This is a genomic window from Vreelandella sulfidaeris (genome assembly GCF_042429665.1).
GTDB lineage: Bacteria > Pseudomonadota > Gammaproteobacteria > Pseudomonadales > Halomonadaceae > Vreelandella.
Genome location: NZ_JBHMAC010000010.1, coordinates 1,267,414 through 1,325,084, shown reverse-complemented (window position 1 = coordinate 1,325,084; position 57,671 = coordinate 1,267,414). Strand labels below are relative to the sequence as shown.

The 57,671-nt window shown below is 54.9% G+C and carries 52 protein-coding genes (2 of these 52 only partly in view); 14 read left to right on the top strand and 38 right to left on the bottom strand.

What is annotated here, in order from left to right; genetic code table 11:
* From ACFFLD_RS10950 to ACFFLD_RS10935, 4 genes are all read right to left on the bottom strand, one after another.
* Positions 1 to 659, bottom strand: partial view of a branched-chain amino acid ABC transporter permease gene (locus ACFFLD_RS10950; RefSeq protein ID WP_386040055.1) — the 5' portion only. 229 nt of this gene lie to the left of the window's left edge; the window shows 659 of its 888 coding nt (coding positions 1-659); it begins with the start codon at positions 657 to 659; its stop codon lies off the left edge, out of view.
* 82 nt (positions 660 to 741) lie between these two features.
* Positions 742 to 1,965, bottom strand: a complete 1,224-nt coding sequence (locus tag ACFFLD_RS10945; RefSeq protein WP_386040053.1) for an ABC transporter substrate-binding protein — start codon at positions 1,963 to 1,965, stop codon at positions 742 to 744.
* A gap of 118 nt (positions 1,966 to 2,083) precedes the next feature.
* A complete protein-coding gene (locus tag ACFFLD_RS10940) occupies positions 2,084 to 2,827 on the bottom strand; it encodes an ABC transporter ATP-binding protein (RefSeq protein ID WP_386040051.1) in 744 nt (247 codons plus the stop codon).
* A complete protein-coding gene (locus tag ACFFLD_RS10935) occupies positions 2,824 to 3,615 on the bottom strand; it encodes an ABC transporter ATP-binding protein (RefSeq protein WP_386040049.1) in 792 nt (263 codons plus the stop codon). The genes ACFFLD_RS10940 and ACFFLD_RS10935 overlap by 4 nt, the downstream gene beginning before the upstream one ends.
* A 500-nt stretch (positions 3,616 to 4,115) precedes the next feature.
* Between ACFFLD_RS10935 and ACFFLD_RS10930 the strand changes: the two genes are divergently transcribed.
* From ACFFLD_RS10930 to ACFFLD_RS10890, 9 genes are all read left to right on the top strand, one after another.
* Positions 4,116 to 4,568 (top strand): MerR family transcriptional regulator, encoded by a 453-nt coding sequence (locus tag ACFFLD_RS10930; RefSeq protein ID WP_386040047.1) that lies wholly within the window; start codon positions 4,116 to 4,118, stop codon positions 4,566 to 4,568.
* A gap of 82 nt (positions 4,569 to 4,650) precedes the next feature.
* Complete coding sequence (locus ACFFLD_RS10925; RefSeq protein ID WP_386040045.1) at positions 4,651 to 5,820, top strand: isovaleryl-CoA dehydrogenase; 1,170 nt, start codon at positions 4,651 to 4,653, stop codon at positions 5,818 to 5,820.
* A gap of 126 nt (positions 5,821 to 5,946) precedes the next feature.
* The gene (locus tag ACFFLD_RS10920; protein WP_386040043.1) at positions 5,947 to 7,554 is read left to right on the top strand and encodes a carboxyl transferase domain-containing protein; all 1,608 of its coding nucleotides are present in this window, start codon (positions 5,947 to 5,949) and stop codon (positions 7,552 to 7,554) included.
* A 12-nt stretch (positions 7,555 to 7,566) separates the two neighbouring features.
* Positions 7,567 to 8,391, top strand: coding sequence for an enoyl-CoA hydratase/isomerase family protein (locus ACFFLD_RS10915; RefSeq protein ID WP_386040041.1), 825 nt, complete (start codon positions 7,567 to 7,569; stop codon positions 8,389 to 8,391).
* Positions 8,388 to 10,442, top strand: coding sequence for an acetyl/propionyl/methylcrotonyl-CoA carboxylase subunit alpha (locus tag ACFFLD_RS10910; protein ID WP_386040039.1), 2,055 nt, complete (start codon positions 8,388 to 8,390; stop codon positions 10,440 to 10,442). The genes ACFFLD_RS10915 and ACFFLD_RS10910 overlap by 4 nt, the downstream gene beginning before the upstream one ends.
* Before the next feature lie 10 nt (positions 10,443 to 10,452).
* Positions 10,453 to 11,358, top strand: a complete 906-nt coding sequence (locus ACFFLD_RS10905) for a hydroxymethylglutaryl-CoA lyase (RefSeq protein ID WP_386040037.1) — start codon at positions 10,453 to 10,455, stop codon at positions 11,356 to 11,358.
* A gap of 88 nt (positions 11,359 to 11,446) precedes the next feature.
* The gene (locus ACFFLD_RS10900) at positions 11,447 to 13,204 is read left to right on the top strand and encodes an AMP-binding protein (protein WP_386040035.1); all 1,758 of its coding nucleotides are present in this window, start codon (positions 11,447 to 11,449) and stop codon (positions 13,202 to 13,204) included.
* 6 nt (positions 13,205 to 13,210) lie between these two features.
* On the top strand, positions 13,211 to 14,035 hold the full coding sequence (locus ACFFLD_RS10895) for a class I SAM-dependent methyltransferase (RefSeq protein ID WP_386040033.1): 825 nt from the start codon (positions 13,211 to 13,213) through the stop codon (positions 14,033 to 14,035).
* Between the two features lie 64 nt (positions 14,036 to 14,099).
* The gene (locus tag ACFFLD_RS10890; protein WP_386040031.1) at positions 14,100 to 14,663 is read left to right on the top strand and encodes a hypothetical protein; all 564 of its coding nucleotides are present in this window, start codon (positions 14,100 to 14,102) and stop codon (positions 14,661 to 14,663) included.
* 65 nt (positions 14,664 to 14,728) lie between these two features.
* Here ACFFLD_RS10890 and ACFFLD_RS10885 read toward each other — a convergent pair whose 3' ends face one another.
* The 9 genes from ACFFLD_RS10885 to cysM all read right to left on the bottom strand — a co-directional run bounded on the left by ACFFLD_RS10885 (position 14,729) and on the right by cysM (position 27,206).
* Positions 14,729 to 16,642 (bottom strand): monovalent cation:proton antiporter-2 (CPA2) family protein, encoded by a 1,914-nt coding sequence (locus ACFFLD_RS10885; protein WP_386040028.1) that lies wholly within the window; start codon positions 16,640 to 16,642, stop codon positions 14,729 to 14,731.
* A gap of 4 nt (positions 16,643 to 16,646) precedes the next feature.
* Positions 16,647 to 16,937 (bottom strand): DUF1294 domain-containing protein, encoded by a 291-nt coding sequence (locus tag ACFFLD_RS10880; RefSeq protein ID WP_386040025.1) that lies wholly within the window; start codon positions 16,935 to 16,937, stop codon positions 16,647 to 16,649.
* Between the two features lie 44 nt (positions 16,938 to 16,981).
* Entirely contained in the window at positions 16,982 to 18,103 is a 1,122-nt protein-coding gene (rluF, locus tag ACFFLD_RS10875; RefSeq protein ID WP_386040023.1) for a 23S rRNA pseudouridine(2604) synthase RluF, read from the bottom strand.
* A gap of 162 nt (positions 18,104 to 18,265) precedes the next feature.
* Positions 18,266 to 18,811, bottom strand: coding sequence for a DUF924 family protein (locus ACFFLD_RS10870; protein ID WP_386040021.1), 546 nt, complete (start codon positions 18,809 to 18,811; stop codon positions 18,266 to 18,268).
* A gap of 30 nt (positions 18,812 to 18,841) precedes the next feature.
* Positions 18,842 to 21,490, bottom strand: coding sequence for a phosphoenolpyruvate carboxylase (ppc, locus tag ACFFLD_RS10865; protein WP_386040019.1), 2,649 nt, complete (start codon positions 21,488 to 21,490; stop codon positions 18,842 to 18,844).
* Between the two features lie 181 nt (positions 21,491 to 21,671).
* Positions 21,672 to 22,511: a nucleoside triphosphate pyrophosphohydrolase gene (gene mazG / locus ACFFLD_RS10860; protein ID WP_386040016.1), complete on the bottom strand. Its 840-nt coding sequence runs from the start codon at positions 22,509 to 22,511 to the stop codon at positions 21,672 to 21,674.
* A complete protein-coding gene (gene relA / locus ACFFLD_RS10855) occupies positions 22,511 to 24,787 on the bottom strand; it encodes a GTP diphosphokinase (RefSeq protein WP_386040014.1) in 2,277 nt (758 codons plus the stop codon). Before relA ends, mazG begins: the two co-directional genes overlap by 1 nt.
* A 95-nt stretch (positions 24,788 to 24,882) precedes the next feature.
* Positions 24,883 to 26,295 (bottom strand): TRAM domain-containing protein, encoded by a 1,413-nt coding sequence (locus tag ACFFLD_RS10850; RefSeq protein ID WP_386040012.1) that lies wholly within the window; start codon positions 26,293 to 26,295, stop codon positions 24,883 to 24,885.
* A gap of 2 nt (positions 26,296 to 26,297) precedes the next feature.
* Complete coding sequence (gene cysM / locus ACFFLD_RS10845; RefSeq protein ID WP_386040010.1) at positions 26,298 to 27,206, bottom strand: cysteine synthase CysM; 909 nt, start codon at positions 27,204 to 27,206, stop codon at positions 26,298 to 26,300.
* A gap of 90 nt (positions 27,207 to 27,296) precedes the next feature.
* Here cysM and ACFFLD_RS10840 point away from each other — a divergent pair, with 90 nt between their 5' ends.
* Positions 27,297 to 30,026, top strand: a complete 2,730-nt coding sequence (locus ACFFLD_RS10840; protein ID WP_386040008.1) for an ATP-binding protein — start codon at positions 27,297 to 27,299, stop codon at positions 30,024 to 30,026.
* A gap of 128 nt (positions 30,027 to 30,154) precedes the next feature.
* Here the strand turns inward: ACFFLD_RS10840 and acpS are convergent, their stop codons facing one another.
* The 7 genes from acpS to lepA all read right to left on the bottom strand — a co-directional run bounded on the left by acpS (position 30,155) and on the right by lepA (position 36,532).
* Positions 30,155 to 30,532 (bottom strand): holo-ACP synthase, encoded by a 378-nt coding sequence (acpS, locus tag ACFFLD_RS10835; protein WP_386040006.1) that lies wholly within the window; start codon positions 30,530 to 30,532, stop codon positions 30,155 to 30,157.
* A gap of 3 nt (positions 30,533 to 30,535) precedes the next feature.
* Positions 30,536 to 31,390, bottom strand: a complete 855-nt coding sequence (gene pdxJ / locus ACFFLD_RS10830; RefSeq protein ID WP_386040004.1) for a pyridoxine 5'-phosphate synthase — start codon at positions 31,388 to 31,390, stop codon at positions 30,536 to 30,538.
* A gap of 106 nt (positions 31,391 to 31,496) precedes the next feature.
* Positions 31,497 to 32,192, bottom strand: a complete 696-nt coding sequence (gene recO, locus ACFFLD_RS10825; RefSeq protein WP_386040003.1) for a DNA repair protein RecO — start codon at positions 32,190 to 32,192, stop codon at positions 31,497 to 31,499.
* An 8-nt stretch (positions 32,193 to 32,200) separates the two neighbouring features.
* On the bottom strand, positions 32,201 to 33,100 hold the full coding sequence (era, locus tag ACFFLD_RS10820; RefSeq protein ID WP_386040000.1) for a GTPase Era: 900 nt from the start codon (positions 33,098 to 33,100) through the stop codon (positions 32,201 to 32,203).
* Complete coding sequence (gene rnc, locus ACFFLD_RS10815) at positions 33,097 to 33,789, bottom strand: ribonuclease III (protein ID WP_386039998.1); 693 nt, start codon at positions 33,787 to 33,789, stop codon at positions 33,097 to 33,099. Before rnc ends, era begins: the two co-directional genes overlap by 4 nt.
* Positions 33,790 to 33,901: 112 nt before the next feature.
* A complete protein-coding gene (lepB, locus tag ACFFLD_RS10810; RefSeq protein WP_386039996.1) occupies positions 33,902 to 34,702 on the bottom strand; it encodes a signal peptidase I in 801 nt (266 codons plus the stop codon).
* Between the two features lie 15 nt (positions 34,703 to 34,717).
* Entirely contained in the window at positions 34,718 to 36,532 is a 1,815-nt protein-coding gene (lepA, locus tag ACFFLD_RS10805) for a translation elongation factor 4 (RefSeq protein WP_386039994.1), read from the bottom strand.
* A gap of 297 nt (positions 36,533 to 36,829) precedes the next feature.
* Between lepA and ACFFLD_RS10800 the strand changes: the two genes are divergently transcribed.
* A complete protein-coding gene (locus ACFFLD_RS10800) occupies positions 36,830 to 37,321 on the top strand; it encodes an MgtC/SapB family protein (protein WP_386039992.1) in 492 nt (163 codons plus the stop codon).
* Between the two features lie 99 nt (positions 37,322 to 37,420).
* Here the strand turns inward: ACFFLD_RS10800 and ACFFLD_RS10795 are convergent, their stop codons facing one another.
* The 5 genes from ACFFLD_RS10795 to rpoE all read right to left on the bottom strand — a co-directional run bounded on the left by ACFFLD_RS10795 (position 37,421) and on the right by rpoE (position 42,202).
* Positions 37,421 to 38,845 (bottom strand): DegQ family serine endoprotease, encoded by a 1,425-nt coding sequence (locus ACFFLD_RS10795; RefSeq protein WP_386039990.1) that lies wholly within the window; start codon positions 38,843 to 38,845, stop codon positions 37,421 to 37,423.
* Positions 38,846 to 38,912: 67 nt separating this feature from the next.
* A complete protein-coding gene (locus tag ACFFLD_RS10790) occupies positions 38,913 to 39,365 on the bottom strand; it encodes a SoxR reducing system RseC family protein (RefSeq protein ID WP_386039988.1) in 453 nt (150 codons plus the stop codon).
* A 32-nt stretch (positions 39,366 to 39,397) separates the two neighbouring features.
* Positions 39,398 to 40,417: a MucB/RseB C-terminal domain-containing protein gene (locus tag ACFFLD_RS10785; RefSeq protein WP_386039986.1), complete on the bottom strand. Its 1,020-nt coding sequence runs from the start codon at positions 40,415 to 40,417 to the stop codon at positions 39,398 to 39,400.
* Positions 40,418 to 40,514: 97 nt separating this feature from the next.
* Positions 40,515 to 41,246 (bottom strand): sigma-E factor negative regulatory protein, encoded by a 732-nt coding sequence (locus tag ACFFLD_RS10780; RefSeq protein ID WP_386039984.1) that lies wholly within the window; start codon positions 41,244 to 41,246, stop codon positions 40,515 to 40,517.
* A 356-nt stretch (positions 41,247 to 41,602) separates the two neighbouring features.
* Entirely contained in the window at positions 41,603 to 42,202 is a 600-nt protein-coding gene (gene rpoE, locus ACFFLD_RS10775; protein WP_386039982.1) for an RNA polymerase sigma factor RpoE, read from the bottom strand.
* 410 nt (positions 42,203 to 42,612) lie between these two features.
* Here rpoE and ACFFLD_RS10770 point away from each other — a divergent pair, with 410 nt between their 5' ends.
* Positions 42,613 to 43,689, top strand: coding sequence for a 3-deoxy-7-phosphoheptulonate synthase (locus ACFFLD_RS10770; RefSeq protein ID WP_386039979.1), 1,077 nt, complete (start codon positions 42,613 to 42,615; stop codon positions 43,687 to 43,689).
* 38 nt (positions 43,690 to 43,727) lie between these two features.
* Here ACFFLD_RS10770 and dinG read toward each other — a convergent pair whose 3' ends face one another.
* Together dinG and rhlB are read right to left on the bottom strand one after the other, a co-directional pair.
* Positions 43,728 to 45,857 carry an ATP-dependent DNA helicase DinG gene (dinG, locus tag ACFFLD_RS10765; protein WP_386039977.1) on the bottom strand — a complete coding sequence of 710 codons (2,130 nt, stop codon included), beginning with the start codon at positions 45,855 to 45,857 and terminating at the stop codon, positions 43,728 to 43,730.
* Positions 45,858 to 45,862: 5 nt separating this feature from the next.
* Positions 45,863 to 47,137, bottom strand: coding sequence for an ATP-dependent RNA helicase RhlB (rhlB, locus tag ACFFLD_RS10760; protein ID WP_386039975.1), 1,275 nt, complete (start codon positions 47,135 to 47,137; stop codon positions 45,863 to 45,865).
* A gap of 145 nt (positions 47,138 to 47,282) precedes the next feature.
* Here rhlB and ACFFLD_RS10755 point away from each other — a divergent pair, with 145 nt between their 5' ends.
* Positions 47,283 to 47,537: a hypothetical protein gene (locus ACFFLD_RS10755; protein WP_386039972.1), complete on the top strand. Its 255-nt coding sequence runs from the start codon at positions 47,283 to 47,285 to the stop codon at positions 47,535 to 47,537.
* A complete protein-coding gene (gene xthA, locus ACFFLD_RS10750; RefSeq protein WP_386039970.1) occupies positions 47,537 to 48,364 on the top strand; it encodes an exodeoxyribonuclease III in 828 nt (275 codons plus the stop codon). The genes ACFFLD_RS10755 and xthA overlap by 1 nt, the downstream gene beginning before the upstream one ends.
* A 9-nt stretch (positions 48,365 to 48,373) precedes the next feature.
* Here the strand turns inward: xthA and ACFFLD_RS10745 are convergent, their stop codons facing one another.
* From ACFFLD_RS10745 to ACFFLD_RS10695, 11 genes are all read right to left on the bottom strand, one after another.
* Positions 48,374 to 49,483 (bottom strand): hypothetical protein, encoded by a 1,110-nt coding sequence (locus tag ACFFLD_RS10745; protein ID WP_386039968.1) that lies wholly within the window; start codon positions 49,481 to 49,483, stop codon positions 48,374 to 48,376.
* Positions 49,484 to 49,487: 4 nt separating this feature from the next.
* Positions 49,488 to 50,264 (bottom strand): energy transducer TonB, encoded by a 777-nt coding sequence (locus ACFFLD_RS10740; protein WP_386039966.1) that lies wholly within the window; start codon positions 50,262 to 50,264, stop codon positions 49,488 to 49,490.
* Entirely contained in the window at positions 50,261 to 50,668 is a 408-nt protein-coding gene (locus tag ACFFLD_RS10735; RefSeq protein ID WP_386039963.1) for an ExbD/TolR family protein, read from the bottom strand. Before ACFFLD_RS10735 ends, ACFFLD_RS10740 begins: the two co-directional genes overlap by 4 nt.
* On the bottom strand, positions 50,661 to 51,203 hold the full coding sequence (locus ACFFLD_RS10730) for a MotA/TolQ/ExbB proton channel family protein (RefSeq protein WP_386039961.1): 543 nt from the start codon (positions 51,201 to 51,203) through the stop codon (positions 50,661 to 50,663). Before ACFFLD_RS10730 ends, ACFFLD_RS10735 begins: the two co-directional genes overlap by 8 nt.
* 1 nt (position 51,204) lies before the next feature.
* Positions 51,205 to 52,536 (bottom strand): MotA/TolQ/ExbB proton channel family protein, encoded by a 1,332-nt coding sequence (locus ACFFLD_RS10725; protein WP_386040446.1) that lies wholly within the window; start codon positions 52,534 to 52,536, stop codon positions 51,205 to 51,207.
* 131 nt (positions 52,537 to 52,667) lie between these two features.
* On the bottom strand, positions 52,668 to 53,450 hold the full coding sequence (locus tag ACFFLD_RS10720) for a DUF3450 domain-containing protein (protein WP_386039959.1): 783 nt from the start codon (positions 53,448 to 53,450) through the stop codon (positions 52,668 to 52,670).
* 212 nt (positions 53,451 to 53,662) lie between these two features.
* Positions 53,663 to 54,064 carry an NUDIX hydrolase gene (locus tag ACFFLD_RS10715; RefSeq protein WP_386039957.1) on the bottom strand — a complete coding sequence of 134 codons (402 nt, stop codon included), beginning with the start codon at positions 54,062 to 54,064 and terminating at the stop codon, positions 53,663 to 53,665.
* A 219-nt stretch (positions 54,065 to 54,283) separates the two neighbouring features.
* Positions 54,284 to 54,595 (bottom strand): hypothetical protein, encoded by a 312-nt coding sequence (locus tag ACFFLD_RS10710; RefSeq protein ID WP_386039954.1) that lies wholly within the window; start codon positions 54,593 to 54,595, stop codon positions 54,284 to 54,286.
* 32 nt (positions 54,596 to 54,627) lie between these two features.
* Complete coding sequence (locus ACFFLD_RS10705; protein ID WP_386039952.1) at positions 54,628 to 56,187, bottom strand: DUF637 domain-containing protein; 1,560 nt, start codon at positions 56,185 to 56,187, stop codon at positions 54,628 to 54,630.
* Between the two features lie 195 nt (positions 56,188 to 56,382).
* Entirely contained in the window at positions 56,383 to 56,979 is a 597-nt protein-coding gene (locus tag ACFFLD_RS10700) for a hypothetical protein (RefSeq protein WP_386039950.1), read from the bottom strand.
* A protein-coding gene (locus tag ACFFLD_RS10695) for a two-partner secretion domain-containing protein (RefSeq protein ID WP_386039948.1) crosses the window boundary here: on the bottom strand, positions 56,979 to 57,671 show its final stretch. Its footprint extends 9,042 nt past the window's final position; 693 of the gene's 9,735 nt are visible here — the last part of the coding sequence; its start codon lies off the right edge, out of view; it ends in the stop codon at positions 56,979 to 56,981. Before ACFFLD_RS10695 ends, ACFFLD_RS10700 begins: the two co-directional genes overlap by 1 nt.

The window sequence follows — 57,671 nt, the reverse complement described above, 5'->3', positions numbered from 1 at the left end:
TAAAGCGGCGCCGCCAGCACACCCGCAAACGCTGCCAGGCCAACCCCAAAACCATAGGTAAGCGTGATCAACAGCGGTACGTTGACGCCAAAGGCCTGCATTAATTGCGAGTTTTCAGTCCCTGCGCGCAGGTAAGCGCCCAGTCGTGTGCGCTCGATCATGAACCAAGTGAATAGACACATCGCCAGTGCCGCCACCAGCACCCAGGCGCGGTAGGTGGGCAAGAACATGAAACCGAGGTTCAGACCACCCTGCAAAATTTCGGGGGTCGGATAGCGTGCGCCGGACACCCCAAAGAAATTGACCAGCGTGCCTTCAAAGATAAGCGCTAAACCAAACGTCAGCAGCAACCCGTATAGGTGGTCCAGATGGGCGATTCGACGCAGCAAAAAGCGCTCAAGCAGCACCCCAAACGCACCCACCACCAAGGGCACCAACACGAGCGCTAGCCAGTAGTTAATGCCTAAATATCGAAAGCCTAACAGTGCAACGAAGGCCCCCAACATATATTGCGCCCCATGGGCAAAGTTGACGATCTTCAACAGGCCGAAGATGACCGCCAGGCCCAGACTAAGCAGCGCATAAAAGGCACCATTCACAAGGCCCAGCATGAGCTGCCCCATGAACACGGCCAAGGGCACGCCGAATATCATCGTCATAACACCACTCTCCTCGCCATCCCTTGGCTAGCGGCGCGATGCCGCCAGCCAATTCACCTGCTATTTGTGGTTGCTCTACTACTTAGTTCTGCACTAGCTCACACTGGCTTTCAGAGAGCGGACGGTAGGCTTCTTCGGCGGGAATGGTGCTCAGGATTTCGTAAAGATCCCACTCACCGGTAGACTCTTCAGGGGTCTTCACCTGGGCCAGATACATATCGTGGACCATACGGCCGTCTTCACGAATACGACCGTTACGGGCGAAGAAGTCGTCGATGGGCATATCGGCCATTTGGGCGCGAACGGTTTCAGGGTCGTCGGTGCCAGCGGCCTCTACGGCTTTCAAATAATGCATGGTGCTGGAATAGATACCGGCCTGGACCATGGTCGGCATCCGACCGACTTCATCGTAATAGCGCTGCGCCCACTCCCGAGACTGCTCGTCCATATCCCAGTACCAGCCGGTGGTCAGCAGCAGGTTCTGGGTGGCTTCCAGGCCAAGCGCATGCACGTCATTCAGGAAGATCAACAGGCCCGCCAGCTGCTGGCCGGATTGGGTTAAGCCAAACTGGCTGGCGGTAGTGATGGCGTTAACAGTGTCAGAACCAGCGTTCGCCAAACCCACAATTTTAGCGCCCGAGCCTTGCGCCTGAAGAATATAGGAGGAGAAATCATTGGTCGGGAAAGGATGACGAACCCCGCCGACCACCTCACCACCATTGGCCTGCACAACGCTAGTCACGTCTGCTTCCAAGGCATGACCGAAGGCATAGTCGGCGGTCAGCATGAACCATGTATCGCCACCCTGCTCCACCACCGCTTTGGCGGTACCGTTGGCGAGCGGGTAAGTATCGTAGACCCAATGAATATGATTAGGCGTGCAGTGTTCGTTAGTAATGCTTGACGCTGCGGAGCCGGACACAATGCCCAGGCCATTGTTTTCTTTCAGAACATTGGTAACGGCAATGGTCACCGATGAAGCCACCAGCCCGCCTACCATGTCGACATTATTCTGGTCGATCCAGCCGCGTACCGTGTTCGCACCCACGTCGGCACTATTACGATCATCCGCACTAAAAATCACCACCGGCGCGCCGTTGACGCTGCCACCAAAATCGGCCACCGCCATCTCCATGGCGGTTAGCCCGCCTGGACCAGCCAGGTCACGATAGGTACCGGACATATCGGCCAGGTAGCCAATACGCACTTCATCATTGCTCATCTCCGCCTGGGCGGCCGACACCGCCAGGCTAGAGGCGGCCGCAATCGCGATGCTGGTGGTCAACGTTTTTTTCATAAAGGTCATGATCGTCTCCTGGCCCTGGGGCCTTTGTTGTTGTATATCGACGTGCAACTAACGGTAATGGTTACGACTACTGGTTGATGGGCGAGCTCACCGAAACGAGGCAAGTGACGCGAATGCGTTATACCCCGAGCATGGAATTAAGGTGTTCCCGGCGCGACGGCAGCTGCGCGGCGCTGATTTCCTCGACAATTTGACCGTGATCCATCACGAAGTGGCGATCCGCTAACGGTGCTGCAAAACGAAAGTTCTGCTCAACCAGCACGATGGTCATACCGCGCTCTTTAAGCTGAACCAACACCTCCCCGAGCTTTTGCACAATGACCGGCGCCAGCCCCTCGGTAATTTCATCTAGCAACAGCATGCGAGCGCCAGTGCGCAAAATGCGCGCCATCGCCAACATTTGCTGCTCGCCGCCGGAAAGCCGGGTCCCCTGGCTTTTGCGCCGCTCGTAAAGGTTGGGGAACATGGCATAGATTTCGTCGAGACTCATGCCGCCTGAACGCACCGTCGGCGGAAGCAACAGGTTTTCATGCACATCCAGACTGGAAAAAATGCCGCGCTCTTCAGGACAGTAACCAATCCCTAAGCGCGGAATATGGTGGGGTTTCATGGACAGGGTTTCATTGCCGTTAATCACGATAGAACCCGTACGCCGCCCGACCATGTTCATGATCGCTTTCAGCGTTGTGCTGCGGCCAGCGCCGTTACGGCCGAGCAACGTCACCAGCTCGCCGCGTTTCACATCAAAATTAACGCCGTGCAAAATATGCGATTCGCCGTAAAAGGCGTGCATGTCCTGCACGCGTAACATTTCCAGGCTTTGCGTGTTCTCGATAGGCGCTTGCGCTTGCTCAGGCATCATACCGTCGCCCCCTCTTCTTCGGCGGCTTCGCTGCCCATGTAGGCTTCGCGCACCAACGGATTCCGGGATACGCTGTCATAATCCCCTTCTGCCAATACCGAGCCCCTCGCCAGTACCGTAATGCGGTCACACAAACGGCTTACCACGCTTAGGTTATGCTCCACCATCAACACCGTACGGCCTTTCGAGACGCGCTTGATCAACGCGACGATTCGATCCACGTCTTCAGCGCCCATGCCCTGAGTCGGTTCATCCAGCAACATCATTTTGGGCTCTAGCGCCAATGTCGTGGCGAGTTCAAGCGCCCGTTTACGGCCATAGGGCATTTCCACGGTCAATGTATCGGCGTATTCACGCAGACCTACTTCTTCCAGTAGTTCAAGCGCGCGCTCATTAAGATGCTCCAACGACTTCTCGGACTTCCAGAAGTGAAACGACGTACCCAGCGTGCGCTGTAGCGCTACCCGAACGTTTTCCAGCGCGGTCATATGGGCAAACACGGCGGAAATCTGAAACGAGCGAACCAAGCCCAGGCGGGCTATTTCATTGGATTTTTTATTCGTGATAGAGCTGCCGCGATAGAGAATATCGCCACGCGTTGGCGGCAAAAATTTGGTCAGCAGGTTGAAGACGGTGGTTTTACCCGCCCCGTTAGGGCCAATCAGCGCGTGAATATGCCCTTCCTGCACCTGAAGATTGACATCATCCACCGCGGTAAACCCACGAAACTCTTTGGTTAGCCCTCGGGTTTCGAGGACAGGTCCGGTAAGGACATCGTTTGCACTCATAGAGTGGCAAGCCTCTTGTTGTTGTAGTTCTGACCGTTGTAGTTCTGACTGTTGCAGTACTGACTATTGAAGTACTGACTGTTGTCGTGCTGGCTCTATGGCAGGTAGTGAGGAAGTAGCGCAGACGCTTGCCACTGCCTTACCTGAACGTAAGGTGTACGTGCAAACTAGCAACTCTCGCTATGGCAATACAATTACAACTTTGGTCTATCGATAACAAAACCCACCTTTAAAATGTTTAGTAATACCAATAAAAATAGTTACTTAATGACATTCAACGATTTTCAACTGCTAGCAATTATAACTTTACGTTAACGTAAACTTGTTTTAGCCTCAGTGGCAGTGTTCCATAGAAGGTATGTCTTAAAAGCTATTTCTTAGGAGTCGTGTCTTAGGAGCCATGACTTAGGAGCTATGTCTTAGGAGCTATGTCTTAGGAACCGTGTCTTAGAAACAATGCCTTTTAAGAGAATATCGCGCCTTTTAAGAGAATATCGATCATGAGCAAAACCTACTCCATTAGCGAACTGGCCAACGAGTTTGATCTAACCACGCGCAGCATTCGCTTTTATGAAGACCAGGAGTTACTGCACCCCACTCGCCGTGGGCAAACCCGTGTTTACAGCAGTAAAGACCGGGTGCGGCTCAAGCTCACCATTCGTGGTAAGCGGCTGGGGTTTTCACTCGCTGAGATTCGTGAGTTGTTTGAGTTGTGGGATGAGACCCGCAGTGGAAGTAAAAAGCAGCTGCATTTAATGCTCAGCAAGATAGCCGAACGCCGGGCGGCGCTCGATCAGCAGATGAAAGACATCACGATGGTGCAGCTTGAACTTGAAAGCGCCGAGATTCGCTGCCGCCAAGCACTGGAAGAGCTACTCGAAAAACAACAGGAAGAAGAGCAACCGGGAAAAACCAAGCAAGCGCTCTCTTCCTCTTCAGCCACCATGCACTGATTAGCGTCACTTATTAATAACGCCAGCGGGGCCAACTAGCCCTTCGACCCTGACCGAACCAGATAACAACAGGTGATTGACCATGTTTTCACACTACTCAGAACTCAATTTTGGCCTCGATGACGAACTGAACATGCTGCGTGAGCAGGTCAATGCCTTTGCGGCCAGCGAGATTGCCCCCCGCGCTGCCGAGATCGACCAAAGCAACGAGTTTCCAAACGAATTATGGAAGAAGTTTGGCGATATGGGGCTTTTGGGCATTACCGTCTCTGAAGAAGATGGCGGTAGCGGGATGGGCTATCTGGCTCACTGTATTGCCATGGAAGAGATCTCCCGCGCCAGTGCGTCGGTCGCGCTGTCTTATGGCGCCCACTCCAACCTGTGCGTCAACCAGATCAAGATCAACGCCTCCGCCGAGCAGAAAGCGAAATACCTGCCCAAGCTGATCAGTGGCGACCATGTGGGCGCGCTCGCCATGTCGGAGCCTGGTGCCGGGTCCGATGTGGTCTCGATGCAGTTGCGCGCCAAGCGCGATGGCGACCACTACGTGCTGAACGGTAACAAGATGTGGATCACCAACGGACCCGATGCGGATGTTCTGGTGGTTTACGCCAAGACCGACCCGGACGCCGGCTCCAAAGGCATTACCGCGTTTATTATCGAAAAAGGCATGCCCGGTTTCTCCACCGCCCAAAAGCTCGACAAGCTTGGGATGCGCGGCTCCAACACCTGTGAGCTGGTGTTCCAGGACTGCGCCGTGCCCGCTGAAAACATTCTTGGCGAAGAAGGCAAAGGTGTTCGCGTTTTGATGAGCGGCCTGGACTATGAGCGCACCGTGTTGGCGGCAGGCCCCATTGGCATTATGCAGGCCGCGATTGATGTGGTGTTGCCCTATATCCATGAACGTAAACAGTTCAACCAGTCGATTGGCGAGTTCCAACTGGTACAGGGCAAAGTGGCCGATATGTACACCACTCTCAATGCCTGTCGCGCCTATTTGTATGCGGTCGCCGGTGCCTGTGACCGCGGCCAGACCTCGCGTAAAGACGCCGCTGGCGTGATTCTTTATTGCGCCGAGAAAGCCACTCAGGTGGCGCTGGACGCGATTCAGCTTCTCGGCGGCAATGGTTATATCAATGAGTATCCCACTGGGCGCCTACTGCGCGATGCCAAGCTGTATGAAATTGGCGCAGGCACCAGCGAGATTCGGCGGATGCTGATTGGTCGTGAACTCTTCAATGAAACCCATTAACGACCGTCTATAACGATCATCGAGAAGAACAGTCCATAACGACAGTCTTTAATGACGGTTTTTAATAACGGTTTTTGATAACAGTTTTTAATAACAGTCTTTAATAACAATCAGCAAGGTCGCGCCATGAGCATTGTTAATAGCCAAGTCAATCCACGCAGTGATGTGTTTCAAGCCAATGAAGCGGCGATGCGCGATGAAGTCACCAAACTGCGCGAGCTGACCGCCGCCATCGCCCAAGGCGGCGGTAGCAAAGCCCGCGAGCGCCATGAGAGCCGTGGCAAGCTGTTTGTTCGTGATCGTATTGATCACTTGATTGACGAAGGCTCACCGTTTCTAGAGTTTTCGGCCCTGGCGGCGCACGCTATCTATGACAGCGAAATTCCTGCTGCCGGTGTGATTACCGGCATTGGCAGAGTGTCCGGCGTTGAGTGTGTGATTGTCGCCAACGACGCCACGGTAAAAGGCGGCACTTACTTCCCGTTAACCGTTAAAAAGCACCTTCGCGCCCAGGAGATCGCCCGCAAGCATCGCCTGCCGTGCATTTATCTGGTCGACTCCGGCGGTGCCTTTCTGCCCCGTCAGGATGATGTCTTTCCCGACCGGGATCACTTCGGGCGTATCTTCTATAATCAGGCGACCATGTCCGCCGAAGGCATTCCCCAAATCGCCGTGGTGATGGGGTCCTGCACGGCGGGAGGCGCGTATGTCCCCGCCATGGCAGATGAATCCATCATCGTTAAAGAGCAGGGCACCATTTTCCTTGGCGGCCCGCCGCTGGTGAAAGCGGCCACCGGCGAAAACATTAGCGCCGAAGACCTGGGCGGTGCCGACGTTCACGCTAAAGTCAGCGGCGTGGCCGACCATTACGCCGAAAACGACGCCCACGCGCTTCAGTTGGCACGCAGCTGCGTGTCGCGGCTAAATTGGCAAAAGCGCGGCAAGCTTGCCATGCAGGCCCCCAAGCCGCCCAAGCTCGACCCCACCGAGCTATACGGCATTGTGGGGACCGACCTTAAAAAGCCTTACGACGTCCGCGAAGTGATTGGCCGTATCGTCGACGATTCCGACTTCGATGAATTCAAGCGCTACTACGGCGAAACCCTGGTCACCGGTTTTGCGCATATTCATGGCTTTCCGGTCGGGATCGTGGCCAACAACGGCGTGCTGTTTTCCGAAAGCGCCGTGAAAGGCGCGCACTTTATTGAGCTCTGTGCCCAGCGCAAGATCCCATTGATTTTCCTGCAGAATATTACCGGCTTTATGGTCGGCTCCAAGTACGAGCACGAAGGCATCGCCAAACATGGCGCCAAGCTGGTCACCGCCGTAGCCTGTGCCAAGGTGCCCAAGTACACAGTGCTGATCGGCGGCAGCTTCGGCGCGGGCAACTACGGTATGTGTGGCCGTGCCTATGATCCCAACCTGCTGTTCATGTGGCCCAATGCGCGTATTTCGGTGATGGGTGGTGAGCAGGCGGCAGGCGTGCTGGCCCAGGTCAAACGTGAACAGTTCGATCGTGACGGCCAGGAGTGGAGCCGACAGGATGAAGAGGCCTTTAAGCAACCTATTCGCGATCAGTACGAGCATCAGGGTCACCCCTACTACGCCAGCGCCCGGCTGTGGGACGACGGGGTGATTGACCCGCTGCAAACCCGTGATGTGCTGGGGCTTTCATTAGCTGCCGCAATGAATGCCGAGGTAGAAGAGACGCGCTTTGGCGTGTTCCGGATGTAGAGGGCAATTCACATGGCTTATTCAACACTGATAATTGAACAGGGCGTGGCGCGCCTGACATTAAACCGCCCCGATGTGCACAACGCCTTTGACGACAGCCTAATTGCCGAGCTGAATGCCCATCTTGATGAACTGCATCCACTCGCCGACGCGGGCGAGGTGCGGGTGGTGGTACTAGGTTCTGAAGGCAAGAGTTTTTCGGCGGGGGCCGATTTACACTGGATGAAGCGGATGGTCGATTACGATTTTGACGATAATCTCGCCGACTCCCGCAAGCTCGCCGCCCTGATGCACGGTCTGGATTCGCTGCCCTGCCCTACGCTTTGCCGCGTTCAAGGTGCCGCCTTTGGTGGTGCGGTGGGGCTGGCGGCCTGTTGCGATATCGTGATTGCGTCAGAACACGCCAAATTCTGTCTTTCGGAAGTCAAAATTGGCCTGTCGCCTGCGGTCATCAGCCCTTATGTACAACGCGCCCTCGGCGAGCGACAAATGCGCCGCTTCGCCTTGACGGCCGAAGTGATGAACGCCCAAACGGCGTTGACGCTAGGCTTGGCTCATCAGGTGGTGGAACACGAGGCGCTGGATAGCGCAGTCGACGCCATGCTGGCGACGCTATTAGCGGGTTCACCCCAAGCCCAGCGTGCGACCAAGGACCTGATGGCGACAGTCGCTCAAGCGCCCGATAGCGATAGCACTCGTGAGCATACCTGCCAGGTCATCGCCAAGCTGCGGGTAAGCCCAGAGGGCCAAGAGGGCTTATCCAGTTTCTTTGAAAAGCGCCGCCCGGATTGGGTCGAATCCAATAACACACCTAACGCTTCGGAGCGTCGCTCATGAACAAACACGAAAAAGCCGCTCGCACCACCCCCTTTGATACGCTGTTAGTCGCCAACCGCGGTGAAATCGCCTGTCGTGTCATGCGCACTGCCCGCCGTATGGGGCTGAAAACCGTCGCGGTCTATTCCGATGCTGATGCCACCGCCCGCCACGTACGCGAAGCCGATGAAGCGGTTCGCCTGGGCCCGGCGGCAGCGCGGGAAAGTTATCTCAATATCGAGGCGGTAGTGGACGCCGCCCAGCGTAGCGGCACCGGCGCCATCCACCCCGGCTATGGTTTTCTGTCCGAAAACGGCAGTTTTGTCGACGCCCTTGACCAGGCCGGTATTACCTTTGTGGGCCCGCCCGCCTCGGCCATTGCCGCCATGGGTGATAAATCCGCCGCCAAGGCACGTATGGCCAATGCCGGAGTGCCGCTTGCTCCCGGCTATCATGACGATGACCAGGACGACGATCTGCTGCGCGCCGAGGCCGATAACATCGGCTACCCGGTAATGCTCAAAGCCAGCGCGGGCGGCGGCGGCAAAGGCATGCGCGTGGTGGAGAGCAGCAGCGCATTTCAGAGCGCCCTGGAAGGCTGCCGACGCGAATCCAAGGCCGCGTTCGGTGACGATCGCATGCTGATCGAAAAATATCTGGTCCAGCCACGCCATGTGGAAGTACAGGTATTCTGCGACCGTCATGGTAACGGCGTTTACCTGTTCGAGCGCGACTGCAGCGTGCAGCGGCGCCACCAGAAAGTCATCGAAGAAGCCCCGGCGCCCGGCATGACACCTGAGCTACGTAGCGCCATGGGCGATGCCGCAGTTCGCGCCGCTCAAGAGATCGGCTATGTAGGCGCAGGTACCGTCGAATTCTTGTTGGACGCGGACGGTTCGTTCTACTTTATGGAAATGAACACGCGCCTGCAGGTCGAGCACCCGGTGACCGAGATGATCACCGGCCAGGATCTGGTCGAGTGGCAGCTGCGTGTAGCGATGGGCGAACCGCTGCCCTGCCGTCAAGACGAATTGACCATTACCGGCCACAGTTTTGAAGCGCGCATTTACGCTGAAGACCCGGATCAGGACTTTTTGCCTGCCACAGGCCTACTGACGCGTTTCGCGCTGGATATGGAAGGTGCTGGGTTAAGCACTGACCAAGTGCGCCTGGATAGCGGTGTAGAGAGCGGCGATGTGGTGTCGATGCACTACGACCCCATGCTTGCCAAGCTGATTGTGCATGGGCCTGACCGAGATGCGGCGCTGGCCACCCTGAACCGTGCGCTGGCGGCGCTGGACGTTCAAGGTGTGGTGACCAACCGGGCCTTCCTGATGCGCCTGGCGACCCATCCTGGCTTCAAGAACGTCGAACTGGATACGCGCTTTATTGAGCGTAACGAAGCAACGCTGTTTGCTCCGCGCACCTATTCAACCGAGGCTTATGCCAGTGCAGCACTGATTGGCCTGCATCAACTGGCCCTGGAAGTTGAAAGCGACTCACCCTGGGATCGCCATGATGGCTTTCGCCTCAACGCGCCCCATACCATTCGCATCGCGCTATGTGACCCAGCCAGTGCACAGGCAGATGATAGCGATGAAGCAGTGATCATTGTTGAAGGCAAACGCAGTGCAGGCGAGTCGCAGTGGCAACTGTCCATTGGCGATGAACGCCTGACGGCCAGCCTGCAACCCCTCGCAGGCGATGCGGTGGCGGTTACCCTGAACGGCCACCGCCGCCGCCTGCAGGCACACCGCGACGGCCATGTAGTCGTGATGGCTGATCCAAGCGGCGAAACACGCCTGTTCTGGCGGCGCATCGACGCTATTGATCACGGTCATCATGAAGCCGAATCCACCCTGACCGCGCCCATGCATGGCACGGTGGTAGCGTTACTGGTGGAGCCCGGTGCGGCGGTTGAAAAAGGCATGCCGCTGATGGTGATGGAAGCCATGAAGATGGAACACACCATGACCGCTCCCGCGAATGGTAGCGTCGACACCTTCCACTTTCAGGCAGGCGATACGGTCAGCCAGGGTGCCGTACTGCTCGACTTTGCCCCCAGCGAATAGGAGTTCATCAATGGCACTGCCTACCTCCGTCACACTATTTGAAATGGCGCCCCGCGATGGCTTACAGAACGAGCCGGGGGGAATTGTGCCCACCGCCACTAAAATCGCCTTGATCGAGCGGCTGGTTAAGGCGGGCATTACGCATATTGAAGCAGCCAGTTTCGTCTCGCCGAAGTGGGTTCCACAAATGGGGGATGCGACTGAGGTGATGGATGGCATTACCCGCCAGCCGGGCGTGGTCTACTCAGCCCTTACGCCCAATCTAAAAGGACTGGAAAACGCCTTGGCGGTCGGCGTGGAAGAAGTCGCGGTGTTTGGTGCCGCTTCGGAAGCCTTCTCGCAAAAAAACATCAACTGCTCGATTGCCGAGTCACTGACACGCTTTGAACCTGTGCTGGCACGTGCCCACGAGGCAGGCGTTCGGGTACGTGGCTACGTTTCCTGCGTATTGGGCTGCCCTTATGAAGGCGAGATCGCGCCAGGCAAAGTCGCCGAGGTGGCTAACGCACTTTATGAGATGGGCTGTTATGAGGTGTCGCTGGGCGACACCATCGGTGTGGGCACGCCGCTTGCCGCCAAGCGGATGATTGAAGCGGTCCGTCAACAGGTGCCCATCGAGCACGTAGCCGCCCACTTCCATGACACTTACGGCATGGCGCTAGCGAATTTATACGCGGTCATGGAAGAAGGCGTCAGCGTCATTGATGCCGCAACGGCAGGCCTTGGTGGCTGCCCTTACGCGCAGGGCGCTTCCGGCAACGTGGCCACGGAAGATGTTCTTTATCTGCTCGAAGGACTGGGTATTAAAACGGGCATCGACCTGCAGGCGGTGGTTGATACCGGCTACTGGATCACCCAAGAGCTGGGCCGTACTCCAAGTTCCAAAGTCGCCCTGGCAAAAGGCGCCAGTCGTTAAGATGTGTCGTTAGCCATAACACTAATAACAGTAATTCAGTATGCCGGGCTTCCCGTTCAGATAAGAAAAAATACCGGAGAAATCTACCATGTCTTCACCAGCACTCACTGTACCCAGCTATTCCAGCAGCATGGCGGACAAGCCCTTGCTGGGCATGACCATTGGTGACAAGTTCGATCAAATCGCTGCTCAATATGCCGATAATGACGCCTTGATCGTGTTGCACCAACAGATTCACTGGACCTATCGCAAGCTTCAGGAAGAGGTCAACCGCTGTGCTCGCGCCCTGCTCTCCATTGGAGTTCAACGGGGGGATCGAGTAGCTATCTGGGCGCCTAACGGTAGCGAATGGACGCTGACACAGTTTGCCACCGCCAAAATTGGCGCCATTCTGGTCAACATCAACCCCTCCTACCGTACCCATGAGCTGGAATACGCGCTGAATCAATCCGGCGCGCGCTTTCTGGTCACCGCGCATTGTTTCAAAAGCTCCGACTACAGCGCCATGCTGTATGAACTTGCCCCCGAATTAAAAAACAGCAGCGACGGCCAACTCTCCTCTCAAAAGCTGCCCGAGCTTGAGTGCGTCATCAATCTTAGCAAGGAAAAGCTTAGCGGCATGTGGCGCTGGGAAGACCTGATGGCCCAGGCCAGCAAGGTTAGCCAGACCGACGTCGACGACCTGCAGGCAACACTGCAGTTCGACGATGCGATCAACATTCAATATACCTCGGGCACCACCGGCTTTCCGAAGGGCGCTACTCTTTCTCACCATAACATTCTCAACAACGGCTTCTTTGTGGCGGAAAGCATGGGCTTTACCAGTGCCGACCGGCTGGTGATTCCGGTACCGCTCTATCACTGTTTTGGCATGGTCATGGGTAATCTGGGCTGTATGACCCACGGCGCTACCATGATCTACCCAGACGAGGGCTTTGACCCTGGCAAGGTACTCAAGGCGGTACACGAGCAGCGAGCCACCGCGCTGTACGGCGTGCCGACCATGTTCATCGCTGAGCTCGATCACCCTGACTTTGCCGCTACCGATCTCTCTTCACTGCGTACCGGCATCATGGCAGGGTCGATCTGTCCTGCCGAAATCATGAAGCAGGTCATCGAGAAGATGAACATGAAAGGCGTGCAGATCGCCTATGGCATGACCGAAACCAGCCCCGTCTCCGCCCAGACAGGCGCCAATGACAGCATCGAAAAACGCGTTTCCACCGTCGGCCGTACCCAGCCCCATCTGGAAAACAAGATTGTCGACCCTGGCAATGGCGGCATCTTGCCGAGAGGCGAAATTGGCGAGCTGTGTACTCGTGGCTATAGCGTGATGCTCAAGTACTGGAACAATGATAAAGCCACCGCAGAGACGATCGATGAAGCAGGCTGGATGCACACCGGGGATCTTGCCACCATGGATGAAGAGGGCTATATCCAAATTGTCGGGCGTATCAAGGACATGGTGATCCGCGGTGGCGAAAACGTGTATCCCAAAGAGATCGAAGAGTTTCTATATACCCACCCGGCCATATCTGATGTGCAGGTTACCGGCGTGCCGGACAAGAAATACGGCGAAGAGCTGATTGCCTGGGTGAAGCTCACCTCCACCGCTGATGACGTCTCCGGCGAAGAGCTGCGCGAATACTGCAAGGGCAAGATCACCCACTTCAAGATCCCGCGCTACTTCAAGTTTGTTGACGAGTTCCCCATGACGGTGACCGGCAAGATTCAGAAATTCAAGATGCGCGAGATCTCCATTCAGGAGCTGGGGTTGGGTGAAGAATCAGGGTTGGGTGAAGAATCAGGCTTGGGTGAAGAATCAGGCTTGGACCAAGAGCCCTGACCAACGATGGCCTCCTCCAACTGCTTAGCCGACCACTATCAGCGTGCCCTGCGCGCTGATGAGGTACTGACACAGATAGACACCCATTACCCCACGGGGCCCACGCTTCGTCAGTTGGCCCCGTTGGATCAGTTGCATATTGGCGGTATGGCAGCCTCTAACCGCTTGCTTGCACGGTTAGACCCGGCGACCCATCCACGAGTACTCGACATTGGCGCCGGACTGGGTGGATTGATGCGCCTGGGCGCTTCTCTTGGCTTTCAAATGACCGGCCTGGATATCACCCATGGGTTCAGTGCCCTCAACCAAGCGCTGACGACACGGGTCAAGTTGCCAAATAGTCCACCGCTTGCCTGGGTAACGGGCAATGCCAGCGCCCTACCGTTTGCTGATAACTGCCTGGATGCCGTGCTTTTCCAGCACAGCTTGCTCAATATGCCTGACCCGGCGAAGGTGATCGCCCAAAGCCACCGCGTGCTGCGCCCCGGCGGGCAGTTGGTGATGCATGAGATCATCAGTGGCCCTAACGTGGCTCAACTTCGCTATCCGGTGCCCTGGGCGGCGACGCCGGAACATTCACACCTACTCACACTAACGGCGCTCACAGATTTGCTGCAGGCAGGCGGATTCACCATTGAGCACGTGGACGACTGGAGCGATACAGCGCTAGCGTGGCGCCAGCAACAACGCCAAAAAGAGCAGACACCACGCCAGGCGATACTCTCGCCCCAGTGGGTATTCGGCGAGCAGTTTCTCAGCATGGGTAAACACCTGGTCACTAATTTGACCCAAAGGGCAATTAAAGTGGTAGAGATCCACGTCAGTTGCTAGTCTCAATGGGTAGGCTTTTTCCTTTACGGGTATAGCTTTTCCCTTTACCGATAGGTGTACGATCATGCCAATCAAACGCTTGGCAAGCACACTGCTCTGTTGCTCTGTTCCCTGGTTTAGCTGCTACGCTGACGATACGACCCCGGTAATGGCCTATACAGCCCTCGACAGCGAACGAATGCAGCTTGATAACGGCGTTCTTTTAGAAGGCAGTGATCTTCGCAGCCTCGACACCTACACTAGCGGCTTTCGGGTTACGGCTGGCTTTTCCCCTGGTCGACTCCCACAGTTGGATATTGGCGCCGAAATTGCCTATCGCGAAAGCGAAGAAATCACCGTGGCCTCCAGTGCTAATCCATTAGTGATGGATACGCTAAGCCTGGGGGGTGCTCTTATCGCCGGAATTCGCATGGGCGCATTTAGTGTCTATGCGAAATCCGGCATTACCGAATGGCGTGGCGAAAGCCGCCAGGCAGGCGCCGACGAAAGCGGCACGGCGATGCTGCAGGGTTTTGGCGCCACCTTGACGATTAACCGCCTGGTTAGCCGCTTTGAGTACGAGCGCATCGATGCGCCGACGCTCAGCCACCTGAACATGTTGAGCGCCTCGCTGCATCTGCCTTTCTAACTAACGCCTGTTCGAGGCGCTTTTTTAAGCGCCCCTTGCTTGGTCAGTTACTTTTGATGCTCGTTTTATGGTGCTGGTGGCTGCGCGTTCTCACTGTCATCGGCTACCTCGGGTGGCGACCATATGGGCACATCTTCACGTTGAGGCTCTGGCCAATCCTGATGCATGGCAGTGTTCAGTGCCTCTTCCAGCTTCATGAACAGCTCACTATAGCGAGGGCCGAAATTATTCCCGCCCTCTATTTCTTTCCAGGTGGCAAACAGTTCATCCTCGTGTGCCTCTTCGTTGTTCACAAACGCCCAGGTCATCTGCTTGGCACGCATGGGGTGAACGCCCAAGGCAGTGAGCGCGTCGCCGCCCAACTCCAGTGCAGAGTGATAGGTTTCACTGACGACATCATCAGCCCCGGCATCACGCAGCTGATAGCTATGGCCACGGTCAAAGGCACGCGCGAGCACCCACACATTGGGGTAGTATTGTTTAACATGCTTCACCATCTGCAGCGCCCGCTCACGGTCATCCAACGCAATGACGATTAACCGAGCAGTCTCAATTCCAGCGGTTTCCAGCAAGTCAGAGCGACTGGCGTCGCCAAAGTAGCTTTTAATATTAATTTTGCGCAGGTTTTCAATCTGCTCGATTTCGTGGTCCAGGGCGACGATGGGGATATTGTTGGCACGTAACAAACGACAGATAATTTGTCCAAACCTCCCTACCCCAGCGACGATAACCGGAGCCTGCTCTTCTATCGCGTCGGCTTCACGTTCATCATTTTTGGCACTCCGGTAACGCGGCAATACCAGCCGGTCATAGGCAATAAACAGCAGCGGCGTCAAGAACATGGAGAGCGCCACGACCAGCGAGAGAATCTCGGAAAGCTCGGTCGGAATAACGCTGTTCTGTACGCTATAGGTCAGCAGTACAAAGCCAAACTCACCCGCCTGGGCAAGGCTTAGCGTGAACAGCCAACCGTTACTGCCATGCACCCGAAACAGCAGCGCCAATCCCAGTAGAATCACCCCTTTGACGACGATAACTGCCAAGCCTAGCGAGAGGACGGTCGCCCACTCCGCCGCCAGCACCGAGAAGTTGATGCCGGCCCCGACGGTAATAAAAAACAAGCCCAACAGTAGCCCTTTGAACGGCTCGATATTGGCTTCAAGCTCATGTTTAAACTCACTGTTGGCCAGTACAACCCCCGCCAGAAACGCGCCGAGGGCAGGCGATAAATTGACCAGGCTCATCAGCGCGGCGATGCCGACTACCAGCATCAGCGCAGTCGCAGTAAATACTTCACGCAGGCCTGAGCTAATCACATAGCGAAACAGCAGCGGCACCATATAGTATCCACCCACCACCACGGCTCCTATCGCGGTGATCACGACCAAAGCGTGTACCCAGCCGGGCAAGTGCGAGACTAAATTGAAACTGGCGTGGCCATCATCGTTGATTGCCCCCATTAGCTCCGGCAACGCCAGCAGGGGAATAAACGCCAGCATGGGGATGACCGCAATATCCTGAAACAGCAGCACCGAGAAGGCGCTGCGCCCGCCTTCGGTTTTGCCTAGCCCTTTCTCATTCAGCGTTTGCAGCACAATCGCGGTAGACGAAAGCGCAAAAATCAGTCCCACCGCCAGCGCGGTTTGAAACACCAGCCCGAGCCAGACAGCGATGAAGGTACCCGCCGCGGCCGTTAATACCACTTGAAGACCGCCTAACCCAAGCAGTCGGACACGCATCGCCCATAGCCCTTTGGGGTCGAGCTCCAGTCCCACCAAAAAAAGCATCATCACAACGCCGAATTCGGCAAAGTGCTGAATCGTTGTGGTCTCTTGCCCCACTAATCCAAGGATAGGGCCAATGACAACCCCGGCTACCAAATAGCCCAACACCGAACCCAACCCGAACCGTTTGGCGAGCGGCACGGCTATTACAGCGGCGAGTAAATAGATAAACGCCTGGACAAAGTAAGCTGTCATTTTGTCATCCTGAGTAAAGAGAGCTTAGTAAGGGGGAGCTAAGTAAGCCGACTAGGCACGCCACATTGATGCCTGCCGTCAGCCAAAATACGCATTGAAACATGGTTTTCTGGGTTTTATGGCGCAGTCGACGTTGCGCCAACAGCGCGCCCGGCCAACCACCTAACACACCAAGCAGATGAAGCGTTTTTTCACTGACGCGACGGCGTCGATTGATCGCCGCCTTTTTATCGACAGCGTAGGTAAGGTAGGCGATAACGCTGGCGACAGCATAAAAAGCGACAATTAGGATCAATATCAGGGCACTCGTAACGTATTCGCCGACACCGGCTAAAATGGCTATTTGCGGCGCTGGGAAGGCTTACCGCCTGCCGTCGGCTTACCGCGTCCAACACGCCCTTTCCCAGCGGGTTTTGCGCCCGCTTTACCTTTCGCCCCTGGCTTAGCGCTTGCGGCCTTGGCCTTGGGATGCGGCTTGCCTGACGCACGCCCCTGCGGACCAGTACTTGATTTTGGACCTGCGCTTGATTTTTGTCCTGCGCTTGTTTTTGACCCCGTACTTACTTTTCCGCTGGCGGCTTTTTTACCTTTCGGGGGTGGCTTAGCGCCTGTGGCATTGGCCCCTGCTTTTGCCGGTTTCTGGCGCGCTTTCCCCCCCGCCGGTGTTGCTTTGTTAGCGCTTGAACGCCCGCTGTAATTGGGTCTTTCCGGTTTGGCTTTGCTTTTCTTCTCCGGCGCAGCCTCTGAGCGTTCGGTCAGCGCGACAATAGTGTCGATCTCTTTAGGCGTCAGGTCGCGCCAGTCGCCCAAGGCCAGGCCTTTAAGCGCCACATTCATGATGCGGGTGCGGATAAGCTGGGTCACTTCATAACCGAAGTATTCGCACATACGGCGAATTTGTCGATTAAGCCCCTGTACCAGGGTAATGGTAAAGACAAACGTGGACTCTTTTTGCACCTTGCAGCGCTTGGTCACCTTGCCCAGAATCGGCACGCCATTTTGCATGCCCTCGATAAACTCATCGGTGATGGGCTTGTTCACCGTCACCTGATACTCTTTTTCGTGATGATTATTGGCACGCAGAATTTTATTAACCAGATCGCCATTATTGGTTAAAAAAATCAGTCCTTGGGAGTCTTTATCAAGCCGACCAATAGGGAAAATCCGCGTGCCGTGCTTCACGAATTCGACGATATTATCCTTTTCGCTGGATTCAGTGGTGCTCACAATACCCACTGGTTTATTCAGCGCAATCAGCACTAAATCTTCCTCTTCCTGAGGCTCGATCTCCTGCCCGTTAACCTTGACCAAGTCACCGGCCACGACTTGGTCGCCAGTGGTCGCACGGCGACCGTTAATCCACACATTGCCCTGCTCCACAAAGCGGTCAGCTTCGCGGCGAGAACACATTCCACTTTCGCTAATGTACTTATTGATACGGGTAGATTTTCGTAACGACATAAAACGCCATGGGGCTAAGGAAAATAAAAGAGTGACTTAACTATAATGACTAGAAAGCGATTCCTAAAAACCGATTCTTAAAAACCAATTCCTAAAAACCAGCTCCTAAAAACCAGCGCCTAAAAGCCGGTCTCAAAAACGCTAGTGGCTAATAAACCGCGATTAAAAAGAAGAGCCGGGCTGCTCTAAAAACGCCAACTCCTCATCAGTCGAGGCTCGTCCTAATAGCGCGTTGCGGTGTGGGTACCGGCCGAAGCGATCAATAATGGCCTTGTGACGTACTTCAAAGTCGAGGTTATTCTCTAACCCCGGCTGGCCAAACAGCTGCATCGCTATCGTATGAATGGCCGCCGATTCGCTATGCATAAACGGCATATACAAAAACGCCCGCTGGTCATTGCTTAGCGCTGTATCTGCTCCGCTGGCTACCGCTTCCTGAGCCAACGCCAGGGCGAGAGCGTCGGTAGCAAACGCCCTTGGATCACCGCGGTAGATATTGCGCGCAAATTGATCCAACACAATGATTTCCGCCAGTCGGCCATAGGCCGACTCTCGCCACAAATAGCATTCGCACCGGGCGGCCTTTGCATGCAGTTCGCTAAAACGCTCAGTGATCGTGCGATCAAGCTGAGCGTCTTTCTTAAACCACTGAGCGGGCGTCAACGTTGCAAACCAAAAATCGAGAACCGCTTGAATATCTGACAACATTGACGCCTCCTTGAAGTGGCAAGAAACAACCTACCCAGTGTTGCGCAACCCGGCGGCAATGCCCGCCATGGTGACCATCAGCGCTCGCGATAAATCAGCACTAATCGCCCCATCGGCGTCGCGGTTACGCTGCAACAGCTCCGCCTGAAGACCATGCAGAGGATCAATGTACGGGTTGCGCACATCAATCGCCTGACGTATCAACGGCGTGTTCTCGAGCAGTTTCTCTTGTTGGAGTATATCCAACACCGCCTCTTCTAGGCGTGCAAACCGTCCACGCAGTTTTTTACCCAATGCCTTGAGCGATGGCTCATCCACCAGCCGGTGCTCATAGTAGGCGGCAATCGCCACATCGGCTTTGGCCAATAGCATCTCAAGCATGTCCAGATAGGTACCAAAGAAGGGCCAGTCATTGCGCATTTCCTGCAGCACCTCTCGCCCACCTGACTGCTCTAAGCGTGCCGAGAAAGCTTCACCGCTGCCCAGCCACGCGGGCAACATCAGGCGGATCTGCGTCCAGGCAAAAATCCACGGAATAGCGCGGAGCGTTTCAACCCCACCATCTTGACGCCGCTTGGTGGGACGCGACCCTAATGGCAGCCTGCCCAATGCCCCTTCTGGCGTTACCGCGCGGAAATAGGGGACAAAATCGGGGTCTTCACGCACGACGCCGACATACCCGGCGTGCGCCACCTTGGCAAGCTGATCCATCTCCTCTCGCCAATGCGGCTGTGGAGCTGGCGGCGGTAACAGGGTTGCTTCCAATACCGCGCAGGCATAGATCTCCATGGAGCGTAGCGCAATATCCGGCTGGCCAAACTTGAAGCGAATCATCTCGCCCTGCTCCGTCACTCGCAGGCTGCCGTTCACCGAACCGGGAGGCTGGGAGAGAATCGCCGCGTGAGCCGGGCCGCCCCCGCGTCCTACGGTACCGCCACGACCGTGAAACAGCGTCAAGTCGACGCCATGACTTTCACATACATTGACTAACGACTCCTGAGCGCGATATTGAGCCCAGGCGGCCGCCAGTTGCCCCGCGTCCTTGGCCGAGTCTGAGTAGCCAATCATCACTTCCTGACGGTCATCGATCAGCGAACGATAGCCGGGTATGGAGAGCAGTTTATCGATGACGGCGCCAGCTTGGTTCAGGTCATTAAGGGTTTCAAACAGCGGCGCGATCGGTAGCGTGACTTGACCACCCACTTCTTTCATCAGCAGTGCGACGGTCAGCACGTCCGATGGCTCCGCAGCCATTGAAATAATATAGGTTCCCAGCGCCTCGGCATGCTCTTGGGCAATGACTTTAAAGGTGTCGAGCACTTCGCGAGACTCCGCTGAGCACTCCCAGCGGCGGGGAATCAGCGGCCGCCTTGATGTTAACTCGGTCAGCAGGAACGCTTGTCGCTCCGCTTCGTCCCACTCCTGGTAAGCGCCGAGGCCCAGCGCGCTGGTCAACTCTTCGATCACCTGAGCATGGCGGCTAGCCTCTTGGCGCAGGTCGAGCTTGGTCAGGGTAACGCCAAATACCGCGACCCGGCGCAAGGTATCCAACAGCGCGCCATTGGCGATGGTATCCAGGCCTACATCACACAGCGAGCGGTAGCAGGCGAGCAGCGGCGAATAGAGCTGATCGCGGGTTTCAACAATCGGGCCACCGTCATAGTTACGCCCGTCAAGCTCTGCTTTAGCCCAGTCGCGGGTCGCTTCCATTTTTGCCAGCAGGCGCTTGAGTACTTCGCGATATGGTTCAGTGACATCGCCCGCTTCCGCTTTGAGCGCGCTGTTGGCCTTCCACATGGAAAGCTCGGTTTTTAGCTGTTCAAGATCGCGAAGGTAGAGGTCTGCGGCCATCCAGCGGCCAAGCAGCAGCACTTCGCGGGTAACCCGAGCGGTAACATTGGGATTGCCGTCACGATCGCCCCCCATCCAGGAGGCATAGCGTATCGGTGCGGCGTCCAGAGGCAGACGTTCACCGGCCGTGTCCAGCAACAGGTTATCCAAATCGCGATGGAAGTCAGGCACCGCCTGCCATAGCGAGTTCTCAATCACCGCAAACCCCCACTTGGCTTCATCGACCGGGGTGGGCCGCTCATGACGAATCTCATCGGTGTGCCAGGCCTGGCTAATGAGCTCTTCCAACCGACCCTGGGCGCGGGTGCCACGCTCGGGATAATCTTCCGAACTTTCAATGGCAGTTAGGCATTCGTCAATGGCATCGTATTTCTGAATCAGGGTGCGGCGGATAACTTCAGTAGGATGCGCGGTCAATACCAGTTCGACACGCATATTGGCCAGTGTTTCGACCAGTTTACGTGGGGAGTTACCTGCCTGCTGAGCACGCTCCAGCAACTCTCCCAGTACCGGCTGAGAACCGGGTTTGTAATCTTCCACGCGGCGAAAACGCGCCCGATAGTGCTGCTCGGCAATATTGGCGAGGTTTAAAAATTGGTTAAATGCACGTGTCACCGGCAGCAGGTCTTGCTCGGGCAATTGACGAAGATACTCTATTAATTCGCGCTGCTGCAGCGAGTCACCCTTGCGCCCACGCTTGGCATGCGCGCGAATGGTTTCAATTTTATCGACAAATCCTTGGCCTAAATCATCTGCAATGGTTCGCCCCAGGCTATCGCCCAGAATACGCACGTTATCGCGCAGGGATTCGTGTAGGTCGTGACTCATTGGCATGGCCTCCTTGCTGGGCTAGCTTCATTATTAGGCTTTGTACGAAAACTGCCTGCGCTCGGCCATGCTGTGTTAAAAAACGTCTCAAAATACTCATTTACACCTCGTAAACTCCGCTTTTTCGCCGTTTTTTGCCTTGCCTGACCATCGCTCGCCGACTTTTCGTACAAACCCTAGTTCAGTTAGGTGTACGTTCTTTTTCTTGTGCTTTTGCTACCTGCCAGTGGGCCTCCATCTCGTCTAGCGAGGCCTCCACCAGCGGCCGTTGGGCGGCGTTGAGCTCGCTCTCGACATAGCGAAAGCGACGCTCAAACTTAGCATTGGTAGCGCGTAGGCAGTGTTCGGGGTCGGCATTCAGCGTGCGCGCCAAATTAGTGACGGCAAACAGCAAGTCGCCGACTTCTTCCTGAGCATGCGTTTGGTCACCGGCCGCGAGTGCTTCCTCGACTTCTTCCAGCTCTTCACGAATTTTGGCTATCACGCCGCGCGCATCAGGCCAGTCAAAGCCTACTCGCGCTGCGCGTTTAGACAGTTTGGCGGCGCGGCTAAGGGCTGGCAGCGTGCGCGGCACATCGTCGAGCACCGACGGTGGCTGGCTTGCTCTGTCGGCGCGCTCGTCGGCCTTTAAAGCTTCCCAACGACTATTGACCTGCTGGGTTTGCACCTGCTCAGCGCTTACCCCCGGCGGTCGCCGTGAGGCAAGCGTCCCGTCGGGGAATACATGCGGGTGACGACGCAGCATCTTGGTCGTTAGCGTATCGACAATGTCGGCAAAATCGAAGCGCTGCTGTTCCGCACCAAACTGGGCGTAATAGACCACCTGAAAGAGCAAGTCCCCCAGCTCGCCGGGTAACTCGTCAAAGGCGCGCCGCTCAATGGCATCGGCAACCTCGTAGGCTTCCTCGATGGTGTGCGGCACGATGCTGTCCCAGTCCTGCGCCAGGTCCCAGGGGCAGCCTTGCTCGGCGTCACGTAACACCTGCATTAGCGTTAGCAGATCGTCCAGATGATAGCGCATTATGCTCCTCCCTTACGTATCTGTTGATCGGGGTCGGCATTGCGCAAACGGCGCACTTCGGTCACGTTAGGCAACTGCTGGATACGCGAAAAAAGCCGCCCTAACGCTTCCAGGCCATCGACTTCCAAGGTAATACGCAACCGGGCAATCCCTTCATCAGTGTCGGTGAGGGTATTGACCGCCAGTACGTTGACTTTTTCATTGCCTAACAGGCCGGTGACGTCGCGCAGTAGACCGGAACGGTCCCAGGCCTGAATCTCGATGGTCACCGGGTAGCGGGTCTGAGCACGCTCGCCCCACTCCACTTCAATAAGGCGCTGGGGCTCATCAAGGCGCAATTGCAGAATATTGCTACAATCTTGACGGTGCACGGTCACGCCACGGCCTTGAGTAATAAAGCCAATGATCGGCTCGCCAGGTACCGGGCGGCAGCAGTTGGCCATACTGGTTTTCAAATTTCCCACGCCGAGCACGGTAATATCGCTTTTGGTGGCCTTGCTGGATTGGCGTTTAGGCTTGGCGAGCAGTCGGTCAAGCTGCTCCTGATCGTCCGTTTCACCAAACAGCTGCTGGGCCTGGTGCAATACCTGCCCTATCCGCAAATCCCCGGCGCCAATCGCGGCATACATATCGTCCGCGTTCGAGTAGTTAACGGCTTTGGCCAGTTTGGGCAGGTCGAGTCCATCCACATCCAGGCGACGCATCTCACGGTCAAACAGCGTGCGCCCTTCTTCAAGATTCTGATCCCGCGCCTGATGTTTAAACCATGCCTGAATTTTCGCCCGCCCTCGAGAAGTGCGTACGTAGCCCAAACTGGGGTTCAACCAGTCACGACTGGGACCTCCTTTGGTGGCGGTAAGAATCTCGACCTGCTGGCCGGTTTTTAGCTTGTAGGTGAGCGGCACGATGCGCCCATTAATCTTGGCCCCCCGGCAACGGTGACCGATTTCGGTATGCACCCGATACGCAAAATCGATGGGTGTGGCAACCCGCGGCAAATCGATTACGTGTCCATCGGGCGTAAAGACGTAGATACGATCCGGCGCGACATCGCTAGAGAGTCCTTCACGCAGATCGCCAAAGCCACCCACTTCATCCTGCCACTCCAGCACTTGGCGCAGCCAGGCGATCTTCTCTTCGTAGCTACGGCTCTTAGCGTTGGTATCGTGTCCCTTATAGCGCCAGTGGGCGCACACCCCAAGCTCGGCTTCGTCGTGCATGGCGAAGGTGCGAATCTGAATTTCGAGCACCTTGTTTTCAGGCCCCATGACGGCGGTGTGCAGCGACTGATAGCCATTTTTTTTAGGATTGGCGATATAGTCGTCAAACTCGTTTGGAACGTGATGCCAACGCGAGTGAATAATACCTAATACGGTATAACAGTCGGTCACTTCGGGCACTAGGATGCGTACCGCGCGCACGTCATGGACTTGCGAAAAATCGATCCGCTTGCGCTTCATTTTACGCCAGATCGAGTAAATGTGTTTCGCCCGACCATCCACGTCGTAGCGAAGGATGTGCTGGGCCTCCATCAAGCTTTTGATGGTTTCCACGACATCATGAATATAGCGGTCCCGGTCGAGACGTTTTTCCGCCAGTAGCTTGGCAATCGCTTTATATTCATCTTCATGCAGATAACGAAACGAGAGGTCTTCAAGCTCCCATTTCAGTTGACCAATGCCTAAACGGTGCGCGAGCGGCGCATAAATATCGGCGACTTCCCGGGCGACCTGTAAACATTTTTCCCGGGGGGCATCTTTTACCTGCCGAAGCGCACAGGTACGTTCGGCAATTTTGATGAGCGCGACGCGCACATCGCCGACCATATTCACCAACATCTTGCGCAGATTTTCCTGCTGATTATGTTGGCTCATGCCATGCTCTGGGACCAATGGATAGCTGATAGCCGCCATTTGCAGCACGCCATCAATCAAACTGGTCACTTCAGCACCAAAGCGTTTTGAAACGGCTTCCAGGCTTAATAACCCTTCGCGCACCGCACGATAGAGAACAGCAGCTTCCAGGGTGGCTTGATCGAGCTTTAAATCACCAAGAATGTCGGCCATTTCCAGGCCCATACGAAAACTAGAGCCCGGCGACAACCAGACTCGGTGATGCCGTGGGGCCTCAAGCTCCAGTTTCTCGGCAAGCTCGCAAGCGTCAATTAAACGCTCAGGATCGCGTAGACGCACATCCTCTTGCAGGCGTGTTAACCATTGTTGTATGTCTACCGTTCCACTAGCGGTTAGCGGTTGGTCTTCACGCACTTTTACCATGTCATTCACTCATCCAGTCAGGAAGACGGTCTCCACACGGCCGTCACCTTGTTTTGATGACAGTCGCTTGATGCTATGGGGCAACGCAACAACGTCTAGCCCCCGTGCTCAAACACCATCAGCGTTTCCATATGCGCAGTGTGAAGGAACATATCCGCCACGGCTACTTGCTTGATCCGGTAACCCGCATGCACAAGATGTGCCGCATCCCGCGCAAGGGTCGCTGGATCACAGGAAATATAGACCACCTTAGGCACCGGGTTGCGCGTTAGCGCCTGGCAAATTGCCTCACCCCCGCTACGTGGCGGATCAAGCACCAGGGCATCACACTCGTGGTGGTCGGTGAGCAACTGTTTAACGCTACCCGGATCGCTTAAATCGGCCTGTTGGCCACTTATCATTAGCTGATTGCGCTGAGCGTTTATCGCCAGGCGCGCTACCATCGCAGCGTTGCCCTCTACCGCGTGAACGTCCGCCCCGGCGGCCGCTAACGGCACGCTAAAATTACCGATACCCGCGAAGAGATCGAGTAGTTTTTGTCCGGGTTTAGGGGCCAGCCAATGAACGACCTGCGCCACCATTTGTTGATTCACCTCGGCATTGACCTGCAAAAAGTCGCCAGGTGCAAAACTCAGCGTCAGCGGCGACTGCCCCTCAAGCGTCAACGACTCTTCCAGCGCCGGCGGCGCACCATGCCAGTGCAGGGTGGGCGTGTCACGCCCCGACCAGGTGCCCAGCGCTACCGGTTGCTGATGCGCAAACGCTTGCCAACGCTCAAGGTCCTCTGCGTGCTCCTTCAACTGGCGCACTAACACGACCTGGACATCAGGCATTGAAATCAATTCGATGTGCCCCACCAGACGCGGTGCAGCCAAGGTTTTAATTAAGGCACGCAGCGGGGTTAGCAACCGCTGCAAGGCATCAACCAGGACGGGACAACGCTCAATGTCTACCAACCGGTGACTATTAGCTGCACGAAAGCCAAGGCGTGTATTCCCCTCACTATCGACCTTGACGCCAAGCCGAGCACGACGACGATAGCCCTGGCTGCTGCCTTCAATCGAGCCGATATCTTCCAACGTGATGCCCTGGCGGGAAAATAGCTCACGGACGACTTCACGCTTATGAGTACGCTGGGCATCAATGCTCAAATGCTGCAAATCGCAACCACCACAATGGCCAAAATGGGGACAGGGCGGTGTCACCCGTTGCTCTGACTCTGTCAGCAGGGATTTGATATGGGCTTCATCGTAGCGCTTGCGAGTAACATGCACCGCCACCTCGACCTGTTCACCGGGCAGCGCCTGATCAACAAACACGGTTTTGCCATTAGCGGCATGCGCAACCCCACGTCCATCGTGCGCTAAGCGCTCAATCACCAAAGGCGCTGACCGGTCTGCGTTAGCGTGGTCTGAGCTAGTAGACGGCGCCTTACTCTCAGATGTCCGCGCTAACCCTGAGTGACCAGATGCCGGTCTGGGCGGTCGCCGTTTTCCCAACATGGCCATGGTTATACTCCTGGGGCAAACAGGCCAGTGGACAGATAGCGATCGCCACGATCACAGACAATGAAGACGATTACGGCATTTTCTGTTTGCTCGGCAATCCGCAGCGCGCCCGCCAAACTGCCGCCTGATGATACGCCCGCCAAAATGCCCTCTTCTCGGGCCAACCGGCGCATGTGCTCTTCGGCCTCTTGCTGGCCGATGTCCAGGGTAATATCCACGCGCGGCGCTTCAAAAATAGCCGGCAGATACTCTTCCGGCCAGCGACGGATGCCCGGAATACTCGCGCCATCGGCGGGTTGCAAACCGACAATTTGAATCGCCTGGTTTTGTTCTTTCAAATAGCGGGACACGCCCATAATGGTCCCCGTCGTGCCCATGGAGCTGACGAAGTGAGTCACCTCTCCGCCTGTTTGCTGCCACACTTCAGGGCCGGTGGTCCGATAATGCGCGAGCGGATTATCAGGGTTGGCAAACTGGTTGAGCGGTTTCCCCTCGCCTTTCGCGATCATGCTATCGGCAATATCGCGGGCTTCTTCCATACCGCCCGCCTTGCTGGCCGAGATTAATTTAGCGCCATAGGCTGCCATCGCCTGCTTACGTTCTTCAGAGGCGTTTTCAGGCATCACCAGCACCATTTGGTAGCCTTTAATGGCCGCGGCCATGGCCAGGGCAATGCCGGTATTGCCTGACGTCGCTTCAATTAACGTATCGCCAGGTTTGATGTCGCCCCGCGCTTCTGCTTCGCTAAGCATTGAAAGTGCAGGACGATCTTTCACCGAACCCGCCGGATTATTGCCCTCAAGTTTGGCCAGCAGCGTATTGTTGCGCCCAGCAGTAATGCGCTTCAGGCGCACTAGCGGCGTGTTGCCAACCACATCTTCCAAGGTGGGATAGCCTTTAAGATCATTCATGCCTGTTCCTTATCGTCACTAATATGCTGCATTATATCGGTGCTGCCTTGCGCTTGACAGGCACCCTTATTGAATCGGCGAGCTTCTTTCATGTCTTTAAACACGCGTCTTCTGTTTGCGCTACTCGGTTTCCCCCTCATGGTATATGCCATGATGGCCGTATTGCTGGTCATACAGAGTGATACGCAAGCTCGAACCGGGCAGCAAGAGCGCGTAAAAAGCGCCGGGGAACTGCTTGCGCCAAGTCTTGCTGACGCGCTTGAAGCAGAAGATGAGCAGCGCCTTGAGGTCTTGGTTCGCCAGTTGATTAACCGACCAGCGATACGCGCAGTGGCTGTCTATGGCTTGCAAGGCAACCAGCGTTTATTACAGGGTCAACCGACGCAGCCCGCCCTACCCATCCTCGATATGACCGCCACCAATCCAGTGGTGATAGAGGAAGATAGTTGGCAACTGCGCTTACCGTTAGCAGCAACGCAATCGACCATCAGCAATGCCCCCGTTGGCTGGCTAGCGATTGATATGGATACCCGTACGCTGACACTGAGAAGTTATCAATTAATTGCGAGCCTCAGCCTAGGCGGTATGTTGCTGGGCCTGCTGATGTTTTTAATCGCTTTTGCTATCAGCCGTTACGTTACGCGTCCTATAGAAGAGGCTAGCCAAGCCCTTTATCGCTTATCTCGGGGAGATTATCGGTTACATCTGCCCGCTTCCAATAGCGTGGAACTCCAATACCTGACGAACCACATCAATGCCCTGGCGGAACATTTCCAGCAGGCTCAGCGAGATATGCATATGCAAATCGAGCAGGCCACCAGCGAGCTGCAAGAATCAATGGAAACCATTGAAGAACAGAATATCAAGCTTGATTTAGCTCATCGTAGCGCGCTAAGGGCGAATGCCGTGAAGTCAGAATTTTTAGCCAATATGAGTCACGAAATCCGTACACCTCTTAACGGCATTGTCGGCTTTTGTCGGCTACTGGGACGCTCATCGCTAGATACGCGCCAGCAAGAGTGGCTTCAACATGTTCTCCGGGCCTGCGACAACTTGTTGATGTTAGTTAATGACGTGCTCGATTTTTCCAAACTTGAGGCCAACCGTTTAACACTGGAAGAAGCCGATATCGATATCGTCGCGCTAGTCGATGAAGTGGTGGGGCTACATGCACCAGAAGCCCAGCGAAAGCAGCTACATTTAGTGGCAATGGTGTATGACGATGTCCCCTTACCGCTATGCGGTGATCCACTGCGCATTCACCAAGTGCTGAACAATTTAATCGGTAATGCACTCAAATTTACCCATAAAGGCGATGTCATTGTTCGTGTCATGCTGGATAACCAGGAAGGCCAGCACGTAGTGCTTAACTTTAGCGTGAGTGACACGGGCATCGGCTTAAGCGATGCCCATCAGGAAGCTTTATTTAGCGCTTTTTCCCAAGCCGAACCCAGCCATTCTCGCCACTTTGGCGGCAGCGGCTTAGGACTCACCATTTGTCGTCAGTTGGTTGAACGTATGGGGGGTGAGATTGAGGTGGAAAGCGAATTGGGCAAAGGCACCACTTTCTCTTTTACTTTACCCATGCTTGCTAACAAAGCCGTCGAACGCCCCCCGGAAATCAATCTCTCTTATCCCACTATTCGCTTACATGAACCCCACGCGCCGACACGCCATGTATTGGAGCATTTACTGCAGCGTTGGGACGCACAGCCGATAGCGTTTGAGGCGACTGCGTCGGCACAGCTGCTAATCATAGGACTGGAGCAGAGCGATTTTAGCGCCGAGCGTCATCGTCACTGGCAAGCGGTCATCGATCAAGCTTCGTGCCCGGTATTGGTGTTAGCCAATGGCAATAGCTACGATCTTCCAACGCTAAGCTTACCCCACGGCGGAGAGGTGCTTTATAAACCGTTTGCGCGTGCCCAGTTGGTATCATCACTCAAGCAACTATTATTACCCGATTTCGTGGCAGCCAACACTATCGAGCCACCTCGAACGACGTCTACTGCCTCGCCCCAGCCGGTTAAGCTACTGATTGTTGACGATAATGTATCGAACCTTGAACTACTCAGCAGCATGCTTGAAGACCCCAGCCTGGAGATCACCACGGTTGAAAGCGGTGCCAAGGCGCTGGCATTTGCCCGCACCCATCACGCAGACATGGTGCTAATGGATATTCGTATGCCGGGTATGGATGGAGTACAAACCAGCCAAGCCCTGCGCCGCTTAAGCAGCACCTGGGCCCAATGCCCCATTATTGCGGTTACCGCCCATGTGCTCACCAGCGAACGCCAAAAGTGGCTTGCCGAGGGGCTGGATGACGTGCTGACAAAACCGATTGACGAGACCCAGCTGCATCAACTGTTGCGCCGCTTTTTGGGCTTTAGTCATCGCTTGGCTGATAGCCGTGAACAAGCCTTATTACCACGCAGGAGCACTGCCATAGCACCCAACTATCCGATCACACCTCCCGCTCCCCTTCCCGTTATCGACTTGGAGCTTGGCGCCCGCCTGGCAGGCGGTAAAGAACACTTGGCCCGCGAGCAGTTAAAGCGCCTAATTGATAGCCTGGCGGAGAGTGAAGAGCATATGCGCGCGGCGTTTGCACAACAGCAATTGACGACTCTGCTTGATTGGGTACATGGGCTGAATGGCGCCAGTCGTTACTGTGGCGCGCCGGAGCTGGCTCTGCTCGTCGAGACCTTGGAAACCCGCCTGCGTACCAGCGGTCTAGAGCATGTAGAAAACTTGCTGACGGACCTTTACCGGGCAATGGCGCGATTACGTGCCTATCGCCCGCAGTTGCTTAGTCATTAGCCAATCGCTCATGCGGTTGTTGCGAGCAACGGGGCTATTTAGAGTTTGAATACCTACTTTTGCAGTATTGGGTTTTCCAGTACTTAGTCTTCAAGCAATTGGCCTTCCAGTATTTGTTATTCAACTACTTAGCGCTCCAACACCACAAAAGCGACCGCATACTCGGCTTCATCACTCAACGAAACGTGGCTCGCCGTGACACCGGCAACCTTAACGAGCCGTTCAGCTTCACCGCTAAGCAGCAAGTAAGGCTTACCCAAGGTGTTGTTGAGCACCTGTATGTCGCACCATTGCAGCCCTTGACGCAGGCCTAACCCCAAGGCCTTTACAAACGCCTCTTTGGCGGCAAAGCGCTTGGCCAAAAACGCCACAGGCTGCGATTTTTGAAGCCACAACGCATGCTCATCGGGACCTAAAATGCGCTGGGCAAAACGCGGACCGTGCCGCTGCACGGCCCGCGTAAAACGTGCCACCTGCGCAATATCAGAGCCAATTCCAACAATCACGGGTTAGTGCCCACAGCATCCGTTATGCACATGGCCATCGTCGTGGTCGTGGTCGTGGTCGTGGTCGTGGTCGTGGTCGTGGTCCAGATCATGCGCATCGAGCGCTGCCATGAGCCCGGCTTCTTGCCCTGCAATGATCAAACGCTTCATGTCCTGCACGGCCTCTTTCAATCCGACAAACAGAGCACGTGCAATAATGGCGTGACCAATATTGAGCTCATTGACACCGGGCAACGCCGCAATCGCTTCCACATTGTGATAGTGCAAACCATGGCCGGCATTGACGACCAATCCCAGCGATATAGCGTGATTGGCAGCGACCGTTAAGCGGTGATATTCGTCATTCGCTGTCTCGCTGCCTGGGCGAGCCTCAGCATAAGCGCCCGTATGAAGCTCAATGGTAGGAGCGCCGGCGCGCTTGGCGGCGTCTATTTGATCAATCTCTGGATCAATAAATAGCGACACATCGCAACCCGCCGCGCTTAGCCGCTGGCACGCGTTGGCAATCATGTCGAAACCACCTACCACATCCAGCCCGCCTTCAGTGGTGAGCTCTTCACGCTTTTCGGGCACCAGACATACGTGCGCTGGACGTATCTCTTCTGCCAAGACAAGCATTTCCTCGGTCACGGCCATTTCAAGGTTCATAAGTGTATTCATCACCTCGGCCAGGATGCGCACATCACGCGGCTGAATGTGACGGCGATCTTCGCGCAGATGCACGGTAATACCATCGGCACCCGCTTCTTCAGCCACCAACGCAGCCTGCACGGGATCAGGGTAGCGAGTACCCCGGGCCTGACGAAGCGTGGCGATGTGATCGATATTGACACCTAACAGTATCCGAGGGGGGTGCATAGAGCCTCCAGCGCAGCTAGGAAACCTCCGATTAACCATTGCAGCTGACTCAAACGGCGTTAATCAGAAGCTCCATAGAAATCATTAGTTAAATAACAGACAACAATTATGGACGGTGGCGACGCCGCGCCAAATCGAGCATCAGCTCTCGGGAACGCAACGCCGTGGTGCCTAAATACGGTGCTAACGCAGCACGCATCACCGCTTTTAACGCTTTAGCCAGCCCTTCATGCTGCCAGTCGCCCTGCTCAATATAGCGCAGTGTTCTACCGTCAAGCCCCCGTTCAGCAGGGGCAAACGCACGGCTTGCCGTATCGAATCGGTACTGTCGCTGCGGATCCAACCCATTGCCTTCGGGGGTAGTAAAGCGTGGCGTTGCCTCCAGCGCCTCCAGCAGTGCCCACTCGTAACGGCGCAATGCCAAAGCTCTTTCGGCGGGCGAGGTTAACGCCTCGAGTAACGCAGTATAAAACGCAAATACGTCTGCCGTGGGTAGCTCTAAAGGCAACAGACGAGTGGCAATTTCATTGGCGTACAGCCCGCAAAGCAATCCTTCGCCCACCAGCAGCGCGGTTTGACCGCGAGACTCCATGAGCGTCAGTCGCTTTAACTCACGGCTACCCTGCCACGTTACAAATAACGGCGTAAAAGGCTGCAGGCGTTGGCGTGACTTTGAGCCGGGCCTTTGACCACCATGTGCGACAGCACGCACCCTACCGTGATTAAGCGTTAATAGATCGACCAGTGCACTGGTCTCGCGATAGGGCCTGCGATGGAGCAAAAAAGCCGGCTCTGGCGACATCGCTACACTCAATCGAGGTCGTAACCCAGGCTTTTTAGCGCGCGTTCATCATCAGACCAACCGCGCTTCACCTTCACCCATAAGTTCAACATCACTTTGGTGCCCAGCGCGCGTTCCATGTCCAGGCGTGCCTCGCGACCAATACTTTTGAGGCGATCACCGTTTTCACCAATCAGAATGACTTTTTGTCCCTGCCGCTCAACCAGAATGAGGGCACTGATGTGCGTCACTCGCTCGGTCTCACGAAATTCTTCAATTTCAACGGTCATCTGATAAGGAAGCTCGTCACCCAGTTGCCGCATCACCTTTTCACGCACCAGTTCAGCGGCCATGAAGCGCAGGCTCTTATCAGTAATCTGGTCTTCGGGGAAAAAGTGAACGCTCTCGGGAAGATGCTTGGCAACCTCTGCTTCCAGCGTGTCTACCTGGGTGCCGTGCTTAGCGGAAATAGGCACAATCGCGGCGAAGTCACGGCGCGCGCCTACCTCTGAAAGCCACGGCAGCAAATCACCTTTATCATTCAGCCGGTCAACTTTATTAACCGCCAAAATCACCGGGGCTTTTACGTGCTCTAACCGCTTTAGCACCGCTTGGTCCTCTTCGCTCCAGCGCGTGCGATCGATAATAAACACCACACAATCAACATCGCGCAGCGCCTGAGTGGCGGCCTGATTCATAAAGCGGTTAATGGCTTTATTGCGATCCTTGGACATAATATGCATGCCCGGGGTATCGACATAGATGAACTGGGTTTCATCAACCGTTTTAATACCCATTACCTGATGGCGCGTGGTTTGCGGGCGCCGCGAGGTAATCGATATTTTCTGCCCCAAAATACGGTTCATGAGGGTCGATTTACCCACGTTGGGTCGGCCAACGATGGCCACAAATCCGCAGGTTTGACTCATGACTTGTCTCCAGGACTTTTTTCAAGATATGACAGCGCTTCTTCTGCTGCTTGCTGCTCTGCATGCCGGCGGCTAGGGCCTTTACCAGTGGTGTGCTCAGCCAACAGGTCAATGTAGCACTCCACGGTAAAGGTCTGGGCGTGTGCCTCGCCTTTTACGCAGACGACTTCATACCGCGGTAAAGCGGCTTGCCGCGACTGCAAGAACTCTTGCAGCCGGGTTTTGGGATCTTTTTGGGTATCTTGTAATGAAATATTTTCCAACCTTTGGGCGTACCAATCCAATACGCGGTCACGCACGACATCCATTCCCGCATCCAGATAGATAGCGCCAATAATAGCCTCTACCGCATCCGCCAGAATTGATTCGCGGCGATGTCCGCCGCTTTTCATTTCACCAGATCCTAGGCGTAAACACTCTCCGAACTCCATTTCCCGCGCCAGCTCAGCCAGCGTTTGGCCTTTCACCAAACGTGCACGCAGACGTGAAAGCTGACCCTCGCGCGCCTGCGGAAAGCGTTGAAATAGCGCCTCGGCAATCACGAAGTTGACAATGGAGTCACCCAGGAACTCCAGGCGCTCATTGTTACGACCACCGAAGCTACGATGGGTCATGGCCAGTTCCAATAGCGATTCATCGCCAAAGGTATGGCCGATTCGTCGGCAAAAAGCGTTCAAGGAATTACTCACAGCTCTCCTACGTCATCGACGCTAACTAAAGTGACATTACTAACTAGGTACATCGCAACCAAGTACATCGTAAACAAGTACATCATAACCAGGCACATCGTAATTATAGGATTCACTCAATGTGCCGTACGCTGGTAAAGCTCGGCAAGCCGCCATCCCAATGCATCCAGACGGCGAAGGCGCGTCCGACGATATTCTCTTCGGGAACGAAGCCCCAATAACGACTGTCGTTAGAGTGATCGCGGTTGTCACCCATCATAAAATAGTGCCCCTCAGGAACGACCACTTCTCGCATTTGAGGACCAGGATCACGCGGGTTGTTATATATAAAGTGTTCAGCGTCACCTAACTGTTCTGCTAATAGTAGTTGCTCTGGGGAGGCCGCGGGGCCTTCTTCGATCAACTCTTTTGGAACCGGCTCACCGTTGACGTAAAGCTGCTTGCCTTCATAGCGAATGCTATCGCCCGGGAGACCTATTACCCGTTTTATAAAATTCACCGAGGGCTCCTGGGGAAAACGAAATACCATGACATCGCCGCGCTCAGGATCATCCACTTCGATAAACCGGGTATTCACGACCGGCAACCGTAGCCCATAGGCAAACTTGTTGACCAAAATAAAATCGCCGACCTCAAGCGTCGGGCGCATTGAGCCCGACGGAATCTGGAAGGGCTCGACAATGAAACTGCGCACCACGAGCACCACCAGCAACACTGGGAAAAACGAGCGAGCGTAATCGACCGGCCATGGTTCTTTAAGCAGCTTTTCGCTGGTAGCGGGATCCAGTTCTTGCGTCTGGGCCTCCGCGGCGGCAAAGCGCTCACGGCGTTTGGGTTTTAAAAAGACAACGTCTAGCAGGTAGATAACGCCTGAAAGCGCAACGGCAAGTACCAGCAGTAGTGAAAAATCCATGGGTGGTGTTCTTTCCTAGTCGTTAACCTTGAGCACAGCAAGGAAGGCATCCTGGGGAATTTCCACTCGCCCCACTTGTTTCATGCGTTTCTTACCCGCTTTCTGTTTCTCGAGCAGTTTCTTCTTACGGCTGACATCACCACCGTAACACTTGGCGGTAACGTTCTTACGCAGCGCTTTTACCGTTGAACGCGCCACCACTTGTCCCCCGATAGCCGCCTGGATAGCGACATCAAACATTTGCCGAGGAATCAGCTCTTTCATTTTTTCAACCAAAAGGCGACCGCGGTGATGAGCGTGGTCACGGTGGATAATCACCGCAAGCGCATCAACTTTGTCCCCGTTGATAAGCACATCAAGACGCACCAGCTTGGCCATTTCAAACCGTTCGAAGCTGTAATCAAGCGATGCATACCCCTTCGAAATAGACTTCAGACGATCAAAGAAGTCCATCACCACCTCGGACATGGGTAGCTCATAGGCCAGCTGAATCTGGTTGCCCAAGAACTGCATGTCCCGCTGGGTACCACGGCGCTGCTCACACTCAGTGATGACATTGCCGACATACTCTTGAGGCACCAGGATGCTGGCACGCACCACCGGCTCACGCATTTCATCAACGTCAGCCATGTCAGGTAGCTTGGAAGGGTTGGAGACATAGTTAATGTCGCCATTTTTCATCGCCAATTCATAGACAACCGTCGGCGCGGTGGTGAGCAGATCAATGTTGTACTCACGCTCCAACCGCTCTTGCACAATCTCCATGTGCAGTGTGCCTAGAAAACCTACCCGAAAGCCAAACCCCAGCGCGTCGGAGTTTTCCGGCTCATACGCCAGCGAGGCATCGTTAAGCGCCAACTTCTCAAGCGCGTCGCGGAAATCTTCGTAATCGTCCGCGCTGACCGGGAACATGCCTGCGTAAACCTGCGGCTTCACCTTCTGGAAACCAGGCAGGCGCGCTACATCCGGCGTTTTGGTATGGGTAATCGTGTCCCCCACCGGCGCCCCATGGATTTCCTTGATACCGGCAACGATGAAACCTACTTCACCAGCACGCAGAATATCGGTCTGTTTGCGTAGCGGGGTAAAAATACCCACTTCAGTCGCGCCCCAGTCACGCCCAGTCGATTTGATGCGAATCTTGTCGCCTTTGCGCAACGTGCCATCGAACAGGCGAACCAGCGAGACCACGCCAAGGTAATTATCAAACCAGGAATCAATAATCAGCGCTTGAAGGGGCGCGTCGGGATCCCCTTTGGGTGGCGGTATATCTCTCACCAGCCGCTCCAGCAAAGCGTCTATACCAATCCCGCTTTTGGCCGATACCTGGCAGGCATCGGTAGCGTCCAGGCCGATAATTTCTTCAATCTCTTGAGAAACCTTGTCTGGGTCGGCCTGAGGCAAGTCGATCTTGTTGAGTACCGGTAGCACTTCAAGGCCTTGCTCAATGGCGGTATAACAGTTGGCAACCGACTGAGCTTCCACTCCTTGCGCCGCGTCGACCACCAACAGCGCGCCTTCACAGGCATATAGCGACCGCGAAACTTCATAGGAGAAGTCAACGTGCCCAGGGGTATCGATAAAGTTAAGCTGATATACCTGCCCGTCAGCGGCGGTGTAATCGAGCGTGACCGACTGCGCTTTGATGGTAATGCCGCGCTCACGTTCTATATCCATCGAGTCAAGCACTTGCTCTTTAAGCTCGCGCTCGGTTAACCCTTCACAGGTCTGAATTAAACGATCTGAAAGCGTCGACTTGCCATGGTCAATGTGAGCGATAATAGAGAAGTTTCTAATGTGCTTGATTTTACTAACGTTTTCTTGGGTCATTTGCCGTTTTAATCCGGGTATGTACGCGACGGAGTACGATTAGAAATCGTCCCTTAATAGGCGCAATCGAAATTTGGAGACATTGTACCGTTAGCGGGGTGCCGGTGCTATGTTCATCAAAAAATGCAAAAAAATAGCGACCTCTTGGCTAGCTTTCCAACACCCTGCCGTTCAACTTATTCATCCCGTTAACTCCTTCTAGGCAAGCGCTCTTGTCTCGTTCATTGCACATGTGGGCATCTATGCTAAGTGTGTAATCGGGTGATGAGAATTAACGGGAGTTTTACAAGGGACGCTATGGAAACTGAAATTCCTATTCTGGATATGTTTACACGCCTGATGGTGGCCTCTGGCCTGGCGCTTTGTCTTGGCTTGGAACGAGAGCTACGTGGTAAACCGGCAGGTTTGCGTTCTCACATGCTGGTATCGCTGGGCTCGGCTACGTTCATCTTGGTCGGCATGAGTGTACTGTTTGCCTCGGGGGAAGGAAATAACGCCGCTAGCATTGACCCCAATCGTGTCGTCGAGGGTGTGATTGGCGGCATTGGATTTCTGGGCGCGGGCTGTATTATTCGCAGCGGCACCCACATTCAAGGGATCACAACAGGCGCTTCCATCTGGCTAGCGGGCGCGATTGGCGTGGCGGCTGGCATCAATAACTTCGCCCTGGCGAGCATAGTCACCTTCTCGGGGTTAATGATCATGGTGTTGTTAGGTTTCTTTGAGCACGAAATGTTAGAGAGGGATATTAAGAATAACGATAACGATAAAAAAGATACCAAGGAGTGATTATGCCAAGCAGAACCGGTGGCGCACTTAATCGATAAAAAAGCGCGGCGCAAAAAAAGTCCGGCGGGTAACCGCCGGACTCATTGCGAAAAAGCAGCGTTACTCGAGGCGCAGCGCCACGAACAGTGAGCGGCCTTCCCGGAACAGGCGCACCGGAATGGCACGGTCGGTCGGCAACGACTCGACAATCTCGACAAGTTCGCTTGAGGACGACACGCCGCGATGATCAATGCTCACCAGCACATCGCCTGGGCGAATACCCGCTCTTGCAGCCACGCTGGCAGACTCCACTTGATTCACCACCAAACCGCCTGAAATGTTTAGCTCCTCACGCATGGCTTCATCAATTTCAGCCACCGCCAATCCAAGGCGTGTTTGGTTGCCGTCGCCAGCTTGAGAGGACTCCTGCTCGGCATCGGGCCAGCTGCCCAGCTCGACGGTCTCAGTTACTTTTTCTCCGTCGCGCATTACCAGCAGTTCAATTTCCGTGCCTGGTGCCCCTTTACCAATCATGCGAGGCAGTGTGTTTGAACGCTCGACCTCTTCACCATTGACTTCAAGAATGACATCGCCAGCCTGAAGCCCACCCTGTGCCGCTGGGCCCTCGGGATCAAGATCGGCAATCAACGCACCAATCGCACTGTCCATACCAAACGATTCGGCCAGATCCTCCGATACCGGCTGAATCATGACACCTAACCAGCCACGATTAACACGGCCGTCTTCGCGCAGTTGGTCAGCCACATCCATCGCTACATTGATGGGGATAGCAAACGACAGGCCCATAAAGCCACCGCTGCGGGTAAATATCTGCGAATTAATGCCGACCACTTGACCATCCAAGTTGAACAGCGGGCCGCCAGAGTTACCGGGGTTAATCGCCACGTCCGTCTGGATAAACGGTACATATGCATCACGTGGCAGCGTACGATTAATGGCGCTAACAATCCCTGCCGTCACGGAGTGATCAAAACCAAAAGGCGAACCGATGGCCGCTACCCACTCGCCCACTTTAAGCTCATCTGAGTCACCCAGAGAAAGCGTTGGCAGGTCGCTTGCGTCAATTTTGAGCAATGCCACATCAGTTTGCGGGTCGCTACCAATCAGCTCGGCAGTCAACTCGCGGCGATCATTAAGACGTACCAGTATTTCGTCGGCGTCCTGAACAACGTGGGCGTTGGTCATTACGTAGCCATCTTCACTGATTACGAAACCTGATCCCAATGACTGACGCTCTTCAGGGCGCCCTTGGCCATTACCGGGAGGTGCCTGGAAGCGATCACCAAAGCCCTCTCCAAAGAAATGACGGAAAATTTCCGGAATTTGCTGGCCGCCAAACCCATCGAGGCCCGGAGCACTGGTACGCTGAACCGTTCTACTGGTTGAGATATTAACCACGCCCGGGGCGGCCTCTTCAACAAGCTCGGTAAAGTCAGGCAAGCTTTGGGCGCTGGCCATTTGGCTAAAAGTTAGCAACGCCACCACACATACCCATAGTGTGGAAGGGAGAATCAAGCGCTTCATGCAAGAGCTCCTACTGGAAGTGATGTAAACACACGCTAGAACAACCTCACAGCAATGTGCTGGAGACCTAACTGACCAGGCGCGGACGAAAGCGTTCCCCTCGTTCACGCAATAGATACTTAATGCCCTGGGCCCCTCCCAACAAGCTTATAAAAAAAGCCAATGGCGCCAGCCATGTGAGCTCGCTCACTTGTGACGCAATGCCTGCCAAGCAAAGCGCAAGCAATAAAGGCAGCGCGTAAATATAAACCGCCAATCGCGTAACGGAGGCACGTGGCAGGCTGATCGTCACCTGGCAACCCAGCGGGTAGCGCTGCTCTTTTCGATGCAAACTTGAAGGAAGTGAAATGGTGATACGCTGGTACTGACGACGAACTAGCAAGCCCATACCACAACCTTTTCCTTGGGCACACGGCTCACAGCTCTGCTGAGCTGATATTTCGACGACAATCCCCTGTGGGGCATAGTCAACCACCGTGCCGGTGCGAAGCAGCGAGGCACAGGGCGCAGAGGCCATCATTGTTGTTTCACCTTAAGCGAGGAGAGGACACGCTACTCGGCCACCCCATCAGGGTCACCACTTTCCTGAGCCGTATCGGCCAGAGGTTCAAACCTGATAGAGCTAACTATTCGCTGCAGCGTATCCACCGGCACTTCGCCGATTGCAATGATCTGCCAACGCTTTCCATCAGACACATAATGTTCTATCGCTACCCCAGACACTCCCAACTGCCGAACCCCTGCCTGCAGAGCTGGCTTGTCATCTGACGAAACAGACTCAACAAAAATACTAACGGTAGCTAAGCCATCGCTATAGACCCGCTGATAGCGCTCATCATTAGTAAAGCTAACCGGCTGGGCAACGAAACCATCGGGCAACCAAGTACTTTGCCATGGCGTTTGCTGAACACTACCCGATTCATAGGCATGGACATTACCGGCATACTGCTCCGGTGACTGAAGCTGCGTAATTTGGAAAGTTTCAATAACCCTATCGTTCTGGTCATTCAAAATGTGTTTTAGCAGCAACCCGGTATCGCGGTCTAACCACCATTCATGCGCAAAACGCCATTCATCATGCGGCTCAAACACTAGCTTGATCGCATCTCGGCCAGCGACGCGGGTCTCTTCTTCGACCCTAATGGTATAAAACTGCTCTAGATGAGACGTCCACCGCTCGGGCGAGGGTAGCTCGCCATTCTCGCTCTCTTCGGTCCAGGCCAACCACCCTACCGGTGAATGCCGCTCAATACTCACAGAGGGGCCATCCAGATACTGCACAACCTGCTGACGAACACCGTCTTGGATACGGTGTGACATTGCCAGTGTGCGCACCCCAACGGCATCAATGGCGACTGCCCGGGCCTGGAAGGTATAACAGTGACTGGCCCATAAACCACGTTCCAACCACTCACCGGGCGTACTGGGCGTCACCTGGGGAGCTTGTGTGCATTCATAGCCAGTAGCGCTAACGTCAGAGGTATCAGCGCTCTGAGCTTGCACTTGAAACGAGAGCGTCCCCGCCATCACCACCAGTAACCATGCGCGTTTATTGCGCCAGGGGGACTTCATGTTGCGCACTCCCATTCAGCGCACTCCCAATCTTTTCGGCACTTTTATCGGCACTATCTATCGCCACTATCTATCCTATCGGCACTATCAAAATACGTTAGCGTTGACCTAACGGTTCTGTCACCGCGGATGAGCGCATTAACGGCATCCAGCTATCGCCGCTACCGTAAGCAGCGCTTTGGGTGTGCTGCTCTAAATATGAGCGAAGTAGACCAATTTGATCGACATCGATATTGGCGCTGCGAGAAGCATCAACGTGTTGCGGCGCTTGCCTTCCAAATCCCGCTTCACTGACATTCATTAAGCCACTTTGGCCTGCTTGGCCGCTTAACCGAAACGGCGTAGGCTTAAACATGGGCATATCGGCACGTGGCGCCATCGCCGGCTGTGACGTTAAGCTAGCAGGTTGAAGCTGGGAAGCACCATCGATACCCGGCGCAATAGACGCTATATCACCGTTTTGCGGGGTCACCGGTGCCGACCCATTGCCAAAGAACTGGACGCCGGTAATCACCATCAAAGACACTGCTGCTGCCACTCCGGCACCACGCGCAAATGAAATACCGCTTGAGCGCGAAGAGGAACGGTCTGCCTTTTCAAGTACCGGCACGGGCTCATCAAGCAGCCGAGCCATAATGCCTGCGGACAGATCAACACTGGTGTCTACACCCTGCTCTCGCTGCATCACACTGCGCGCAAGGTGGTAGCGACGCCATGTATCGGCAGCTTCGAGATCATCCGGCAGTGCCTTCAACACTCGGCGAAGCTCAAGCTCATCACATTCGCCATCCATTAACACCGAAAGTGATTCCCGTGTGTTTTGACTCATACTTCACACCCTCACACTGTTTAAAAGAAGTACTGGCGTAGTAGCTGCAATCACAGTAGCTCGCGATTACGCGCTGCCTGACACCGACGACTTCCAAGGCCAAAACTTGCTTGCAAACGCTAGCAAAGCCAGCGGCTTATCGGGCCACAGCTTGGTCGTTTGCAAACCCAAAGCTCATGGCGCTGCACTGCACGTTGTCGCAACTAGCTGCTCTCAAGCGTGCTTACCAACATAGTCAGCCTGTATGACGCGTAACACGCCAGACAGTTCACAAAAAAACCAAAATCTATCTCTCGATATGACACTCATCATGTGATGAGACTGCACGATATTCATGTCGCTACGATGACTGACCGCTAGTCCTCACGGCTGTTCCGCGCCGTCGATACCAAGGGGCGAATATGTTCATCCACCGCCTCACGCGCCCGGAAGATGCGCGAACGTACCGTGCCCACCGGGCATTGCATTACCTGAGCGATATCCTCATAGGCAAGCCCATCGAGCTCGCGCAACGTAATCGCGGTTCGTAGATCGTCGGGAAGGTTTTCAATGGCCTGATACACCGCTGCTTCCAACTGGTCTCTAGCAATGGCCGCTTCCGGCGATTCCGAGTCAGCCAGCCGTCCGCTTTGATCAAGGATCTCCGCATCGACGATATCCAAGTCACTACCGGGAGGACGACGCCCCCGTGAGACCAGATAGTTTTTCGCAGTATTAATAGCGATACGATACATCCAGGTATAAAACGCACTTTCTGCCCGAAACTTTCCTAAGGCGCGGTACGCCTTAATAAATGCCTCCTGGGCCACATCCTGAACTTCAGAGTGATCATGAACGTAACGACTGATGAGACCGATAATTTTATGTTGGTACTTTTTTACCAATAAATCGAATGCGCGCGTATCGCCTTTTTGAGCACGCTCAACCAACTGTTGGTCTGTTTCACGAGTGCCCATTCACACGCTCCTCCAGCTCGTGCAGCATGCACTGAGCTTTATTCCTATTAGCCCTGACAAGCGGGCGTTCACAGCAAGCAGCATAGCGTCCCTTGGGCATTGATTAAAAACAGTGAAATAAAGAGCGAATATGTCGCTCGGATATAGCGCTATCCAGTAGGCCGTAGCGCAGTGTAATAAAGCAACGGCATGCGTTGGATCAGCAACATTTTATAACCATATAGCGACCAGTGTTACGCGTTCTTAGCATTGCATCAAGCGCTTACCGCTTAAACAAAACCCAGCGGCTGACTCTTTTAATACTATGATAGTTCCACAACAATTGATTTTTACCTGCCCGGCAAGCGATAGTAGTCGCCACATTTACCGCCCCTCACTTCATCAGTCATTACGCAAGCACAGGTAGCACGATGCCAGAACAGCAGGTTAATAACCTTAACGTCCTCGCTCAAGACGTTCTCACCACTCCCGACGCCCTTAAAGACGCCGTCCCGTTAACCGATACGGCTGAACGCAGCGTTATTGAAGGTCGCCAAACTATCCAAAATATCTTGGATGGTAATGACCCACGCTTACTGGTCGTCGTTGGGCCTTGTTCGATCCACGATGTCGAGGCTGCGCTTGATTATGCTCGTCGTCTTCGTGCATTGGCCGATCAGGTTAGCGATAGCCTCTATATCGTCATGCGCGTCTATTTTGAGAAACCGCGCACCACGGTCGGCTGGAAAGGCTTGATCAACGACCCCCACCTCAACGACTCCTTTGAAATTGATGAAGGCCTGCACATTGCTCGCAAACTGCTGGTCGATCTTGCCGAAATGGGCTTACCGCTAGCCACTGAAGCACTGGACCCCATTTCACCTCAGTATATGCAGGATTGCATTAGCTGGTCGGCGATTGGCGCGCGTACTACCGAGTCGCAGACCCACCGAGAAATGGCTTCCGGCCTTTCCTGCCCGGTCGGCTTTAAAAACGGTACCGATGGCAGCCTGGATGTCGCAATTAACGCGCTTCAGTCCGTGGCCAGCCCGCACAACTTCCTGGGTATCAACCAGGCGGGCCAGGTGGCAATCATTCGTACCCGCGGCAATGCCTACGGTCATGTGGTGCTGCGTGGCGGCAACGGCAAGCCCAACTATGACAGCGTGAGCGTCGCCCTGGCGGAGAAAGAGCTTCAGCAAGCCAAGCTGTCACCTAACATCATGATCGATTGCTCTCACGCCAACTCCAACAAAGACGCCGCACTACAGCCGCTGGTACTGGAAAACGTTACCAACCAGATTCTGGAAGGCAACACCTCCATTATCGGCTTGATGGTGGAGTCAAATATTGGCTGGGGTAATCAAAAGCTGCCGCAAGATCTAAGTCAACTGCAGTATGGCGTCTCCATCACCGATGCCTGTATTGACTGGGACACCACGGTGGAAACGTTCAACCGTATGAACGACAAACTTGCCGCTACGCTGGCCAAACGCATCGCCAAGTAAGCCTGACACCCCGCTTCGGCGGGGTCATCCATGACTGGCTAGCGACTAATTTCGCGCCGAAACGGCGGCAGCGCATCCAGCAGTGCTTGCCCATAGCGGCGAGTAATCACCCGCTTATCCAGTATGGTGATCGCCCCCCGGTCGCTCTCTTTACGAATCAACCGACCGCAGGCCTGCACGAGCTTAATCGACGCATCGGGCACGCTAATACGCATAAACGCATTCCCACCCTGGCTTTCGATCCACTCGGCCAATGTTGCCCCGACAGGATCGTCAGGCACGGCAAAGGGCAGACGCGTTATCACTACATGGGTCAGGTAATCGCCGGGTAGATCGATACCTTCGGCAAAACTGGCCAACCCAAAAATAATACTGCCTTCGCCTCTGTCTATCGCCGCCCGATGGCGCTCTATCAGCTCACGCTTGGGCAACGCATCCTGCGCCAATACACGCGCCTTAACGCTGGCTGACAGAGCTTTATCGACCGCCCTCAGTTGCGCTCGTGAAGAGAACAGCACCAACGCGGCTTCATCGTCGGCTAATTGCGATACAAACGATACGATAGCTTGTTCGTGGCTGTCTCGATCGCTAGGGTCAGTGGCTTCTTTCGGCACGCGCAGTACCGCATTGGCATAATCAAAAGGACTCGGCAGCGCCTGGTAGCGATAACGATTAGCGAGTCCAGCACGCTCCTGTAGACGCTCAAATCGACCCAGCGCCGTTAGCGTTGCCGATGTCACCACCGCGCCGTGGCAACGTCCCCATAAATGCTTGGCCAAGGTATGCGCCGCCGATACCGGACTGGCGGAAAATTCGATCTCCGGCTCACCAGCGACACGACTCAGGGTCAGCCAACGGGCACTGGGCGCTTCATTGGCCGCGTCCTGCTCACTGAACGCCTGCCATAGCGCATGCGCTTCTAACGCGCGCCCATGCAGCAGTGCTACCAACGGCAGCCATGTTTCAGCCTGCTCGCGATCAAGCCCCGTCTGTTTATCCGGATCAAGGCTTTCACGCAGGATATCGCTGATGCTTTCCAGACACCGCGATAAGGAGGCAAACATCAGCAGAAGCTGCTGCGCCTGCTCGCGCAGAGCATCGGGCACCTGGCCCTTCTCGAACCGCAACTGGTGGGTAGTTTCTTCATCAGCCAGGCCATTAGGTCGTTCGGCCAGTTGATGGCCGACGCTAAACACATCGCCTAATGCTGGCTCCAGGCCATGAATAAGCTCCGGCAAGCTCACCAGCAGGCGCGCCACCGTGGGCTGAACGGCAAGACCCTGGTGAAGATCGGTCAGACTGCTTTTGAGGGTTTTCAGCCAGCGTAAACAGCCATTCACTGCAAACCGATGGGCAAAGTGGGAAAGTGCTTTTTCCGGCAGGTGATGGCCTTCATCAAAGACAAAAATGCAGTCCGCTGGATCGGGCAAGATGGCGCCACCGCCCAACGCCAGGTCGGCTAAGACAAGATCGTGGTTAGCGACAATAATATCGGCATTTTCAAGCTCTCGACGCGAGCGAAAGAACGCACAGGCGCCAAAATGACCACAGCGCCTTCCCGTACATTGGCGATGGTCAACCGTGAGTCGACGCCAATGAGCATCATCAATCGCTACCGGCCAGTTATCGCGATCCCCTTCCCATTCTCCCTGACCATAAGCCTGGGCCATGTCGCTGGCGATCACATCGAAATCACTGCCCTGGCTTTGCAGTGACTGCTCAAAAAGCGATAGCGTCGGGTTAGGTTCACTGCCCTCAAGCGCCTGATCAAGACGAGCCACGCACACATAGCGGCCACGCCCCTTTGCTAACGCATAGCGAAAAGGGATACCGCTGTGGTTCGCTAGCGAAGGTAAATCCTGATTGAGCACCTGCTCTTGAAGCGCCACGGTCGCGGTCGACACGATCAGCCGCTTTCCGCGCGCTTTTGCAATCGGTAACGCGGCAATCAGATAGGCCAGCGTTTTACCTGTACCGGTACCTGCTTCAAGCACACACACATGGGTATCGCTGACACGCTTACCCTCGCTGTCACTTTCGATATTCCCCAGCGTGCGGGCAATCTCGGCAATCATCATGCGCTGACCGTAGCGTGGTGTTAGCTCAAGCGCTTCCACCACGCGGCGATAGGCATCCTGGATGTCGCTCTTTAAGGCAGTATCCAGCATGCGGCTTACAGCATGCCTTCAGGCGGATGAACACAGGGCAGCTTGTCGTTGATATAGCGTTCGATTTCAGGCAGCGAGAACGCATCCTCTTCGCCTACGAAACTAATCGATACTCCCTTGGCGCCTGCTCGACCGGTACGGCCAATACGGTGTACGTAATCTTCAGGGTCTTCCGGCAGGGTGTAATTGATGACGTGACTCACATCTTCAATATGGATCCCACGGCCCGCAACGTCGGTTGCCACCAATACCTGAATATCGCCTTCACGGAAGCTTTCCAACGTTTTAATGCGCTGGTTCTGTGGCACGTCACCTGACAGCATGGCGGCGCTGATGCCCGCTTTTTTGAGCACGTCGTCCAACTTACGCACCAAATCACGGCGATTGCCGAACACCATCACGCGCTCAAAGCTTTCCTGCTGAAGGAGATTCACCAGCAAGCGCTGCTTGTCGTCATCGGACACCATGTAAACACGCTGATCAATATCCGCCTGATTCTCAACGGTGACCTCAATCTCCACGTGCGCAGGATCCAAGGTCCACTGACTGGCAAGATTCAGAATGTCATCGGTAAACGTGGCCGAGAACAGGAACGTTTGACGCTCCTCTTTCTTGGGCGTGTAGCGAATGATCCGCTTTACGTCAGGTATAAAGCCCATCGACAACATGCGGTCGGCTTCATCAAGGACCAGGACTTCGACTTCATTCAGATCAATATCACGCTTCTGGTGGAAATCCAGCAGACGCCCTGGTGTTGCCACCAGTATATCGATCTTGCTGCTCAGGCTTTCACGCTGCTTCTGGTAGTCCATACCGCCGACGACACTGGCGACATTAAGCTGGGTGAAACGCGCAAGCGCTTTAGCATCTTTTTCGATCTGCAGCGCAAGCTCTCGGGTGGGCGCAATAATCAATGCCCGCGGCGCTCCCGACTTTTGTCCATCGGGGGTGGGCTCTTCAAGGAAGTAGGCCATCACCGAAATCAAAAAGGCGGCGGTTTTACCGGTTCCCGTTTGCGCTTTACCGACGATGTCGCCACCTAATAGCGTCTGGCGCAGGGCCTCGGCTTGAATAGGTGTGCAGTATTCAAACCCCTGGGCGTGAATAGCGCGCATTAACGGCAGCGGCAGATCAAAGTCATGAAAGCGCCACTTGCCGGCCACGGCGGGCACCTGAAACTGACGAAGATCCCAGCTTGACTGGCGACGACGCGGTTTACGACGGCGGCGTTTTGGCTTGCGGTTCTGGGCCGGTGCTGTGGTCTGTTCCGACTCGCTCATAGGCTGTCTATCTGTCCATTGCTGTGGAAATTGGCATCATGAAGTGCAGCATTGTAACAGGGCTTGGCGATAAGAGCGCGTCCTGCTGTCGAAGGAGTCGCAAGGCCTGTTAGAATAGGCATCAAATTGACGTAAGGAGCGCGACATGACGCGTAAGAAAAAAACCCGTTCACTGGCCGACAAGGTAACGATACGTACCGGCCGGCGTAAGGATTATAAAAAATGGCGCCACGATAATCCCGATCAAGTCGCTCCCTCGCGCCGTTTTGTGGCGAAAAAACAGCAACAGCGCAAGCTTCAGGCGGTACGCAAGCTCGCTCGTCAGCAAGAAGGCCAGCAGATTGCTATTCACCCTGACAAAGCCAACTCGTCTGACAATCCTAACCGAGATGACTCGTAATGCGTTTGGTTTCATTCAACATCAACGGCATTCGGGCTCGCCTGCCTCAACTTCAGGCCTTGATCGATAGCCACCAACCTGACGTAATCGGCCTACAGGAAACCAAAGTACAGGATAGCGAGTTTCCGGTTAGCGACGTGGAAGCCATGGGCTATCACGTTTTTTATTACGGTCAAAAAGGTCACTACGGCGTTGCTCTACTCTGCCGCCAGGCGCCTGAGCAGGTATTTTACGGCTTCCCTGACGATGAAGAAGATGCTCAGCGTCGGATGATCGGCGTGCGAATGCTGGCCGAAGACGGCGAAGCCGTCACGGTGTGGAACGGCTATTTTCCTCAGGGCGAAAACGTTGAGCATCCGACCAAATTTCCTAATAAAGAGCGTTTTTACGCCCAGCTTGCGCGGCTGCTAAATACCCAGCATAGCCCCGATGAGCGGCTAGCCGTAATGGGTGATTTTAATATTTCACCTGAAGATCAGGATATCGGCATTGGCGATGCCAGCCGCAAGCGCTGGCTGCGCGAAGGCAAAACCAGCTTTCAGCCCATTGAGCGCGAATGGCTCGAAGGCATTAAAGCGTGGGGGCTAACCGACAGCTACCGGCTTTGCTATCCCCACAGCAATGACCGCTTTAGCTGGTTTGACTATCGCTCGAAAGGCTTTGACCGCGAGCCCAAGCGCGGCCTGCGGATCGACTATATCCTCGTCACTAAAGCATTAGCCGACCACGCTGCCGGCGCTGGCATCGACTACGATCTACGCGGTATGGAACGCCCTTCCGACCACGCCCCGACCTGGAGCGACTTTACGCTAACGCTTAAGCCTTAATGGTGAGCTTTAATTAAAACTTGCCAGCCACGCCTGCGCCTGTTCATTACCCAAATCAGCTGCGCGGGCAAACGCCTGCTTTGCCTGTTCGTTTTCTCCCCACGTGTAAGCAAGCTGGCCGTAGCGGCTCCAATCCTCGGCAGATTGAGTGTGCAGTGCCAGGGAATGCCACGCGCTTAGTGCGTTCTCAACGTGTTTAGCCTGCTGCCAGGTCGTTGCCAGCAAGCGTAGATGCGACTCATCGCGGACAATATCGCCTGCACTCAGCGCCTGCTCAAGATGCTCCGCTGCCCTGGCTGGCGTTCCACCGGCCCGATGGAGCTGAATTAAAAGCCAGAAATCGTCGGGCTGGTCTAATTTGCCTAACTGCCAGGCCATCTCCCATAGGCCGGCCGCCATTCCTGCCTGCCCTGCTTGCTGGGCAAGGCCCGCTGCCTGGCGCCACTCGGCAGTCTCGCTATCGGCATTTAATCCATCCAGCAACCATGCCAGGGCCTGCTCGCCCTGGCCTGCCTGACGGTAGATCACAAGCGCCAGACGCTGCTGCGCTTCATTTAACTGAGGGGTTTGCTCAAGTGCGCGCTCAAGCCAATCCGCGGCTTCGTCCCAGCGCTCCTGCTCAGCCAGTAGGCGCGTTAATTGCCATATCGCTTTATCAACGTCTGGGTCACTTGCCTGCTCACTGCCTAGCCACTCAGTGAATAAGGCGATGGCCTGCTCTTGTTGCCCTGCCGCACGGCGCAAACCAGCTTCTTCACGCAGCCAGCGGACCGCCTGGGGGCTATCCACGCCATTCATGCCACGCGCTATCTCAAGCCGATCGGCAGCCTCAGCAGGCTTATCCTGACGCACCAATGCGCTCGCGGCTAGCTGCTGGTAAAGCGCACTTGCCCATTGATCCGCCTGATTACCTGGCGCTAACCGCTCGGCCTGAAAGGTAGCCCGCTCGACCACTTGCACCAGCGCCTCTTGTTGTGCAGAACTTGCGTGTGATTGACTCTCTTGTAACTGGCTTTGCAGCTCATTGAGATCGGCAATCACACCGCCTTGAAGCGCGGGGCTCGCAAGCACCGCGCAAGACCAGGCACTTATTAATAAAACCGCAAAAGAACGCTTCATACCGCTACCTCAACTGAAACTCGATCCGCTGGGTGGCATTGCGCAACCGATCACTGGGTTCAAACTGCCACTGGGAAATGGCGTCGCGGGCGGCATCATCAAAGACCCGACGCGGCTGAGCATTGGTCACGCGTATTGACGAAGCATCCACACTGCCATCGCGGCGAATCATAAAAGCAATCTCTACAAAACCTTCCATTCCGCGCCGCTGGGCGCGTGGCGGGTAATTAGGATTAACCCGACTCGTCGGCGTCGCCTGGCCGACACTAACCGGCTCATTGCTGGGCGGCGCGGGGACTGATGGCGCGGCTTCACTCACGGAAGGCGTACTCTGCACATTACTGGTAATAGCCCGCTGAGTAGGCGCTGGCTCAACGGGGGCTTGCCTCGGCGGGGGCTCCGGTGGCGGCTCGGGAGTCGGTTCTGGCGCAGGCTCCGGCGTTACTTCGGTTAACTCTGGCAGCTCGCTATCCATCTCCACCGGCTCTACAGGCGCATCGGGTAGTTCCACCTCCGGCATGCTAATGGCGCTGTCGGTGACTGGCGGCGGCTCGGGAGCCGGCATCGGCGGCGGCGCCTGCTGGGGAGCCGCTTCAACGGGCTGGGGAGGAGGCGCTTCTTGTTCAGGCGCCACCTCCGGCGCTTCCACCATGGTCATTGCCATGCTCATGGTCAGCTCTTCAGGCTCACGCTCAGGTGGTGCCACCAGCTGGGCCAGCAGCCAGAAAAGCCCCACCGCAAGCACCGCGCCCCCAAGCATTGACACTAAGTGCCGCATCATGACCCGCTCCGACTCGCCGCCACCGCTATTTGGTCGACGCCTGCTTCACGTAGACGATCCATCACCTCAATCAACAGCCCTGTCGTGGATTGTCGATCGGCCTGGATGACCACTGAGCCCTCTTTGCTGAGCATATCGGCCACCTGCTGCCCAACTCGATGAATATCCACCGGGCTGCCGTCCACCCACACCGCACCTTCAGAAGACACCGCCACCAGTACCTGAGCGTCTGGGCGGGGCGTGGCGGCACTGGACTCAGGGCGATCAATTTCAACACCACTTTCTTTAACAAAGCTGGTCGTGACGATAAAGAAAATCAGCATGATAAACACTACGTCGAGCATGGGGGTCAGATTTACCTCATTGCCCTCGGCAGCCGCTTCTATGGAACGACGTCTACGCATCATTCTCCTCCAATGCCCGCGCCAAACGATCATGTAATCGCTGGTCTTCGCGCCGAATAACGTGTTCTAAACGACTAATAAATAAAAGGCCGACAACGGCAATGGCCATCCCCGTCAAGGTGGGCAACGTCGCCCGGGCGACGCCATCGGCCATTGCCCGGGCCTGATGGGTCTCACTTAACGAGAGGCTATCAAACACGCTAATCATGCCCGTTACCGTACCCAACAGACCTAGCAATGGGCAAAGCGCGACCAACAGCTTTAACCATGGCAACGGCCTGCGCAACCTAGCGACTAGCCCTTCTGCCCAGACCTGGCGCAGCGTACGAGCGCTCCAACTAACGTGGTCGCTACGCGCCGCCCAGCGTCGTAACAGCTGTCGCCGCGCCAAGCGCCATGTAATGCGGTAATACCACCACCGCTCAATAGCCATGGCAAAGACCAGCACGGCTACTATTGCCAGCACCACTAATACCGCACCACCCGCCTCCACTAGACGCTCAACGGGCTCAAGCCAAAGAGGAAGAGTGGACATATCAAGTCACCGTGGACGTGTGAGCAGACATGTTCGTTGACGTATGTGTTTCCAGATGATCCGCCAGCGCAGCGCTCGCCTGCCCTTCAATCACGTGCGTTAAATAACGACTGCGACTAGACAACGCTGTTTGTACGAACAACAGCGGTACTGCGGTAATTAACCCCAACACTGTTGTGACTAGCGCCTGACTAATACCGCCCGCCATTAACTGCGGGTCACCGGTGCCAAAGACGGTAATCGCCTGAAACGTCACAATCATCCCGGTGACCGTCCCCAATAAACCCAGCAACGGGGCAATCGCCGCCAGCAGTTTGACCATCGGCTGGCTACGTTCCAGCCGCGGTAGTTCTGCTAGTACCGCTTCATCTAAACGTGCTTCCAGGGCTTCCGGCGTTTGATGCTTATCCATGCCTTCAAAACGCAGCAGCACTCGTCCAAGTGGGTTATTGGCCTGTAGCTGGTTTAATGAGCTGCGCTGACGATTGACGCGCCTGCTGGTAAGCAGCAAATAAAAGTACTGCGCTAAACCAATGATTAGCCCCACCACACCCAATGCGACCACCACATAACCGACGTAACCGCCCTGCTGGAAGCGCTCCCATAAACTGGGTTGTTGCGACAAGGCATCCAGCACACTGCCCTGAGTAGGATCCACGGCAAAGACGCGGCTTTCGCCCTGATAATAAGACGACAAATGCGTACCAATCGGCGCAGGCGTCTGCGGTAACACCGCCAAGCCGTTTTCCCCTTCACTTCGCTGTAGCAGCTCAGTTTCGGTAAACGCCGCAAAATCCCCGAGCCGTACTATATCGCGTGATGACACCTCACCTTCAGCATTGGCTACCGGCAGCGACAGACGCGCTGCACGACCAGTGCGTGCCGTTAATGCGGCCAGGCTATCGACCACACGCTCTAACTGGTGACGTTCAAGCACTTCCACTTCATCCAACCGCGGAGGCAGCGAGCCCTCCTCAAGCGTCAGCAAACTCTCTTCACCAAGCGCATTACGGATTTCTGAACTATGCCGGGCGAGATTAGACAATAAACCTGACAGTGCTTCACCCTGCTCCGCTTGGCGTTCGTTAAGTTCGCTGGCTTGGCTGGCTTGCTCTTCCTGCTGCGCCTGTAGCGCGGCGTTTGCTTGCTCAGCCTCTTCATGCGCGGCACGCGCCTGCTCTAATGCCGTGCTCAACGCCTGCTGATTGTCTAGAAAACCTCTTAAACGCTGCTGATCACGCGCTTCAGCGGCTTCACGTGCTTCGCGTAGAGACATCGCATTGTCACGAGTATCACTAGACGTCTGCGCCATGGAAAAACCACTTACCAACATCAGCCCCAGCAGCGCAAGGGTACAACCACGCCGACATAGCGATAGCCGCTGTGCCGATGGGCGCGCTGTAGCATGGCGATTATTGAAGCGGTTATCGGACAGGAGACTACCAACCGCTAGGCTCAAACGACTCATGGTTGCTCTCCTTGCGGTTCATTGGCACTGACTGAGAGCGGTAAGGTTAAAAGCTCGGGAGCGCGCTGATCATTTGAGATGCGCAACCCATTACGCACTTCACGCAAATATTTTTCTTCAAGAGGCTGCCAGGCACTGCGCTCGGCATCCCACACTCCGCCCTCGCGGCCGTCGGGGGTCAGGTAATAAAACCCGATACGTCCAATGCGTAAGAAGTCCACTTCACGCTCGCGGTCTTCTTGGCTTAGGCGTCCACGCCAGCTATCCATTTCCCGGCCATAATCGAGCTCAACGCGCCATGCTTCGAGCAGTCGATTGATTCGTTCGATGGTGTCTTCGCCTTGTTCTTCTGGCTGACGTTCAACGCGCGCCAGCCGCTCTTCTTGCAGAAATGGCAGGTCTCGCTCAATCCAGCCGCTTAGCTGCTCTGCCATATTTTGTTCGATTACCGGCAGTGCCGCACGTGTTTCATCCAGAGTATCCAGCGCCGTTTCCAGGCGCTGCTGACGCTCGGCCTGTTGTGCCAAACGCCCCGCCATGGAGGCATTAGTAGCTTCTAACTGACGGGTTTCACGCTCTAGACGGCGCAACTCTTCCAGCTGTTCACGGGTTTGTTCGTCAGCAGCGTCAATTTGCGCCTGAAGCTCCGCCTGGGTTTGCTGGGCGTCTACACTTTCGGCCGCTTGAGCCACTGCTTGTTCGCTTAACACTAGTGTGCCGCTGGCCAGCACGCCCGCTAGCCACCATCCACGCAAGGCAAAGAAAGGCCTGTTCAGCACGTCGACTCTCCGTTACTGAGTAGTGAGCGGCGTGCACCGCCCACTAGAAACTAATTAAGTATTAGAACGATTTGCGTTTATCTTTTACGCTACATAGCCTACCACTAATAGAATAAATGACAATATTTATCATTAACTAACCACCGCTATCGCTTAGGTCTAGCGCATAAAAAAAGGCGCCCATCGGCGCCTCTTTATCACAATCATCAAGCTTAATGATTCACTGCTACATACTCTTTGGTCAGCGCCGCCAACGGCAACTGCCAAGCCTCTTCACGGGTCACCCACCTTGCCTCGGCAATTTCAGCCCTTGCTTCGACTGGTTCATCAATAACAAGGCTAAACAGATGCGCTTGGAGCATGGTGTCAGGCTCATTGGCCGCGGGTGCGGTGAATAGTCCTAGCGGTGAGAGCTGGTCACTATTCACCGCTAGGCCCAATTCCTCGTTAAGCTCACGACACACCGCCTCCAATGCGGTTTCGCCCGCATCGATCTTGCCACCTGGCTGCATATAAAAAGACGTATTGTGCTTGCGCACCAATAATAAACGGCACTCAGGGTCGCTCACGACAGCAGCGGCAATTTCCAATACGTTAGCGGCGTTGGCTGGCATACCTCCTCCTTGGTGCACTTATATTCCCTGATCTACCCGTTGGCTATCGAATATACCCTGCAGGACGGCTAATGGTAGTGGTCAGTATTTAGCAGACGAGCCTTTGAGAAATTTTGTTTGGCAGATACTGCCACAATTTAAGCAGTAATATATCGCCGTTCAAACAATCTTACACATGTGAAGATGCCTGTATGTACCCCCTTCCAGCAAGGGGAGCACCTAACTCCACGGATATCCATTAAAAAGAAACATAACCAAATATCCAATGAACGCCACAATAAATGCTACTAACCTAGAGCACGGACTACTTTCAACTGTTACCCCTCCACCGCCAAACGAAATATATTTACCATAAAGATAAGACTGTACAGCCTGTCCGAAGAAAAGCTGACCAATCAGCATACCGAAAAAATATTTCCACTCTCCCCAGAAACGGAGCACAGCAATAAAAATGGATAAAATTACCATTAAACAAAGGATATAAGCGCGATATCTTTTCATCCACGCCAACCAAACATCATTAGAAAACATAAACTTCCACCCACATCAATTATCCCCAGCAGTCAATCTAGTAACTTAGATGCATTACTCGAAACTTCATCCCAAACGCCTAACAAACTTAATGTAGCTGTCAATTTTGCAGCTGCAGGAGCAGGTACGCCTCGAAATATTGCATACTTCTCGAACCCTGCACTCATTACTTCTTTTGAAGCTGATATAACGAATTCATCCTTTAAGTAACCCGACATCAAGCCTGCCACGCTTCCTGATGCAGCAAGCCCTAGCCCCCCGGCTCCAACAGGGTTTAAAAACACAGCTGCTGTCGATAACGTACTGAAATCATCTAGCGCCTTAGCATCCAGCGCCCTGGAATATGACACTGCACTCTGATCGCTGTAATCAATGTTGGCGCCCTGAGCAATACAATCTGCTGTTTCACACGAGAAATGCGGTACGTGGTAAATCTCTCCATCTACCACATAGCTGACTGTGTAACGCCCCTCCTCATCAAGCGGCCGCCCCGTGAGTCGATCAAGCGGCTGGCCGGGTGCGGCCTCTCCCGCCGGTAACCGGTAGACGGGAGCTCGATAAGGCGATATTTCCTCACCTGTCTGCTCAATAATATAGGCAATCAGGTCTGCTGGAGTGTCTGTCGGTACCAGCTGGATTAAATAGCGAGTTTTGCCATCTTGGCCAGGGATGGCCAGCCATTCGCCTCCAAAATCGTAATAACTGCCTAAGACGCCTTCTAAATCGCTCAGATCCACTTGGGCGTTGGCACTAGGCGCCTGTCCCAGATCATCGTGATACATCCCCCGCAGCGCACTTTCGATCTCTTCCAGCGTAAATTGACCATCGCTCTCCTCGGCAAGATTTCGAGCTAGTTCCCGCTCTGCTGTGTGCAGCTGACGGTTGTAACTCTCCACCTGACCAGCGATGAGAGCACCGTCGTTAACGTCGCCACCGCTGAGTTCCGCCGCGACGATCCCTGCCAGTTGAGCCACGGTATTGCTAAGTACCGGATTGGCGCGACCATTCTCTACGAGGTGATGAACAAGTGCTTCACTGGCGCCCGCGGCCAATGCACCGGTGCGGAAGTCGCCGCCCATGGCCTCACTAACGCTGCCACCGACCAGCGCGTGTAGGGCAATCTTCTGCGGGTCGCCTTCTTCCCATAGCCGCTCGTTGGCAATATCACCCACGGCGTTGAACAGCACCCCGGTGGCGACATGCGCCACGGCGCCTTCAAGGCTGTCCTCGAGGTTGTCGCCCAAGCTGCCGCCTTCGATGGCAGTACGAATCCCCGCATCGATGGCGGCCTGAGTGGCACGCTGACCGGCAAAACGGGCAATATCACTGCCATTGCCAAAGCTGAGGTTGAGATTGTTCGTGGCACCGGTAGTGGGGTTGGTCTGCGTTCCCCAAACACGATCGGTTATGCCTCGGGCGGCCCCCGTACTAAGCACGGCAATAGTGGCACCGCGCAGGCTGTCGCTTGATAAGGTATCGCTGAAGGTATCACCCAGGTTGCCACGATTATTGATGAAGCTGACCGCGCCACTGCTGGCCAGTGAACTGGCCCCTGCCGTCACCATGGCAGAGGCCACGGCGTTGTTGATCAAACTAATAAATTTATTCTGTTATAAACCAAAAAGGGAGCTACTAAAGCTCCCCAACAGCGGCAATTGTGGTAATCAACCATTCTGCACAATACTTATGAGGACAACCGTTTTACCATTAAGATAATACCCAGTAACGCTCCTTATACCTTGGACAGCCCAAGCTTACTTATTCAACAGCCGGTACTACTTCTTTATTCACCTGAGGCGGTTATTCTCAATAGCAGCGGGTGTAGCAAAATCTCCCCAGCGAAACGGGGTCTTTTTCTCAAGATATTGCTTCACCGCTTGCTCAGACTCAAAATTTTTAACAAGGTCATCCACCTGGAGTTCCTGTCCTGAACGGCTTATGCATAAAACATAACCCTTCTCTAACTGACTCAATTCAGCTCGGTGTATGATGTCGCCTGTAACTGTTGACTCGACAAAGGAAGTACGTATTGATGAATTTTGGGCCTCATAGGACTTCGCAACCTTTCTCTTTATTTGGTTATTCTTTAACTTCTTTGCTTTTTTAGGATAACGCCTCTTTTCAGGATACTTTTGCCAGTGCCAAACACTTAGAGCATCCAACATGGCCACAAATATAAACATAGCCACGAATCCCACAGCCCAGACACGATGCCAACGCTGCTGCGCCAGCCCATAGCCACGAAGCTCCCCGCCGAACAAGGCATAAAGCCACTCCCATATAACCACGCCATTCCAAAAAAACACAAAAGCAAAACAAGCAAAACACGCGTTGACCGCATTTCGCTTCGAAAAGCCTTTCCATGACATATCGCGCTTAGACATTACGGTTGCTCCATACTGTTGGCATCAGGTAATGACAATATGGCTGGAATATTGCTAATACCCTTTTCCGCCACCCCTCCTAACACACCTGCCGAGGGCAAGGTCACACTAAATGTTGCCGGAGTAGAAAAGTACGGCACAGTAACTTGAGAGGGAATATATGGCCCGAGTTCTTTAATAACCTCACCTAGGCGTGCACCAATCCCACCAGCGGCTGCTCCCATACCTATGCTCCGTATCACTGATTTATTTTCGTCATACATCCAATTGGTCACCGCAGTATTACTGCCCCCGGCGATCCCACCCAAGGCGGCATTGCCCCACAAGTTGCGGCCAGCCAACGGACCATAAGCCAACGCCGTACCACCAGCAGCAAGCGTTTGTCCAAATCGGTACTCACCGCCTTGTAGCGATTGGCCCGCCATATCAAAGCCTGCACCAAAACCAAAAACTCCTAATGCACTGCGCCCCCCTAGCATGGCGACAGAGCCTGCTGCAAAGGGAAAAGCAGCCAGACTTGAGACACCGCGCACGAAGGCATCCATGTCCTGCTGCTGTTGCAGAGGCGTGCGCGTATCCACATCGTTAAGGTTGTAGGGCAGCCCCGCCGCCATCGCGATACTACCCGGGAAAAGCAACTGGGGCTTTCGCTCATTCGGTGTCTGTGTTGGCGGTACCCAATACGGCGAATC

Bases quoted from the DNA above. Each gene is read 5' to 3' on its own strand.
- ACFFLD_RS10795 (WP_386039990.1), bottom strand. From the start codon at position 38,845: ATGAAGCGCTTGATTCTCCCTTCCACACTATGGGTATGTGTGGTGGCG.
- ACFFLD_RS10920 (WP_386040043.1), top strand. From the start codon at position 5,947: ATGAGCATTGTTAATAGCCAAGTCAATCCACGCAGTGATGTGTTTCAA.
- recO (WP_386040003.1), bottom strand. From the start codon at position 32,192: ATGTCGCCAGAGCCGGCTTTTTTGCTCCATCGCAGGCCCTATCGCGAG.
- ACFFLD_RS10935 (WP_386040049.1), bottom strand. From the start codon at position 3,615: ATGAGTGCAAACGATGTCCTTACCGGACCTGTCCTCGAAACCCGAGGG.
- ACFFLD_RS10925 (WP_386040045.1), top strand. From the start codon at position 4,651: ATGTTTTCACACTACTCAGAACTCAATTTTGGCCTCGATGACGAACTG.
- xthA (WP_386039970.1), top strand. From the start codon at position 47,537: ATGCGTTTGGTTTCATTCAACATCAACGGCATTCGGGCTCGCCTGCCT.
- ACFFLD_RS10915 (WP_386040041.1), top strand. From the start codon at position 7,567: ATGGCTTATTCAACACTGATAATTGAACAGGGCGTGGCGCGCCTGACA.
- ACFFLD_RS10900 (WP_386040035.1), top strand. From the start codon at position 11,447: ATGTCTTCACCAGCACTCACTGTACCCAGCTATTCCAGCAGCATGGCG.
- ACFFLD_RS10770 (WP_386039979.1), top strand. From the start codon at position 42,613: ATGCCAGAACAGCAGGTTAATAACCTTAACGTCCTCGCTCAAGACGTT.
- ACFFLD_RS10930 (WP_386040047.1), top strand. From the start codon at position 4,116: ATGAGCAAAACCTACTCCATTAGCGAACTGGCCAACGAGTTTGATCTA.
- ACFFLD_RS10740 (WP_386039966.1), bottom strand. From the start codon at position 50,264: ATGATGCGGCACTTAGTGTCAATGCTTGGGGGCGCGGTGCTTGCGGTG.
- ppc (WP_386040019.1), bottom strand. From the start codon at position 21,490: ATGAGTCACGACCTACACGAATCCCTGCGCGATAACGTGCGTATTCTG.
- ACFFLD_RS10785 (WP_386039986.1), bottom strand. From the start codon at position 40,417: ATGAAGTCCCCCTGGCGCAATAAACGCGCATGGTTACTGGTGGTGATG.
- ACFFLD_RS10790 (WP_386039988.1), bottom strand. From the start codon at position 39,365: ATGATGGCCTCTGCGCCCTGTGCCTCGCTGCTTCGCACCGGCACGGTG.
- rluF (WP_386040023.1), bottom strand. From the start codon at position 18,103: ATGTCGTTACGAAAATCTACCCGTATCAATAAGTACATTAGCGAAAGT.
- dinG (WP_386039977.1), bottom strand. From the start codon at position 45,857: ATGCTGGATACTGCCTTAAAGAGCGACATCCAGGATGCCTATCGCCGC.
- ACFFLD_RS10940 (WP_386040051.1), bottom strand. From the start codon at position 2,827: ATGATGCCTGAGCAAGCGCAAGCGCCTATCGAGAACACGCAAAGCCTG.
- ACFFLD_RS10800 (WP_386039992.1), top strand. From the start codon at position 36,830: ATGGAAACTGAAATTCCTATTCTGGATATGTTTACACGCCTGATGGTG.
- rpoE (WP_386039982.1), bottom strand. From the start codon at position 42,202: ATGGGCACTCGTGAAACAGACCAACAGTTGGTTGAGCGTGCTCAAAAA.
- mazG (WP_386040016.1), bottom strand. From the start codon at position 22,511: ATGCGCTATCATCTGGACGATCTGCTAACGCTAATGCAGGTGTTACGT.
- ACFFLD_RS10885 (WP_386040028.1), bottom strand. From the start codon at position 16,642: ATGACAGCTTACTTTGTCCAGGCGTTTATCTATTTACTCGCCGCTGTA.
- lepB (WP_386039996.1), bottom strand. From the start codon at position 34,702: ATGGATTTTTCACTACTGCTGGTACTTGCCGTTGCGCTTTCAGGCGTT.
- ACFFLD_RS10870 (WP_386040021.1), bottom strand. From the start codon at position 18,811: ATGTTGTCAGATATTCAAGCGGTTCTCGATTTTTGGTTTGCAACGTTG.
- ACFFLD_RS10850 (WP_386040012.1), bottom strand. From the start codon at position 26,295: ATGGCCATGTTGGGAAAACGGCGACCGCCCAGACCGGCATCTGGTCAC.
- ACFFLD_RS10730 (WP_386039961.1), bottom strand. From the start codon at position 51,203: ATGTCCACTCTTCCTCTTTGGCTTGAGCCCGTTGAGCGTCTAGTGGAG.
- ACFFLD_RS10905 (WP_386040037.1), top strand. From the start codon at position 10,453: ATGGCACTGCCTACCTCCGTCACACTATTTGAAATGGCGCCCCGCGAT.
- ACFFLD_RS10780 (WP_386039984.1), bottom strand. From the start codon at position 41,246: ATGAGTCAAAACACACGGGAATCACTTTCGGTGTTAATGGATGGCGAA.
- ACFFLD_RS10945 (WP_386040053.1), bottom strand. From the start codon at position 1,965: ATGACCTTTATGAAAAAAACGTTGACCACCAGCATCGCGATTGCGGCC.
- rhlB (WP_386039975.1), bottom strand. From the start codon at position 47,137: ATGAGCGAGTCGGAACAGACCACAGCACCGGCCCAGAACCGCAAGCCA.
- cysM (WP_386040010.1), bottom strand. From the start codon at position 27,206: ATGAATGATCTTAAAGGCTATCCCACCTTGGAAGATGTGGTTGGCAAC.
- ACFFLD_RS10840 (WP_386040008.1), top strand. From the start codon at position 27,297: ATGTCTTTAAACACGCGTCTTCTGTTTGCGCTACTCGGTTTCCCCCTC.
- era (WP_386040000.1), bottom strand. From the start codon at position 33,100: ATGAGTCAAACCTGCGGATTTGTGGCCATCGTTGGCCGACCCAACGTG.
- ACFFLD_RS10735 (WP_386039963.1), bottom strand. From the start codon at position 50,668: ATGCGTAGACGTCGTTCCATAGAAGCGGCTGCCGAGGGCAATGAGGTA.
- ACFFLD_RS10910 (WP_386040039.1), top strand. From the start codon at position 8,388: ATGAACAAACACGAAAAAGCCGCTCGCACCACCCCCTTTGATACGCTG.
- relA (WP_386040014.1), bottom strand. From the start codon at position 24,787: ATGGTAAAAGTGCGTGAAGACCAACCGCTAACCGCTAGTGGAACGGTA.
- ACFFLD_RS10715 (WP_386039957.1), bottom strand. From the start codon at position 54,064: ATGCCAGCCAACGCCGCTAACGTATTGGAAATTGCCGCTGCTGTCGTG.
- ACFFLD_RS10895 (WP_386040033.1), top strand. From the start codon at position 13,211: ATGGCCTCCTCCAACTGCTTAGCCGACCACTATCAGCGTGCCCTGCGC.
- lepA (WP_386039994.1), bottom strand. From the start codon at position 36,532: ATGACCCAAGAAAACGTTAGTAAAATCAAGCACATTAGAAACTTCTCT.
- ACFFLD_RS10745 (WP_386039968.1), bottom strand. From the start codon at position 49,483: ATGAAGCGTTCTTTTGCGGTTTTATTAATAAGTGCCTGGTCTTGCGCG.
- ACFFLD_RS10890 (WP_386040031.1), top strand. From the start codon at position 14,100: ATGCCAATCAAACGCTTGGCAAGCACACTGCTCTGTTGCTCTGTTCCC.
- ACFFLD_RS10725 (WP_386040446.1), bottom strand. From the start codon at position 52,536: ATGTTGGTAAGTGGTTTTTCCATGGCGCAGACGTCTAGTGATACTCGT.
- pdxJ (WP_386040004.1), bottom strand. From the start codon at position 31,390: ATGCACCCCCCTCGGATACTGTTAGGTGTCAATATCGATCACATCGCC.
- ACFFLD_RS10700 (WP_386039950.1), bottom strand. From the start codon at position 56,979: ATGTCTAAGCGCGATATGTCATGGAAAGGCTTTTCGAAGCGAAATGCG.
- ACFFLD_RS10755 (WP_386039972.1), top strand. From the start codon at position 47,283: ATGACGCGTAAGAAAAAAACCCGTTCACTGGCCGACAAGGTAACGATA.
- ACFFLD_RS10710 (WP_386039954.1), bottom strand. From the start codon at position 54,595: ATGTTTTCTAATGATGTTTGGTTGGCGTGGATGAAAAGATATCGCGCT.